The organism is Curtobacterium sp. VKM Ac-2887, assembly GCF_015350935.1.
Taxonomy (GTDB): domain Bacteria; phylum Actinomycetota; class Actinomycetes; order Actinomycetales; family Microbacteriaceae; genus Curtobacterium.
In genome coordinates, this window is the sequence record NZ_JADKSB010000012.1 from 56,022 (window position 1) to 113,692 (window position 57,671).

Here is a 57,671-nt window from a genome sequence, read left to right on the forward strand (position 1 = left end):
GCGTTCATCGCGTCGACGAGTCCGGACGCCACGGACTGGGCCTTCGTGGTGTCCTGCGCGACGCCGACCGTGACCGGGTCCGTCGAGGCCCTCGACACGGTGACGCTGAGCCCGGGGACCAGGTCGGTGAACGTGTTCGTCGCGCTCGTGATCGTCTGCTCGGCGGCGGTGCCGGCCCACAGCGTGACGCTGGCGTCCTTCGCCTGGGCGACGACCGCGGCGCCGACCTCGGTCAGCACGTTCGTCGCGGTGCCGGCGGTCACCTGGTCGGCGGTCCCCCGGTACACCTCGAAGCCCCCCGCGGCCCCGGTCTTGGCGGACGTGAGCTGCAGCCGGTAGAGCTTGGTGCCGTCGGCGGCCGCACCCGCGGCGACCTTCGTGGCGGTGACGCCGGCCCCGGACTTGTTGATCGCCGACACCGTGTCGTCGAGGGAGCCCGACGACGGCGTGACGGTGGTCTTCGTGCCGTCGGCACCCACCAGGGTGATCGGTTCGGCAGCGGCCGACCACGTGGACATCGCGGCGGTGACCCCGACCTGGGCGGACGCGGTCGAGCCGACGCTGAACGTCAGCGACCCGGCGCTCGCGTTCGTGCCGGTGACGGCGGTGACGCTCGACGACGAGCTCGTGGCCGTGAACAGGTCGAGCGAGGTCGCCTTGGCGGCGTCCTTCGCCTTGGTCGCGAGGGCCTGCACCAAGCCGTTGATCGTCTGCAGTGACGAGATGAACGAGTTGGTGCTCGTGAGCTTGTTCTTGAGCAGGGTCTGCGGCACGCCCTCGACGCTCATCAACGAGTTGATGAGGTCGGTCGTCTTGAGCCCGCTGACGAGCCCGTCGATCGCGAGGCTGGTGCTCGAGGACACGGACGATGACATCGTCGACACTCCCTGGCGTCGTGGGGATGGTCAGGAGGGCGACGCCGCCTCCCGGGAAGCCTGAACGATCCCGGAAGGCGGCGTCGTGGGTGCTAGCGCAGGAGCGAGAGCACGCCCTGCGTGCTCTGGTTCGCCTGCGCGAGCATCGACGTGCCGGCCTGGCTGAGGATGTTGTCGCGCGTGTACTTGACCATCTCCTCGGCCATGTCGACGTCGGTGATGCGCGAACCGGCAGCGGTGAGGTTCTCCTTGGCCACGTTCGTCACGTTGATGGCGTGGTCGAAGCGGTTCTGGACAGCACCGATGCTCGAACGTGCCGAGGACACGTACTTGATCTGCTCGTCGATCGCGGTGATGGCGGCCTGAGCGTTCGTCGCGCTGTCGAAGGTGAGGGCGCCGACAGCGGTCGACACGGACTCCACGTTGGACTTCGACAGGTCGACGTCGATCTGGCTCGCCGCGTCGCCGTTGGCGCCGACCTGGAACTTCAGGACGCCTGCGGTGCCGGCGGAGCCGTCGAGCAGGTTGATGCCGTTGAAGTTGGTCGACTGCGAGATGCGGGTGAGCTCCTTGGTGAGCTCGCCGACCTCGGTGGTGATCGCCTTGCGCGAGTCCTCGTTGTTCGAGTCGTTACCGGCCTGGACAGCCAGGTCGCGCATGCGCTGGAGGATCGAGTGGGTCTCGGTGAGGCCACCTTCAGCGGTCTGCACGACGGAGATGCCGTCCTGCGCGTTGCGGGCGGCGACCGTGAGGCCACCGACCTGGGACTTCAGCCCCTCGGAGATCGACAGACCGGCCGCGTCGTCGGCAGCACGGTTGATGCGGAGACCCGACGAGAGCTTCTCGAGGGACTTCGACAGGTCGTTCTGCGTCGAGTTGAGGTTCCGGTACGTGTTGAGTGCCGAGAGGTTGGTGTTGATGGACATACCCATGGTGGTTTCCTCCGTGAATGCTGGGTCGTACTACAGCCCGTCCGTGGGCTGACGTGGATGACTCTCGACCGGGTGCCGGGAGTCGTTAGGGAATCGACGGAAATACCCGTCGACGGTTCAGCTCGCCGCCACGGCGACCGGCGCGGTCGCGTCGTGGACGGCACGTGCGACGCCGGCGGCGGCGTTCGACGCGACGCGTGCGAGGTAGGCGCTCCGGCGGGCCGCGGTGGTGCGCGAGGCGGGTTCGGCGGCGGCACCGCCGTCGCCGTAGTGGGCGGCCAGTCCGTCGCGGAGCAGGCGCATCGCCTCGGAGCGCTGCTGCGAGACGGCGGAGTGCGTGATGCCGAGTTCCGCGGCGACGTCGGTCACCGAGCGGTCCCCGAAGTAGACGGCCTCGACGACGAAGCGCATCCGCTCGGGCAGCGCCTCGACGGCTGCGCGCAGATAGCGGCGCTTCTCGGTCTCGAGCAGATCGTCGCCGGGCAACGGCAGGTCGGCGGCGACGAGGTCGTGCACGGTCTCGTCGAGGGGCGCGACGATACGGGCCGCGTCGCTCATCGCGTCCGAGGCGGTCTGCCGGTCGACACCCATCGCGTCCGCGATCTCCTGCACGCCGACGCTCCGGCCGAGTCGGGCGGACAGGGCCTCCTGCGTGGCGAGGGTCTCGCGGATCCGCTTCCGGGTGCCGCGGGACGCCCAGTCGGCCGAGCGCATGTCGTCGGCGAGGGCTCCGGCGATCCGGGTCCGGGCGTAGGCGCCGAAGGGGACGCCGAGGGTGGGGTCGAACGCGTCGGCAGCGGCGACGAGGGCGAGGGAGCCGACGGCGGCGAGGTCGTCGCGGTCCAGGTGCGTGGCACGGGAGCGGACGTCGGCGACGATGTAGCCCACGAGCGGGAGGTGCTCCACGATCATCGCGTTGCGTGCGGTGCGGTCCATGCTGATCCCCTGATCGACCTGACGTGACTGTCTCGACTCACCCGTCCCTGGGCACGACGGACGCCGGCCTCGGATGGCCGGTGCGTACGCCGAAGACCCGCCCGGTTCCCTCCGAGCGGTGCACCCCGCGCCCCTGTGACGCGGTTCGAGGTCGCCCTCGTGGTGCGTTCTGAATGTATCGGCTGGCAATGTCCTGAACAGGGGTTCATCCGTCCCCAGTGCGGGGGCATTCGCGGTGTTTCCCGGTCGGCATTTGGGGGGACCCAGCGCGTAGAACGACCGTTTCCGTCCCCCGGACGGGGTGCGTTTCCCGATTGTCCGGGAGGCCCGGGGGACGTCCGCCTCGCAGGTCACGTCCCCCGCCGCTTACGACCACCGCCGTCGGGTCGATAGGTCTCGGTGTCCGCCGGATGGTGGACCCGAAGACCCGAACACCCGACGACGACCCACACGGGAGGAGCTGATGAGCGTGAACGACCTGTCCGCCGTGCTCTGGCGCGAACGCGAACTGCTCGAGCTGCTCACCTTCAAGCTCGAGGAGGAGCAGCTCCTGCTCACCGCGGGCCGTTCCCGTTGGGTGTCGCACGCCAGCCGCGAGGTCGAGCAGGTCCTCGAACGACTCCGCAGCACCGGTCTCGAGCGCGCCGCGTCGAGTGCCGAGGTCGCCGAGGAGTGGGGCGTCCCCGCCGATGCACCCCTGCGCGACGTCGTCGCCGCAGCGCCGAACGGCCCGTGGGGCGAGATCCTCGCCGCGCACCTGACCGCGATGGTCGAGCTGACCACCCAGATCGGCGCCCTGCGCGACGAGAACGACCGCTTCCTGCGCACCGCCGCCCAGGCCACCGAGGAGACCCTCGCCGGCACCCTGACGACCGCCGCGACCTACGACGCCTCGGGCACCTCTGGAGCCGGCTCCGACGGCGCTCGCCTGTTCGAGGGGACCTTGTAACCCCGTGGTCAGCACCTTCGGCTCCCTCGCCACCGCGTACTCCGGCCTCGCCGCGGCCCGCGCCGGCATCGACGTCACCGGCCAGAACATCGCGAACGCCGGCACCGCCGGGTACACGCGGCAGCGCGTCACGCAGAACTCGATCCCCGCGACGCAGACCGGGTTCATGCGCGGCACCGCCGCCCTCGCCGGTCAGGGCGTCTCCGTCGACGGCATCGCCCGCCTGGCATCGCTGACGCTCGACGTCGGCGTCCGGGTCGCCGCGGGGTCCTCCGCCTACGCCGACGCCCGTGCGACGGCACTGTCCGCCCTCGAGACCGGCCTGCACGAGCCCGGCAAGGACGGCCTGAGCGCCAAGCTCGATGCCTTCTGGTCGTCGTGGAGCGAACTCGCCAGTCACCCCGACGACCCGGGTGCCGCCAGCGCCGTCATCGGCGCAGCGGGCACCGTCGCCTCCGCCCTGGCCGCCGGGTCGAAGGCCGTCGACGCGCAGTGGTCCTCGGTCCGGGGCACCGCGGCCGGCCAGGTGACCCAGCTGAACGACGCCGCGAAGCAGGTGGCCGACCTGAACGGGCGGATCCGCACCGCACTGGCCTCCGGCGGCACCGCGAACGAACTCCTCGACCAGCGCGACCAGCTCACCGAGCAGATCGCGACGCTCGCCGGCGGGACGACCCGCACCAACGCGGACGGCACGGTCGACGTGCTGCTCGGCGGCAACCCGCTCGTGCAGGGCACCGACGCCCGCGCCGTCGCCCTCGGCGGTGGCGAACGCCTCGCCGACGGCGCCGCGGTCACCCTGACCTGGACCTCCGGCACCGCCGGCGCGGTGTCCCTGAGCGGCGGGTCGATCGGTGGCGCCCTCGCCGTCCTCGCCCCGGCGAACGGGAACGGCACGGGCGGCGCGCTCGCCCAGGCCGCCGCGTCCTACGACGCCGTCGCGACCCAGCTCGCCACCACGGTCAACGCCGTGCACGCCACCGGCACGACCCCGGCCGGCACCACCGGCACCGCGTTCTTCGCCCTCGCGGCGGGCGTCCCCGCAGCGCAGGGCCTGTCCGTCGTCCCGACGGACGGCACCGGCCTGGCGACGCGGAACGCGGCGGGGCAGCTCGACGACTCGTTCGCCGATGCGCTCTCGCGACTCGGCACGGGCCCTGGAGCCGCCGACACGACCTGGGCGACGTTCGTGGCGGGGGTGGGCACCGCCTCCCGGTCGGCCGCGACGGAGTCGACGCTCACCGGACTCGCCCTGACCAACGCGCGCACCCAGCAGCAGTCGAGCGCCGGCGTCGACCTCGACGAGGAGAACGTGAACCTGCTGAGCTACCAGCACGCGTACCAGGGCGCGGCACGCGTCCTGACCGCCGTCGACGAGATGCTCGACACCATCATCAACCGCGTCGGACTCGTCGGGAGGGGCTGATCGTGATCACCCGGGTGACCACCCAGATGTCGATGGCCGCGGCCTCGGCACGGCTGCAGACCGGTGCGGCGCGCGTGGCGCAGCTGACCGAGCAGGCCACCACGCTGCAGGCGATCCAGAAGCCGTCGGACGACCCGGTCGGCGCCGCGTCGTCGATGCAGGTCCGCAAGGAACAGGCCGCCGCCGCGCAGTACACGCGCAACGCGAACGACGCCGTCGCCTGGCTCGCGACCACCGACAGCGCCCTGTCCAGCGTCTACTCGGTGCTGAACAGCGTGCGGGACCTGACCGTGCAGGCGGCGAACTCCGGCACCATGAGCGACACCGACCGCGACGCCTTCATCACGCAGTTCCAGTCGCTGAAGTCCGACCTCGAGGCACGGGCCAACACGACCTACGGCACCCGCTCGGTCTTCGCCGGTGCCTCGACCGCCGCCGCCGCGTACGACCCGGCGACCGGGTGGGCGGCCTCCGGCACGGACGTCTCCCGCCGGATCGGCGACGGCACCACCGTGCGCGTCGACACCGCCGGGGCCGACGTCTTCGGCACCGGGGCGTCGTCGGTGTTCGGGGTGCTCGACTCCATCGTCAGCGACCTGCAGAACGGGGTGAACGTGAACGCGCGGATCAACGACGTCGACGGCGCGCTCGGTGCCGTCCGCGGTGCCCAGGCCGACGTCGGTGTCCGGCACGCGACCGCCCTCGCCGCCCAGGACTCGCTGAAGACGGCAGCCGTCTCACTCGAGAACCGCCGCGCCGGCATCGAGGACGTCGACCTCGCCAAGGCCGTCCTCGACCTGCAGGTGCAGCAGACCAACTACCAGGCAGCCCTCGCCGTCACCGCGAAGGTCCTGCAGCCGACCCTGATGGACTACCTCCGATGAGCATCTCCCTGACCTTCGCCGTCCCGCCGTTCGGCCTGTCCCCCGCACCGGTCTTCACGCTGACCCCGGTGGACGGCGCCGAGGGCCTGTTCACCCTCGTCGGGGGTTCCTCGCGCTTGTTCGTGCTCGACGCCGCGGTGCACCTGCCGTCGTACTCGCCCGAGCTCACCGACGAGCAGGCCGCTGGGCTCGAGCTGACCGACCCTGCCGACGCCATGCTGCTCGTGGTGGCGAACCCCGGCGCGTCCGGGACGACCGTCAACCTGCTCGCGCCGATCGTCGTGAACGCCCGGACCGCCGTGGGCGCGCAGCTCATCCTGGAGGACCAGGACCTGCCGCTGCGGGCGGAGCTCGCGCGGGCGTAGGTGCTGCGGGGGGCCCGCACCCGTTTTGCGACAATCCACGAGTCGATCGGCGCGTGGTTCGTCGGAACATACGCACGCAACTGTTGCGTGTGCATGAGTCGACAAAGCACGAGGTGATCAACACGTGCATCGTCGCAAGGTGCACACGAATGGAGCGCCCTCGTTCCTCCACACAAGGCGGTTGCGCTCGACTGTCCACAGATCGTCGCGGTAGGGCCCTCGCTCCGACTCGCTTCCAGCAGCCTGTGGGGCATGGGCAGAGCGAACGACATCGAACTCATCCGCACGACCGGCCTTCCGGATCCCGAACGCCGGGCGCTCGAGCGCGATGTCCACCGCGGGGTCCTCGAACGGATCCGCCCCGGCGTCCTGGTCCGGCCCGGGGCGCTCGACCATCTCCACCCTGGTGAACGACACCACGTGCTCGTCCGAGCATCGCTCCACCGCATCCGCGTCAGCGACCTCGTGTCGCACCAGTCCGCGTGCGCTGTGCTCGGGCTGCCGCTCGTCGGCGAAGCTCCGATGAAGGTCCACGTGTCCGACCCGACGACCACCCACACGCGGGTGACCGCCTGGTTCGTCCGGCACGGCACTGCAGCCCGGCCACCGACCGCGTACATCGAGTCCGGCGGACTGCGGACCACCGGGTGGGCGCGGAGCGCGGTGGACGTCGCTGCGACCCGTCCGTTGCTCGAGTCGCTGCCGGTCGTGGACCAGCTGCTCGCCGATCGGCGCACGACGCCCGAGGCGCTGGCCGCTGATCTCGAACTGCGGGGCTCGGCGCAGGCAAAGGCGGGGGTGGCGATCGAGATGGGGTCGGCGCTGTCGGGGTCGCCGGCGGAGTCGGTGTGCCGGGTGCGCTTCCGGCAGGTCGGGGCGCCGGAGCCGGTGCAGCAGCACGAGTTCCGACGGACCGGAGGTGGGACGGCCGTCGTGGACTTCTGGTTCCCCGATCAGGGCGTCGTGGTCGAGGTCGACGGCCGCGCGAAGTACGAGGACCCGACGATGCTCGAGGGGCGGAGCACCGCCGAGGCGCACTGGCAGGAGAAGCGTCGCGAGGACTTCGTCCGCTCGTTCCCCGAGGTCCGGTTCGTCGTCCGGTTGTCGTGGGCCGACCTCATGCAGCCCGACCGCGTGCGTGCAGCACTCCGCCGGGCGGGTGTCCCGTGCCGGTGACGAACAGGCGAGCGGCTCCGAGGGGCCGGCCGGGGTCAGTGGCGCGGCGCCTCCGGGTGGTGTTCGCGCTGCCGTTCGATCACGAGCGGTGCACTCGGCACGCCACCGCCGACGATCACTTCGCCGATACCGACCCGCACGCCGTGGACCCGCCCGACACCCTTCACCACACCGGCACGGCGATCGGGGTCGGGCTCGCGGTGGTCGCCCCCGGCTGCGAGCTCGGCGTCACGGACGGCGACCGTCCCGAGCACCTGCGCACCGGCACCGAGCTCGGTGGGGCCCTCGACGAGGCAGCCGCCCGACAACCGAGCGCCGTCCCCCACGAGCACGTCCGCCCCGGTGGCCGTGATCGTGACGGGCCCCGGGCCCAGTTCGGCAGCGGAACCGATGGTCACCCGGGCCGCGGTGGCGACGACGGTGACCTGGCCCGGACCGAGCCGCGCGCCGGATGCGACGGCGATCGAACCCCCGGCACGCGTCTCGAGCACGACTCCGGGGTACAGCACCACCCCGGCTGCAAGGGTGACGTCCGCGCCGACGAGCACGGAGCCGGGGTCGAGCACCACGACCTCGGGCAGCAAGCCGCGCACCTCGGCGACCGTCAGGAACCCGGAGGCCCGACGAGCGTCGTCAGCCGGACCGGGCGCGCCGTCGATGTCCATCCAGCGAGCCTCCCACATGCCCGGCGTACGGTGAGCGCATGGCCCGCTCCCCGAAGGACCAGGCGATCGTGCCGCTGCCGAACGCCCAGGTCTCCCCCATGCCCGACGACTCCCGAACCCCGCAGCCGCAACAACCCGGCGGGTGGGTCAAGTGGCTCGACCGTGCCATCAGCGTCCAGCGCCCGGTGGTCGTGGCGCACGTCAACGCGATCCGCCGACGCAAGCCGGACGCCACCCCCGCCGAGGTCATCCAGATCCTCGAGCGGCAGTACCTCACCGCGGTCACCACCGGTGGCGCAGCAGTCGGTGCGAGCGCGGTCATCCCGGGCGTCGGGATGGTGGCCGCCCTCGGGCTGAGCGGCGCGGAGACGGTCGGGTTCCTCGAGACCACCGCGCTGTTCGCCCAGTCGGTGACCGAGGTGCACGGCATCGCCCTGGACGACCCCGAACGGGCACGGACCCTGGTGATGGCGATGATCCTCGGTGCTCCGGGCACACAGCTCATCAAGCAGCTCGGCGGGCAGATCGCCGGCGGTCAGGCGCGCACGGCGTTCTGGGGCGAGATGGTGACCTCGTCCCTGCCGAAGCAGGTCGTCAACGGCCTCGGCGGGCAGGTCCGCGACCAGTTCATCAAGCGGTTCGCAGTGCGTCAGGGGACGTCGGTGCTCGGCCGTGCACTGCCGTTCGGGATCGGCGCAGCCGTCGGCGGGCTCGGCAACCACGCGCTCGGGCGGAAGGTCATCCAGGCCTCGCGGACCGGGTTCGGGCCGCCGTCGGCACACTTCCCGATCATCCTCGAGCCCAAGCCCGCGAAGCCCGAGAAGCAGCCCAAGGACAAGCAGCTGAAGCAGCCCAAGCAGCCCAAGCAGCAGAAGCAACTCGGCTGGCGCCGCGGCTCCGCGAAGGACGAGGACCTCTGGTCGGAGACGCCCGAGCGCTGAGCCGGGCGGCAGGCCCGATCAGAACGACCGACGCCCGATCAGAACGACCGACGCCCGATCAGAACGACCGCACCGGCGTCCTGGCGACCTGGCCGGCGTGCGCGAACCCGCCGCCGAAGCCGAACAGCAGCGCGGGGACTCCCTCGGGCAGGTCGCCACGCGCCCATGCCTTCGACAACCCGAGCGGGACGCTGGCGGCCGAGGTGTTCCCGGACTCGACGACGTCGCGGATGACGAACTTCGACTCCCCGCCGAGTGCGGTGACGAGCGGCTCGATGATCCGCAGGTTCGCCTGGTGGAACGCGAACACCTCGATGTCGTCCATGGTGAGCCCGGCGGCCTCGACGACCTTGCGGGCGTGCCCCTCGGCCTCGGTGATGGCCCAGCGGTAGATCGATCGGCCCTCCTGGTTGAACCGGCCGGGCGTCCCCTCGACCCGCACCGCGTCGAGCAGGTGCGGCACGCTGCCCCATGAGACGGGCCCGATCTCGGGGGTGTCGGCGACGCCGAGCACGGCGGCCCCGGCCCCGTCACCGACGAGCACGCACGTCGACCGATCGGTCCAGTCGGCGATGGCGGAGAGGGTCTCGGACCCGATGACGAGCGCGACGTCGGTGGACCCGACGCGGATCGACTGGTCGGCGAGGGCGAGCGCGTACTCGAACCCGCTGCACGCGGTGTTGATGTCGATGGGCGCCGGACCGTTCGTCATCCCGAGCGCGGCGGCGACCCGACCGGCGGTGTACGGCGCGCGGTCCTGGTGCGTGGTGGAGGCGACGATGACGAGTCCGACGGCCGAGGGCGAGACGCCGGCGTCGGCGAGGGCGTTGCGGCCCGCTTCGATCGCCATCGACGTGACGCTGTCGTCCGGACCGGCGATGTGGCGGGTCTGGATCCCGGTCCGGGTGCGGATCCACTCGTCGTTGGTGTCGACCATGGTCGAGAGTTCGTCGTTGGTCAGGATGCGTTCGGGCTGGTGGTGACCGAACCCGAGGATCCGGCTGCCACGGAGTGCTGGGGTGTTCACCGTCGTCACGGTACTCCTCCCCGGATCGCGGACATGCCCCGGACGGCATGCAGCCACGCACCATGCAGAACAATGCACCCAGCAAGCAGAACAATGCACCCCACCATGCAGAACCGGTACTCCCAGGGCCTGGCAGGGTGCCCCTCGGAGCGCGTAGACCGGACCCATGGACTACACACACCTCGGACGGACAGGGCTGTCGGTTTCACGAGCAGTGCTCGGCACGATGAACTTCGGCCCGGAGACCACTGAAGACGACTCGCACGCCATCATGGACCGGGCCCACGAGCTCGGCGTCAACTTCTTCGACACCGCCAACGGCTACGGCGGCTCGGTGGGCAAGGGTGCCACCGAGGAGATCATCGGCCGCTGGTTCGCGAAGGGCGGCGGCCGTCGCGAGAAGACGGTCCTGGCGACCAAGGTCTACGGCGACATGATCGACTGGCCGAACGGCGGCAAGCTCAGCGCCTTCAACATCCGCCAGTCGCTCGACGCCAGCCTGCAGCGTCTGCAGACGGACCACATCGACCTGTACCAGTTCCACCACGTCGACCGTGCGACCCCGTGGGACGAGATCTGGCAGGCGATCGACGTCGCCGTGCAGCAGGGCAAGGTCCTGTACGTCGGGTCGTCGAACTTCGCGGGCTGGCACATCGCCCAGGCGCAGGAGGCCGCGAAGCGCCGCCACACCTTCGGCCTGGTGAGCGAGCAGTCGATCTACAACCTCGTGGTGCGCGACATCGAGCGCGAGGTCCTGCCCGCCGCCCGCGAGTACGGCCTCGGCGTCATCCCGTGGTCGCCGCTGCAGGGCGGTCTGCTCGGTGGTGTCATCGAGAAGACCGAGAACGGCTCCCGCCGTCTGTCGGGTCGGAGCGCCGAGTACGTCGAGGGGCACCGCGACCAGCTCACCGCCTACGAGTCGTTCGCCAAGGAGCTCGGCCACACGCCCGGCGAGCTCGCCCTCGCGTGGCTCCTCCACCAGCCCGGCGTGACCGCACCGATCACCGGCCCCCGCACGATGGAGCAGTGGGAGTCCGCGGTCCGCGCCGTCGACATCCGCCTGGACCAGCGTGCGCTGGACCGGCTCGACGAGATCTTCCCGGGGCACAAGACCTCACCGGAGGACTACGCCTGGTGAGCTGACGGAACGGGCCGGGACCACGGCCCGCGATCAGGGCCACGGACGGGAGGCACGGTGCGCGTCGGACGCGCACCGTGCCTCCCGTCCGCCGTTGCGACCACCGCACGTGGCGAGCCGCCAGGACGACGCACGCCCGTCAGAGCGCCGCGATCTCCGCGTCCGTCAGCCCGGCCCAGCGCAGGTACGCGGCGACGCTGCCCCACCGCGCCTCGACGTGTCGGATCACGGTGGTCATGGTCTCCGGCACGCACCGTTGCGCGACAGCGGTGGCCTCGGGGTCGGTGCTCACCGCACGCTCTGCGGCGAACCGATCGGCCAGCCCGACAGCGCTGGCGGCGTAGTCGTCGCCGACGGCCTCGATCGATGCGCCCCAGAGTCGGGCGAGCAGTCCGCTGACGACGCCGGTGCGGTCCTTGCCGGCGGAGCAGCAGACGAGCACGTCGCCGTCGGACCGGGCGATGGCGCGGAACGCGGCGGCGATCCCGGTGCGGTGGCGCTCGAGCCAGTCGATGTACTGCTCGTCGAGCTGCACGGCCTGGGCGCCGGACTCGACGGTCGACGGGTCGAACAGCGGGACGAGCCGGTAGCCGTCGGTGTTGCCGAGCGGGTGCGGGACGCGGGCGACCTCGTCGTCACGGCGGAGGTCGACCACGGCGGCGAGTCCGTGCGGGTAGGCGTCGGCATCGACGCGTTCGGTGTTGGCGCGGTACACGGTGCGGGGTCGGGCGTCCTGCAGGCCCGGTCCCCCGACCTCGCGCAGGTTGGTGAGGGTCGACGTCGTCGTCATACCCCAACCCTGCCAGACGACAGACGACAGACGACAGACGACAGACGCAAGACGACAGACGCCGGACCGCACGACGACGGGCCCCGCGCTTGCTGTGTGCGCGGGGCCCGTCGTCGTGCGGGTGGTGCTCGTGGAGCTGGTGTCTGCTGGCTAGCGGACCGAGACCGGCGAGTCGTCGGTCTGCTCGTAGAGGACGTAGCCCTCTTCGCCGTGGACCGCGGTGTCGATGCCGGCGACCTCGTCCTCGGTCTTGACGCGGAAGCCGATCGTCTTCTCGATGAGGAAGCCGATGACGAACGCCAGGACGAAGGAGTAGATGCCGACGGCCAGGGCCGCGGTGGCCTGCTTGCCGAGCTGCTCGAACGAACCGGAGTAGATCAGGCCGGTGTCGTTGGCGAAGAAGCCGAGGTACAGCGTGCCGACGATGCCGCCGACCAGGTGGACGCCGACGACGTCGAGCGAGTCATCGAAGCCGAGACGGTACTTCCAGTCGATGGCGAAGCAGCAGATGATGCCGGCGACGAACCCGAGCAGGATGCCCCAACCCGGGGTCAGGTTGGCACATGCCGGGGTGATCGCGACGAGACCGGTGACGGCACCCGAGGCGGCGCCGACCGACGTGGCCTTGCCGTCCTTGAGCTTCTCGACGAGCAGCCAGCCGAGGATGGCAGCGGCCGGTGCGGCGAGGGTGTTGACCCAGGCGATCGCGGCGATGCCGTCAGCGGCGCCCTCGGAGCCGGCGTTGAAGCCGAACCAGCCGAACCACAGGATGGCGGCGCCGAGCAGGACGAAGGGCGGGTTGTGCGGCTTGTGCGCACCCTTGGCGAAGCCGACGCGCTTGCCGAGGACGAGCGCCAGGGCGAGACCTGCTGCACCGGCGTTGATGTGCACCGCGGTGCCACCGGCGAAGTCGATGACCCCCCACGTGGCAGCCCAACCCGAGGTCAGGTTGAAGACCCACGAGGCGACCGGGAAGTAGACGACCGTGACCCAGATGCCCGCGAAGACCATCCAGGCGCCGAACTTGGCGCGGTCGGCGATGGCGCCGGAGATGAGCGCGACCGTGATGATCGCGAAGGTGGCCTGGAAGCCGACGAACGCCATCGACGGGTACGCCGCCTGGATGTTCGAGGACTGCGCCTCCTCGAAGGCCTGGCCGAGGCCGATCTGGTTCCAGTCGATGCTGAAGAACCCGACGACACCGGAGACCGCCGTGCCGTCGCCGTGGTTGGCGAAGGCGATCGCGTAGCCGTAGAGCACCCACAGGACGCTCACGAGTGCGATCGCACCGAACGACATCATCATCATGCTGATGACGGACTTGGCCTTCACCAAACCGCCGTAGAAGAAGGCCAGGCCGGGTGTCATGAACAACACCAGCGCCGCCATGACCAACACGAACGTCGTGTTGCCCTGATCAAGCATCTGTTCACCTCTCGATTGCACGAGCGGCTCTTGGACCGCCTCGGGTGACACCGAGTCTGGCGAGGTGACGTTTCACGAGGGGGCACGATGTGTTTCGCGGATGTAACGCGACGGCGCGGTTTGTAAACGTCGTGTTTCGCACGGCCCGATGCCCCCTGGACAGGGGGTGCACCGACCGGTCAGCGGATGCCCCGGGCGGTGGGCGTCAGTCCTGGGCGCGGCTCAGGGCCACGACACGGCTCGCTGCGCGCAGGTACTTCTTGCGGTAGCCGCCGTCGAGCATGGCGTCGGGGTACACCTGGTCGAGCGGCGTGCCCGAGGCCACGATCCGGACCTGAGCGTCGTACAGCCGGTCGACGAGCGCGACCCACCGGAGCGCGTCGGTCTGGTCCGTGAAGGCCCGGACGTCGGTGAGCCCGACGGCGTCGAGGTCCTCGACGAGCGCGACGTACTTCGACGGGTGCACCGAGCCGAGGTGCGCGACCACGGCCGAGAAGTCGTCGAGCGTGACGGTGCCGGCCGGCAGTGCCGCGGCCACGTCGGACACCACACCCGCCGACTCGTCGACCGCACGGCGGCGGTAGTCGAGCCCGTCGATCCGCATGGTGTCGAACCGGTCGGACATCGCCTGGATCTCGCGCAGGAAGTCCTGGGCCGCGAACCGGCCCTCGCCGAGCGCGCCCGGAGGCGTGTTCGAGGTGGCGGCGAACCGGGTGCCGGTCTCGCTCAACTCCTTGATCAGGCGGGTCATGACCATGGTGTCGCCCGGGTCGTCGAGCTCGAACTCGTCGATGCACACCAGCGCGGTCCCGCGCAGCAGGTCGACCGTGCCCTGGAACCCGAGCGCGCCGACCAGGGCCGTGTACTCGATGAACGTGCCGAACGTCTTCCGCCCGGAGGCCGCGTGGTACGCCGCGGCGAGCAGGTGGGTCTTGCCGACACCGAACCCGCCGTCCAGGTAGACGCCCGACTTCGCAGCGGGCTCGACCGACTGCTTGCGGCGGCCGAACAGCCCGCGACGGGGCGCGTCGGTCGGACCGGCCGCGACGAACGCGGCGACGGCGTCGCGCACGTCGGCCTGCGAGGCGTAGTCCGGGTCCGGGCGGTACGAGTCGAACGAGGCGGCCGCGAACTGGGGCGGTGGCACGAGTGCCGCGGCCATCTGCTGCGGGGTCACCTGGGGGTCACGGTCGACGAGGTGCGCTGGCGCGGTGTTCGTGGACAATCAGGAACCCTTCCGGGAAGCAAGTCGTGCGGTGTCACGTTGCGGCTGGGGCACGGTACGTCCGCGTACCGTTGCCCACAGGCACCGACGACCGATCCTAGTCCGGTGCCGGATGACCACCTGGAGGTAGCCCACCATGACCGCACCGGTCGACCCGTCCGAGAAGTTCACCGCCTACGCCCACCCGGAGCGTCTCGTCTCCACCGAGTGGCTGCAGGAACAACTGGACGCCCACACCCCCGACCTGGTCGTCGTCGAGTCCGACGAGGACGTCCTGCTCTACGAGACCGGACACATCCCCGGCTCGGTCAAGATCGACTGGCACACCGACCTCAACGACCCGGTGCAGCGCGACTACATCGACGGCGAGGCGTTCGCCGAACTGCTCGGCAGCAAGGGCATCGGCCGCGAGACCACCGTCGTGCTCTACGGCGACAAGAACAACTGGTGGGCCGCCTACGCCCTCTGGGTCTTCTCGCTGTTCGGTCACGAGGACGTCCGCCTGCTCGACGGCGGCCGTGCGAAGTGGATCGCCGAGGACCGCGCCCTCACCACCGAGGAGACCGTCGTCACGCCGGCCGAGTACCCGGTCGTCGACCGGATCGACACCGAGATCCGTGCCTACAAGGACGACGTGCTCGCCCACCTCGGCAAGCCCCTCATCGACGTGCGCAGCCCGGGCGAGTACGACGGTTCCCGCACCACCGCGCCCGACTACCCGGAAGAGGGTGCGCTGCGCGGCGGCCACGTCCCCACCGCGGTGAACATCCCGTGGGCGACCGCCGCCGCACCGGACGGCACCTTCAAGCCGCGCGCGGAACTCGACGCCATCTACCGCGAGGGCGCCGGCATCGGCGACGCCGACGAGGTCATCGCGTACTGCCGCATCGGCGAGCGGTCGAGCCACACCTGGTTCGTCCTGCAGCACCTGCTCGGCTACGACAGCGTCCGCAACTACGACGGCTCGTGGACCGAGTGGGGCAGCGCCGTCCGCGTCCCGATCGTGCAGGGCGCGGAGCCGGGTACAGTTCCGAACCGATGAACGACAGCACCGAGGCCACCCTCCCCGCCACCCTCGCCGAGATCCGCGACGACTTCCTCGCCCTGGGCCAGAAGGACCGCCTGCAGCTCCTCCTCGAGTTCTCGAACGAGCTGCCCGCGCTGCCCGAACGGCTGCAGGGGCACGAGGACGAACTCGAACGGGTCGAGGAGTGCCAGTCCCCCGTGTTCATCACGGTGACCGTGGGCGAGGACGGCGACGCACCCGACGTCGTCCGCATGCACGCCACCGCTCCGCGCGAGGCGCCGACCACGCGCGGCTTCGCCTCCATCCTGGCGCAGGGCCTGAGCGGCCTGACGGCAGCGCAGGTGCTCGCCGTGCCGGCGGACTACCCGCTGACGATCGGGCTGTCCGAGGCGGTCAGCCCGCTGCGGATCCGCGGCATGGTGGGCATGCTCGGTCGCGTGCAGCGTCAGGTGCAGGCTGCGGTGTCGTAGACGCGACGCTGGGCAGACGGGAGGCCCGTGGCGGATCCGCCACGGGCCTCCCGTCTGTCTGTCCCTGCGTCTACCGCGCGCTGGCCGCCCCGCGTCGCTGGACCACCTCGGTGAGCCACGCGAGGATGCGGGCGTCGAACCAGTCGGCGTCGTGGTTCCAGAGCTTGGTGTGCCGGGCCGTGGTCTGCACCTCGAGCCGCACCAGGTCGGGCCGTGCGCGTGCCAGGTCGTGCGAGGCCGAGGACGGGACGAACCCGTCGTCGTCGCTGTGCAGCAGGAGGATCGGCACCGTCAGCTCGGCGGACCGGGTGACCATGTCGAGCTCGCGCAGGTCCACCGGCTGCTGCAGGCCAGCGAGCCGGTGCAGCACCGGGGTACGGAGCAGGCGCTGGGCGACCTTGCGGACCGGCCGCGGCAACCCCATGAGCTGGCTCTGCGACTTGAGCACCGCGTGCCAGTCGACCACGGGTGACTCGAGCACCACACCGTCGACGAGGCCGGCGAAGCGTGAGCGCAACAGGGTCTGGAGCACGACGGCACCGCCCATCGACCAGCCCATGAGCACGACGCTCTGCGCGTTCTGGGCACTGAGCCAACGGAGGACGGAGTCGATGTCCTCCCACTCGGTGCTGCCGAGGCCGTAGCGGCCGTCGACGCTCGGTGGTGCGACGCCGTCGTTCCGCCACGACGCGAGCACGACCGAGTAGCCGGCGGCGCGGAAGACGGGGACGGCGCGGATGGTCTCGGCGCGGGTGACCCCGCGGCCGTGCACCAGGACGGCCCACGGGGCGTCCGGGTCGTCGGCACGGACGACCCAGGCGGGTGCGGGCCCGTTCGGGGTGGGGATGTCGATGTCCTCGACGGGCACGTCGAGCTCGCCGGGGGTCAGGTAGAACCAACCGCCCCAGCGCCCGCGGCGTGCAGCGGTCGGGTCGCCGGCGTCGATCGCGATGATGCGGCGCGTCACCGTGGTGTCGGTGGTGCCGAGGACCTCTCCGACGCGCATGTGCCCGGTGCCGGCGCCGAACCAGAGCGAGTAGCGACCCTGCAGCTCGGTGTCGGCGGTCCGCTCGATGGTCACCGTCATCCGGACCGGATCGACGGCGTGGATCGGGACGCGTTCGGTGCGCTTGCGGTCCGGGGTGACGACGGCGCGGGCGACGGCGGCGACGAAGCCACCGATGACTGCCGTCCCCACCGCGGCGGCGGCCAGACCGGCACCGAGGGCGATGAAGCCGGCCGATCGTGCGGTCTCCTGGACGGCGTCCTCGGCGGGTCGCGCGGATCGGGACATGGCCCGGAGCCTAGTCTGCATGTGTGTCCGAAACCCGAGAGCCCGACGCCTTCGCGCGGCTCCGCGCGTTCGTGTCCTCCGGCAGCAGCCGCTCCGAGACCACCGTCACCGAGATCCCCTCGCCCACGCGGATCGCACCGTTCTCGATCGCCCTGGCGGCGGACGTGTCCGGCACCGCGCACGGCGTCGAGTCGGACCTCGGCACCGGACGGTTCATCGCCCTGTACGACCCCGAAGAACCCGAGGGCTGGGGCGGCGCGTTCCGGGTGGTCTCGTTCGCGCAAGCACCACTCGAACCCGAGATCGGTGTCGACGAGTTCGTCGCCGACGTCACGTGGAGCTGGCTCGTCGACGCGCTCGAGACGCACGGTGCCGAGTACGACCACGCTTCGGGCACGGCCACCAAGATCATCTCGCGCGGGTACGGCGACCTCGCCGCACAGGGCGACGGCGCGCAGCTGGAACTGCGCGCGTCGTGGACGCCCCGCGGCGACGACCTCACCGCACACGTCCAGGCATGGCAGGACATCGTCGCCATGCTCGCCGGTCTGCCTCCTGCCTCGGACGGCGTGACCCTGCTGGCCCCGAGGAGGCTCGCCAAGTGACCGACCCCGCCAGTTCGACCCCCGGTGCACCGGACCCCGCGTTCGAGGACTCGCACGAGGCCGTCAAGGTCATCGACTCGCGCGACGACTACCTCGACGCCGTCGCGGCGATCGCCGCCGGTCACGGGCCCGTCGCCGTCGACGCCGAGCGCGCCAGCGGCTACCGCTACTCGCAGCGCGCCTACCTGATCCAGGTGTTCCGTCGCGGTGCCGGCGCGTTCCTGTTCGACCCGATCCCGATCGGCGACTTCTCCGAACTGCAGGCGGCCATCGTCGACGAGGAGTGGCTGTTCCACGCCGCCTCGCAGGACCTGCCCTGCCTGCAGGAGGTGGGTCTCGTCCCGACCCGCATCTTCGACACCGAACTCGGAGCCCGCATCGCCGGGTTCCCCCGCGTCGGTCTCGGCGCCGTCGTCGAGCAGCTGCTCGGGATCACGCTCGCCAAGGCGCACTCGGCAGCGGACTGGTCGACCCGGCCGTTGCCGCAGTCGTGGCTCGTGTACGCGTCGCTCGACGTCGAACTCCTGCCCGACCTGCGTGACGCCCTCGCCGCGACGCTCGACGAGGCCGGCAAGTCCCGCATCGCGGAAGAGGAGTTCGACGCGGTGCTGCACCGCGCCCCCAAGCCCGTCCGTGCCGAGCCGTGGCGCCGGCTGTCCGGCATGCACGCCCTCCGCGGTGCCCGCGCACTGGCGATCGCCCGGTCGCTCTGGGTCGCCCGTGACGAGTACGCCCGCGCGGCCGACATCGCTCCGGGGCGCACGATCCCCGACGCCGCGATCGTCGCAGCGGCAGCCGCCGCACCGTCGTCGCGCGCCGAACTCGGCGGCCTGAAGGCGTTCACGGGTCGCGCCAGCCGTTCCGAGCTCGATCGCTGGTGGGCCGCGGTCGACGAGGGCCTGACCACCGAGGACCTGCCGAAGCTCCGCGGATCCGGTGAAGCGACACTCCCGCCGCCCCGCGCCTGGGCCGACCGCAACCCCGCGGCCGACCGCCGGTACAAGGCCGCACGGGCCGCGGTGACGAAGCGGTCCGAGGAGCTCGACATCCCGCTCGAGAACCTGCTCACGCCGGAGACCCTGCGTGTGGTCTCGTGGGCACCGCCGTCGCCGCCGTCGACCGAGCTGGTCGGGGCCGCCCTCGCCGCACACGAGGCCCGCCCCTGGCAGGTGGAGGAACTCTCCTCGATCATCGCGTCGGCCTTTGTCGCTGCTGCACAGCAGCCCGCGCCGACGGATGACGTCGAGTCGTAGGAACCGCCCAACCGGCATGCGGCCGCCCAGCCTGGGGGCATAGCGTCGGGAGCGTCGCCGGGCGAGGCCCGGCCGGCCGGAGCGACCAGCGTTCCGGCCCGATCGATGAGGATCTGGGAGGCCCGGATTGCCAAAGGCATCAGACGTCGTGTTCGTGGACGGAGTTCGGACACCGTTCGGACGAGCCGGCGAGAAGGGGGTGTTCTGGAAGACCCGGTCCGACGACCTCGCGGTGCACGCGATGCGCGGACTGCTCGACCGGAACGCCTCGCTCGACACCGCAGCGGTGGACGACGTCGCCGTGGCGGCGACCACGCAGCAGGGTGACCAGGGGCTGACCCTCGGCCGCACCGTCGGCATGTTGGCCGGCCTGCCGAAGTCGGTCCCCGGGTACGCGATCGACCGCATGTGCGCCGGGGCCATGACGAGCGTCACGACGCTCGCGGGTGCCATCGCCTTCGGTGCCGCGGACATCGCGATCGCCGGTGGCGTCGAGCACATGGGACGCCACCCGATGGGCTTCAACTCGGACCCGAACCCGCGGTTCATCGCCGAACGCATGGTGTCGAGCGACGCGCTGGTGATGGGGTCCACCGCCGAGCGCCTGCACGACCGCTTCCCGGCGATCACGAAGGACCGCACGGACGCCTACGCCGTCCAGTCCCAGCAGCGGTACGCCGCAGCGTGGGCCGCCGGCAAGCTGCAGCCCGACGTGATCCCGGTCGAGGTGAACAAGGGCGACGGGTGGGACGTCATCAGCACCGACGAGCCGCCGCGTCCGGGCACGACGCTCGAGGCGCTGGCCGCGCTGAAGACGCCGTTCCGCCCGCACGGACGGGTCACCGCCGGCAACGCCGCCGGCCTCAACGACGGCGCGACCATGAGCTTGCTCGCCTCGGCCGAGGGCGCCAAGGAGCACGGCCTGCCCACGAAGATGCGCATGGTCTCGTTCGCCTTCGCCGGCGTCGAGCCCGAGGTCATGGGCGTCGGCCCGGTCCCCGCGACCGACAAGGCGCTGTCGAAGGCCGGCCTGTCGATCGACGACATCGGCCTGTTCGAGATCAACGAGGCGTTCGCGGTGCAGGTGCTCGCGTTCCTCGACAACTACGGCATCGCGCAGGACTCCACGAACGTCAACGCGTGGGGCGGCGCGATCGCCGTCGGCCACCCGCTGGCATCGAGCGGTGTCCGCCTGATGAACCAGCTCGCCGCGCAGTTCGCCGAGCGCCCGGACGTCCAGTACGGCATCACCACGATGTGCATCGGACTCGGCCAGGGCGGCACCGTCATCTGGGAGAACCCCGGCTACAGCAAGTCCGCAGCACGTTCGGCTCGGAAGGGGGCATGAGCATGACCACCGTCGACACCGACCGTCTGTCCGAACTCAGCGAGGACGAGGTCGTCACGCACTCGTTCGTCAAGCACGTCACGATGCCCTCCGGTGGCACCCTGGCGCTCATCACGCTCGACAACGGCAAGGACTACAAGCGTCCGAGCACCCTCGGGCCGCGCACGCTCCGCGAACTCTCCGGGGTGCTCGACACCTTGAAGACCGAGGCGGCCGCCGGCACGATCCAGGGCGTCGCGATCACCGGCAAGGAGTACTGCTTCGCTGCCGGTGCCGACCTGTCGCAGGCAGCGTCCGTGCCGTCGCGGGACGTTGCCCACGACCTCGCGGCCCTCGGCCACGCCACCCTCCGCAAGCTGTCCGACCTCGGCGTGCCGTCGTTCGCGTTCATCAACGGCATCGCCCTCGGCGGCGGGCTCGAGATCGGACTGCACTGCACCTACCGAGTGTTCTCGTCCGCGGCGCAGGGCATCGGCCTGCCCGAGGTCTTCCTCGGCATCATCCCGGGCTGGGGCGGCGCGACGCTGCTCCCCCGCCTGATCGGTCCGGAGCGCGCGCTGCGGGTCATCGTGGAGAACCCCCTCAAGAACAACCGCCTGATGGACGGAGCGGCCGCGGTCGAGATCGGCATCGGCGACGCGCTGATCCCGTCGGTGACGTTCCTGCCGTCAGCCGTCGCGTGGGCCGACGGCGTCATCGCCGGTCGCGTGTCGGTCAAGCGGCCGGGCGAACCGGGCATGCTCGAGAAGGCTGCCTGGGGCACGGTCGTCAAGGTCGCCCGTGGGCAGGTCGCGTCGAAGATCGGGACGGTGCCGAAGTCGCCGTTCCGCGCGCTCGACCTCGTGGCCGCCGCTCGCGGCGGTTCCCTGGACGAACGGTTCGCCGACGAGGACGACGCCCTCGCCGACCTGCTCTCCGGTGACCAGTTCGCCGCGTCGATGTACGCGTTCGACCTGGTGCAGAAGCGTGCGAAGAAGCCCGTCGGTGCACCGGAGGGCGTCGAGCCGAAGAAGATCACGAAGGTCGGCGTCCTCGGCGCTGGTCTCATGGCCTCGCAGTTCGCGCTGCTGTTCGCCCGACGACTCGGCGTCCCCGTCGTGATCACGGATGTCGACCAGTCCCGCGTCGACGCCGGTGTGGAGCGGATCCGCGGCGAGGTCGGCAAGCTGCTCGAGAAGGGGCGGATCTCCCCCGACGATGCGAACCGCATCACCGCACTCGTCAGCGGGTCGGTGTCGTACGACGCCTTCGCCGACGCCGACTGGGTGATCGAGGCCGTCTTCGAGGAGATGAGCGTCAAGCAAGAGGTCTTCCGGAAGATCGAGCAGGTCATCGCGCCGGACGCCATCCTCGCCACCAACACCTCGTCGTTGTCCGTCTCCGAGATGGGCTCGGTGCTGTCCGACCCGTCGCGCCTGGTCGGGTTCCACTTCTTCAACCCGGTCGCCGTGATGCCGTTGCTCGAGGTCGTCCGCACTGCCGACACCTCCGACGAGACGCTCGTCACGGCACTCGCCGTCGCGAAGACCCTCAAGAAGACGGCGATCATCACAGCCGACCAGCCGGGCTTCGTCGTCAACCGGGTGCTCGCACGGGTCCTCGGTGAGGCGATGCGCGGCGTCGAGCAGGGCACCTCGTTCGACGTCGTGGCGGCCGGTGCCGCGCCGCTCGGACTGCCGATGTCGCCGTTCGAGCTGCTCGAACTCGTCGGTCTGCCGGTCGGAGCGCACGTGCTCGACTCGCACCACGCCGCCTGGCCGGGGCGCTTCTACCCCGGTGACGGGCTGAAGAAGATCGCCGAGTACGGGAAGATCCTGACCCGCGACAAGAAGGGCAACGCGACCGGGTACGACCCCGCTGCCGTCAAGCTCGTCGCGCCGTCGAAGAAGGACGCGAAGCCCGTCGACGCTGCCGCGATGCAGCAGCGCTTCGAGGACGCCCTGGCCGATGAGGTGCACCGCATGCTCGAGGACGAGGTCGTTCAGCACGTCGAGGAGATCGACCTCGGCCTGATCCTCGGTGCGGGCTACCCGTTCCAGGCCGGTGGGATCAGCCCCTACCTCGACCGCAGTGGGGCGTCCGAGCGCGTCTTCGGTGGGAGCTTCCACGACCCGCTGATCGTCGGCCCGGCTTCCCGCTAGCCGGAGCGAGTCCGTCTCGCACAACCGAAGTCACCCCGAACCGCAGATCGCCGTGGTTCGGGGTGACTTCGGTTGTGTGCCGGGATGGAGCGCCGGCCTCAGGAACGCCCGCCCTGGCGTACGGTGCAGGAGTGACGCAGGAGTGGTGGGCACCGAAGACCGCCGCAGGGCCGTCCGTGGTCCTGCCGGTCCCGCTCGACGCTGTACCGGCCCTGCTCCGGCGAGCAGTCGACGCCGTTCCGGGTGCCGCGGCCATGGAGATCCGCGACGACGGCGCCGTCATCGCCCGCCGGACCTTGTTCGCGCTGCGGGCCGAGAACATCGTCCTGACCTTCCTGCGCGAGTCGCCGTCCTCGTCCCGCGTCCGGATCCTCCGCGAGGGCCGCGACGGCCTCGACTCCGGCCAGGTCCTCTGGGTGACGCCGATGGCGCGCGCGATCCTCGCTGCACTGCGGTCGGCAGCTGCACAGGACACGGCAGCGCCCCCGTCGTGAGCCGCCGTCAGCCGCCCACGCAGTCGTTGCTGCCGCTGAAGCACGGCGGGACCGACGGCCGTGGTGCCGGCGGCTCGGGCGGCTCGTTGTCGTACGACGTGAAGTACGCGGCGCTGTGCGTCACGACGAGCACGTAGTCCGCCCCGCTCGCCCGGACGGCGTCATCGCGTCGGTCGACGCCGAGACCCGGTGCGGACTGCACGACGGACGATCCCTCCGACTGCCACAGTCCGAGTGACCCGTCCCAACCGCGGACCCGCACGACCGCGAACCGGTCCTGCCCGATGTCGTTGCCGAGTGCGATCGACTGCCGCCCACCGATGTCGACCAAGTACGGTGTCGATCCGTCCGGCTGGATTGCCTGTGCCACGAGGTCCTCGTCGGTCAGGCCGCCCGTGCGCAGCGCCGGTCCGGCGATGCGCACCGCGTCGACCGGTGTGGTTGCACCGTCGATCGTGTACACCGCTCCGGCGTCGATCCGACACGTCGTGCCCGAAGCGGGCTGGAAGAACCCGGAGTTGCTCGCGTGGCCGCACGAGTCGGTCCAGGTGGCATCAACCCGGTGGACTGCGGCGGTGCCCTCCCAGTCGACCACACGGTGCATCGTCTGTCTGGCGCCGACCCGGGCATCTGCGCCGAGCTCCGGCGTGACCGTGCCGTCGTTCATCGCTGCGCACCCTGAGGACAGCGCCACCACCGCGAGACCGATCGCCACCGCCGTCGTCCTGAACCCCCGTCGCATGCGGCGATCCTGCCAGACGTCCCCGAACGACATGCCCCTGTCGGCATGCGTGACCCTCCGCGACCCGCCTAGCGGTCGGCGGACTCCCGCGACCGCGCGGGCTTCGCCTGCGGCAACTTCGTCCCGACGACCTGGTCGATCACGTCGCGGGCGATCGCCTGCGCCGTCAGCCCGACGTCGGCGAGGATCTGCGACCGGGTCGCGTGGTCGATGAACTCGTCCGGCAGCCCCAGCTCGTTCACACCCGTGTCGACCCCGGCGGCCCGCAGGTCCTGCCGGAGCCGGGTCCCGACGCCGCCGACGCGCACGCCGTCCTCGATCGTGATGACGAGCCGGTGCGTCCGCGACAGCTCGATGAGCGAGCCCGGGATCGGGACCACCCAGCGTGGATCGACGACGGTGACGCCGATGCCCTGCGCCTCGAGCAGCGCCGCGGCCTCGAGCGCCGTCGGCACCATGGAGCCGACGGCCACGAAGAGCACGTCCTCGACACCGTCCGCAGCGGCGTGCAGGACGTCCACACCGTCGGGGAGACGACGGACGGCGGGGATGTCCGGCCCGACCTGGCCCTTCGACCACCGGAGGACGGTGGGGGCGTCGTCGACGGCGATCGCCTCGCGGAACTCCTCGCGCAGGGTCGCTGCGTCACGCGGTGCGGCGATCCGGATGCCGGGCACGACCTGCAGCAACGCGAGGTCCCACATCCCGTGGTGCGATGGTCCGTCCGGTCCGGTGATGCCGGCGCGGTCGAGCACGAACGTCACGCCGGCCTTGTGCAGCGCGACGTCCATCAGCACCTGGTCGAAGGCCCGGTTCAGGAACGTCGCGTAGAGCGCCACGACCGGGTGCAGGCCGCCGTACGCGAGGCCGGCGGCGGTCGTCACGGCGTGCTGCTCGGCGATGCCGACGTCGTACACGCGGTCGGGATGCTGCTCCTGGAACAGGTGCAGTCCGGTCGGCCGGAGCATCGCAGCCGTGATCGCGACGACACGGGGGTCCGAATCGCCCACAGAAGCCAGGGCCGACGCGAACACCGAGGTCCACGACGGACCCGACGCGGCGTCGAGCGACTCCCCCGTCTCCGGGTCGATGTGCCCGACGGCGTGGAACTGGTCGGCCTGGTCGCGCAGGGCCGGCTCGAACCCGTGGCCCTTCTCGGTGATCGCGTGCACGATCGTCGGGGCGCCGTAGGCCTTCGCCTGCCGGAGCGCTGCCTCCATCGCACGCTGGTCGTGGCCGTTGACCGGCCCGATGTACTTGATGTCGAGGTTCGAGTACAGCGCTTCGTTGTTCGTGAAGCGCGACAGGAACCCGTGCAGCCCCCCGCGCATCCCGCGGTACACGGCCCGGCCGGGAGCGCCGAAGCGGTCGGCCACGGCCCGGGAGGTCTCGTACAGCGCCCGGTACTCACGCCGCGTGCGCATGGAGCTGAGGAACCGCGCCATGCCGCCGATCGTCGGAGCGTACGAGCGGCCGTTGTCGTTGACGACGATGACCAGGCGACGGTCGTTGTCGTCCGAGATGTTGTTGAGCGCCTCCCACGTCATCCCACCGGTGAGGGCGCCGTCACCGACCACCGCGACGACGGTGCGGTCGGTCTGTCCGGTCTGCCCGAACGCGCGGGAGATCCCGTCGGCCCACGACAGCGACGACGACGCGTGCGAGGACTCCACGATGTCGTGCTCGGACTCGCTGCGCTGCGGGTAGCCGGCGATGCCGCCCCGCTCGCGGAGCTTCGAGAAGTCCTGCCGCCCGGTGACGAGCTTGTGCACGTACGACTGGTGCCCGGTGTCGAACACGAAGGGGTCGTTCGGCGAGTCGAACACCCGGTGCATCGCGAGGGTCAGCTCGACCACACCGAGGTTGGGCCCGAGGTGCCCACCGGTCTTCGCGACCTCGGCCACCAGGAACCGGCGGATCTCGGCGGCGAGTTCGGTCATCTGCACGTCGGAGAGACGCTTCAGGTCGCGCGGCGACGTGATGCTGCTGAGCAGGCTCACGGGCGCTCCTTTCGTGGGGCTGTCGGCCCACTCTATTCTCGTGGACTCCCATTCAACCGACCTCGCAGGCTCGGTCGGCGCTGGCGCCGCGCGCCGCTGGCGCGTCGCGTCATGCGGAGCGCGCGGGAGGCCCGTGGCGGTGTCGCCACGGGCCTCCCGTCCGTCCTGTGGTCGCGTCAGCGACCCGTGCGCACGTCGCTCCTGTCGTTCAACGGACTCAGACGAGCGACCGGAGCACGTACTGCAGGATGCCGCCGTTGCGGTAGTAGTCGGCCTCACCCGGGGTGTCGATCCGGACGACCGCGTCGAACTCGACCGGCTGCTTGCCGGCGGGCGAGTGCTCGCTCGGCGTCGCGGTGACGTGCACGGTCTTCGGGGTCCGGCCCTCGTTGAGCTCGGTCAGGCCCGAGATCGAGACGACCTCGGTGCCGTCGAGCCCGAGGGACTCGACCGTCTCGCCCGCCGGGAACTGCAGCGGGACGACGCCCATGCCGATGAGGTTCGAGCGGTGGATCCGCTCGAAGCTCTCGGTGATGACGGCGCGGACGCCGAGCAGGTTCGTGCCCTTGGCCGCCCAGTCGCGCGACGAACCCGAGCCGTACTCCTTGCCACCGAAGATGACGAGCGGGATACCCTGCTCCTGGTAGTGCTGCGAGGCGTCGTAGATGAACGACTGCTCGCCGTCGGCGGTCGTGAAGTCACGGGTGTAACCGCCCTCCACGCCGTCGAGCAGCTGGTTGCGCAGGCGGATGTTCGCGAACGTGCCGCGGATCATCACCTCGTGGTTGCCGCGACGCGAGCCGTAGGAGTTGAAGTCCTTGCGGTCCACGTCGTGCTCGGCCAGGTACTTGCCGGCCGGGCTGTCCGCCTTGATCGAGCCGGCGGGCGAGATGTGGTCGGTCGTGACCGAGTCACCGAGCTTCGCCAGCACGCGGGCGCCGGAGATGTCGGACACCGCGTCGGGCTGCATGGTCATGCCCTCGAAGTACGGGGGCTTCCGCACGTAGGTCGACTCCTGGTCCCACTCGAAGGTGTCGCCCGTGGGGGTCGGCAGGTTCTTCCAGCGGTCGTCGCCCTCGAACACGGAGCCGTACTCGTGGGTGAACATCTCGGTGTCGATCGACTCGTCGATGACCTGCTGCACCTCGGCCGCGTCGGGCCAGATGTCCTGCAGGTAGACGTCGTTGCCGTCCTGGTCCTTGCCGAGGGCGTCCTTGTCGAAGTCGAAGTGCATCGACCCGGCGAGGGCGTACGCGATGACCAGGGGCGGGGACGCCAGGTAGTTCATCTTGACGTCGGGGTTGATGCGCCCCTCGAAGTTGCGGTTGCCCGAGAGCACCGCCGTGACGGCCAGGTCGTTGTCCTGCACGGCCTGCGAGATCTCCTCGGGCAGCGGGCCCGAGTTGCCGATGCAGGTGGTGCAGCCGTAGCCGACCGTGTAGAAGCCGAGCTGCTCGAGGTAGGTCGTGAGACCGGCCTTCTCGTAGTAGTCGGTGACGACCTTGGAACCGGGGGCGAGCGTCGTCTTGACCCACGGCTTCGAGGTGAGGCCCTTGGCGGCGGCGTTCCGCGCGAGGATGCCGGCCGCCATCATGACGGACGGGTTCGACGTGTTCGTGCACGAGGTGATCGCGGCGATCGCGACGGCACCGTGGTCGATCGTGAACGGGTCGGCCCCGTCCATCGCGACCTTCGTCGGGGCCGAGGCCGTCGACGGGGCGCTCGACACGTAGACGTGCTCGTGCAGGTTGGTGTCCTCGTTGGTCGAGCCCGCGGCGATCGGGTCGGAGGCCGGGAAGGTCTCCTCCACCGCGTCGTCGAGGTCGGTCTGCTCGCTCGGGGTCGTGTAGTTGTTCAGGTCGACCTCGAACTGGTCCTTCGCCTTGGACAGTTCGATGCGGTCCTGCGGACGCTTCGGCCCCGAGATCGACGGCACGACCGTGGAGAGGTCGAGTTCCATGTACTCGGAGTACGCCGGCTCGACCGACGCGTCGTGCCACAGGCCCTGGGCCTTGGAGTACGCCTCGACCAGGGCGATCTGTGCCTCGTCACGACCGGTCAGACGCAGGTAGTCGAGCGTGACGTCGTCGACCGGGAAGATCGCCGCGGTCGAGCCGAACTCGGGCGACATGTTGCCGATGGTGGCGCGGTTCGCGAGCGGGACGGCGCTGACGCCCTCGCCGTAGAACTCGACGAACTTGCCGACGACACCGTGCTTGCGGAGTTCCTGCGTGATGGTGAGCACCACGTCGGTCGCGGTCACGCCGGCCGGGATCTCACCGGAGAGCTTGAAGCCGACGACCTTCGGGATGAGCATCGACACCGGCTGGCCGAGCATCGCTGCCTCGGCCTCGATGCCGCCGACGCCCCAGCCGAGCACGCCGAGCCCGTTCACCATCGTGGTGTGCGAGTCGGTGCCGACGAGGGTGTCCGGGTAGGCGTAGGTCTCACCGTCGAAGTCACGCGTGTAGGTGACCTTCGCCAGGTACTCGATGTTGACCTGGTGCACGATGCCGGTGCCCGGCGGGACGACCTTGAAGTCCTCGAACGCGGTCTGGCCCCAGCGGAGGAACTGGTAGCGCTCCCCGTTCCGCTCGTACTCGAGGTCGGTGTTGCGCTGGAGTGCGTCCGTGCTGCCGAAGAGGTCGGCGATGACCGAGTGGTCGATGACCATCTCGGCCGGGGACAGCGGGTTGATCTTGTTCGTGTCGCCGCCGATGTCCGCCATCGCCTCGCGCATGGTGGCGAGGTCGACGATGCACGGCACGCCCGTGAAGTCCTGCATGACGACGCGCGCCGGCGAGAACTGGATCTCGGTGTCCGGGTCGGCGTCGGGGCGCCAGGAGCCGAGCGCGCGGATCTGCGCCTCGGTGACGTTCTTGCCGTCCTCGGTGCGGAGGAGGTTCTCGAGCAGCACCTTCAGGCTGTACGGGAGCTTCTCGTGCCCGGGCACCGTGTCGATCCGGTGGATCGCGTAGTCGACACCCCCAACCGACAGTGCGTCCTTCGAGCCGAAGCTATTGACTGCAGCCACCGTGCCGCCTCCCTACTGATCGGTTTGCCCTCATCATCGCGGGCCGTGGTCCGTCCCACCAGCAAGGCAAACCTAATCCCGCTGACGCCGGAGCGCCGGACGGGAAAGTCTCTTGATGTCGAGACAACTCTACACCGTGGCGGCGTCGTCCCTCCGCACGAACACCGTGCGGACCAGCAGCCACGTGACCCAGAGCACGGCGGCGTAGAGCGGGACGCCGAGGATGAGCTTGAGGCCGGCGAGCAGCTCGACCTGCGCGGTGAGGTAGAGCGGCACCTCGACGGCCAGGCGGAGTGCGAAGAGCCCGACCCAGATCCAGGTGGCGACCGTCAGCACGCGGCGCTTGACCGGGTCGGCGCGCCAGTCGACGTGCGAGCCGTCCTCGTTCGCCGGCAGCAGGAACCCGACGACGAGACCGATGAGCGGCCAGCGGACGGCCAGCGACACGAGGAGCCCGACCAACCACACCGAGTTGATGATGATCCCCGGGATGAAGTTGCTCTCGGCGCGTCCGGTGATGAGGGCGAGGCCGGCCGACACCGCGACGCCGAGGATCCCGGCGAAGGACATCGTCAGCGACTGTCGCTGCACCAGGCGGAGCACGACGAACACCAGGCCGACGACCACCGGGATCACGACGCTCGGCACGAGCTCCTTCGTGATCGCGTAGACGACGAGGAACGCGAACCCGGGCAGCACCGACTCGGCGAGCCCGCGGATCCCGCCGACGGCTCCGAGCAGCGCACGCCCGGAGGGCGCCTCGCCAGGAGCGACGCGGGCGATGCCCGCGTTCTGCACCGCGTCGCGGAACTGCGAGGAGAACGACGGCGCAGCCGACGCAGCGTCAGGGGTCCCAGCGGACGCGGGCAGGGCTTCGGACCCGGCCGTCTCGGGTCGGTGGGTGTCGTCGTGTTCCGGCACCGTGCCTCCAGGGCGGGTCAGGTCGTCAGATCGCGGTCTGCGTCGACTTCGGCATGTGCAGCGGGATGAGGTCGCGCGGCGGCATCGGCGTCGTGCCGCGCACGACGACGACGCTGCGGAACAGCTCCTCGATCTCGCTCGCGTCGTCGGGCTGCTCGGCGGCCTTGCCGGCGATCACGCCGCGCAGGAACCAGCGCGGGCCGTCGACGCCGACGAAGCGGGCCGGCCGGACGCCGGCGGTGCCGCCGTCGCCGTCGACCGCGACCGGCACGGACGCGCGGAGCTCGGGGCCGAACGGGCCGTCGACCTCGGTCACGACACCGCCCTGGCGCTCGATCTGCTCGGCGATCTGTGCGCGGATCTCGTGCCACAGCCCCGTCGAGCGCGGTGCGGCGAACGGCTGGACCTGCAGCGTCGAGTCGTCGTAGTCGAGCCCGACCGCGACGACGCGCTGCGAGCCCTCCTCGACCTCGAGGCGCAGGTGCAGGCCTTCGCGCGGCAGGACCTTCACGCCGCCCAGGTCGACGTACGGACGGACCAGGTTCGCCTCGGTCTCGTCGTGCGGGCCGTTCTCGGCGCGGTCCTCGGGTGCGGACTTGTCCGTCGGGGCGACCCCGTCGACCTCGTCGAGGTCCGCGTCGGCGTCCGTCGCGATGTCGACCTCGGGGGTCGTGTCCGCGATCTCGACCTCGTCGGCGACGGCCTCGGCCACCTCGACCTCGGCCACCTCGCCCTCGTCACGCTTGCGTCGACCGAACTTCATGCGCGCGTTCCTTCCTGAACATCATCGGCGGCGCCGGTCACGGCACCGCTCCGGTCACCGTAGCCGGACGAGCCGAAGCCACCCTGGCCCCGGACGCTGTCGGGGAGTTCCTCGACGTGCGTGTACGTCACCCGCGGCACGGGCATGACGATCAGCTGTGCGATCCGGTCACCCACGTGCACCTCGTACGGCTCGGACCGGTCGGTGTTGAGCAGCGAGACCTTGATCTCACCGCGGTACCCGGAGTCGACCGTGCCCGGGCTGTTGACGATGGTGATGCCGTGCTTGGCGGCGAGCCCGCTGCGCGGGACCACGAACGCGGCGTACCCCTCGGGGAGCGCGATCCGCAGCCCGGTCGCGGCCAGGTGGCGCTCGCCCGGCTGCAGCACGAAGGCCTCGGTCGAGACGAGGTCGGCACCGGCGTCGCCGGGGTGGGCGTGTCCGGGGCGGTTCTCCCCGGTCCAGAGGACGTCGACTGGTTCGGTCACGTGTCGAGGGTAGTGCAGAGACGTGACCCGACCGTGACCTGCTCCGAGTCGTGGTCGAATGGACCCGTGACCCTGTACCGCGAACGACTCTGGGCCCCGCCCGCCCTGTACCTGGCGACGGCGCTCGTCATCCCCGCCACCCTGCTCGTGTTCCTGCCCATCAGCGTGCTCGCCGGTGTGCTCGTGGCGATCGGCATGGAGCTCGGCGTCCTCGTGCTCCTGTGGGCACTCGCACCCACCATCGAGGTCACGGACAGCGAGTTCCGCGCCGGCAAGGCGCACCTCCCCCGCGCACTCGTCGGCAGCGTCGAGGCGTTCGAAGGCGCCGAGGCGACCACGCAGCGCGGCCCGAAGCTCGACGCACGAGCGTGGACGCTCTTCCGCGGCTACGTGCGCGGGGTCGTCAAGGTCGAGGTCCGCGACGACGCCGACCCGACGCCCTACTGGCTGGTCAGCGTCCGGCAGCCCACCAAGGTGGTCGAGGCCATGCAACATACGCGCTGACCTGGTATCTCACATGCCAGTCTGGGGTGATGGATCGTTCTCCACCACCCCGTACGAAACCACCCCGTACGAAACCACCCAGTACGAAGCGGATCGATGTCGAGGCCCTGCGCGGCGTCGCGGTCGCCCTGGTGATCGCCGAACACGCGCTCGGCACCCCTGCCGGCGGGTGGCTCGGAGTCGACGTGTTCTTCGTCCTCTCCGGGTTCGTGATCACGCGGAGCCTGCTCGCTGAGCACGTCCGCACCGGCCGCATCGACCTCGTCGGGTTCGCGGTGCGTCGGATCCGGCGTCTCCTCCCCGCCGCGCTCGTGGTCGTCGTCGTCACCGTGTCGGTCTCGGCGGCGCTCTGGTTCCGGCCCAGGTTCGTGTCCGTGCTCGGCGACGCCCTCGCGGCGCTCGTCGGCACGATGAACTGGCATCTCGTCCGGCAGGATGCCGACTACTTCGCCGAGACCGCGGCCTCGCCGCTCCGGCACTTCTGGTCGCTGGCCGTCGAGGAGCAGTTCTACGCCGTGTGGCCGGTGCTCCTGCTCGCAGTCCTGGCGGTCTGCGGACGTCGGCGCGCTGGTCTGGTCCCTGTTGTGGTCGCCGCGCTCACGGCTGTCGGGACCGTCGTCGCCGTCGGTGCCGGTCCCGTCACGGACTCTGCCTACTTCCAGACCTGGGCGCGGGCATGGGAGCTCCTCCTCGGAGCGACCGTGGCGACGCTGCCGACCGTGGCGACGCGGTCGACCGTGACCGCGCACCCGACGCCGCGGGCACTGCCGACAGCCGTCACCGTCGGGCTCGGATCGGTCGGCGCGGGTGGCGTCATCATCGGGGTGCTCCTCGCCCCCGTGTCGCCGTTCCCGACGGTCCCGGTCGTCGTCGGGACCGCATTGGTGCTCGTGGCCGGCGACCTGCAGCTCCGGCTCCCCGCGGTGCGGTGGGTGGTCCGGCCCGTGGTCGCGCTCGGTCGGGTCTCCTACTCGGCGTACCTCTGGCACTGGCCGCTCTTGGTGTTCGCCGCCGTCGTCGCCCCCGGGGCGATGGGCACGGCGGCTGCGGTGACGGTCACACTCGTGCTCGCCACGCTCTCGACGCGGTACGTCGAGGAGCCGCTCCGGACCCGACGTCCCGTCGGGCACCGGCCACGACACCGACAGCGCCTCCGACGGCTCCGACGGCTCCCACTGGTGGTCCCGGCGATCGTGGTCACACTGTCGGTCGCCACGATGACCGTCGGGGATCCGGCCTCCGCGGCGCGGCTGCTCGAGCGACCACCCACGAACGCCCCCGAGCGACTCCCGTTCGCGGACGCTCGCGCACTCCGCACCGCCGTGGCCGTCGACGGGCACCCGGACGCCACAGCACTCGCCGCCGGTGCCACCCGCGCCTCCCTGCCGCCCGCCATGCGGGACGGCGGCTGCCTCGTCGGCGTCGGCGAGCCCCTCCGGACGTGCGGCGCGACGACCGGGGCCGATGTGCTCGTGGTCGGCGACTCCACCACCGTCGCGTGGTCGCCGACCGTCGTCGGAGCGCTACCGACGGGTACCGCCATCGGCGTGACAGGCGTGGCGAGCTGCAGCGCCGTCATCCCGACACGCGCGGTGCGGCACCGGTGGTCCGATGCCTGTCTGACGGCCAAACGGGCCCTCCACCGGGCGGTCACAGCGGCTGACCCCCGACTGGTGGTCATCAGCGCCGTCACGGGCGAGTACCGGGAGCACCTCGGCGACCTCCCAGCGGGCCGTGCAGCCGAGCTCTGGGAACGGTCGATGGCCGAGACGATCCGCGCGTTCCGCAACGACCACCGCCGCGTGCTCGTGCTCAGCGCACCCCAGTACGGTCCGGACACATCCACGTGTCCCGACCGGATCCACGGGTTCGGACCGTGCGCCGCTTCGGTCACCCCGGACGCCCGAGCGAAACGCACCGCGGAGGCCGCCGCGGTCCGCTCGAGCGGACCGGGCGCGGCGTACGTCGACATGGCCGCGTGGTCGTGCAGCAGCGACGGCTCGTCGTGCCCCGCGGTGATCGACGACACGCTCGTCCGGGTCGACCAGGTGCACACCACGAGAGCGTTCGCGGACCGCCTGGTCCCGGTGCTGCGTCGCGCAGTCGACTGGGACGCGTTGCTGCGACGCTGACACGCACAGGTGACGGGAGGCCCGGCACGCGTCCGTCCCGCACCGTACGACGAAGGCCCCGCATCCTGGAGGATGCGGGGCCTTCGGTCATCGGTGCGTCTAGAGCGCTGCGCATTCCGCGCAGACCGGCCCGAGTTTCGACTCGTGGTCGAGCTGGGAGCGGTGCTTCACGAGGAAGCACTCGACGCAGGTGAACTCATCGACCTGCGGGGGCAGCACCACGACGTCGAGGTCGACGTCGCTCAGGTCCTGCCCGGCGAGTTCGAAGCTGCCGGGGTTGTCCGAATCATCGTCGACGACCCCCGACATCTTGTCGGGAACGCGCTCCTTGAGGGCCTCGATCGACTCCGAATCGGAGTTGTCATCGGTCTTCCGGGGGGCGTCGTAATCGGTGGCCATGCCCATCCATTTCTCGTATCGAGAGGTCGTCGCCGGGTGATCGGCGGCGACAGTTTGCACTACGTCCCGCCAGAGTGCAAACCGAGATCTGCGGCGGGTCGTCACGGCGCTGCAACCCGTGACCGGATCGGGACATTCCCGACACCCGTCGCCACTGATGCGCAGACTCCGCGGCACGCCCGTGCGCCTCCGTGGAAACCGTCCGCGACCACTGCATACTCACGGGGTACGACGCACGACCGTACGCGACGCTGGGAAGGCTGGACCATGCAAGACGTGAGAGTCATCGGAGTCGAGGCAGGCGCACTCCTCCTGGCGACCGACGGCGGTACTGAGTTCCGGTTGCCCGTCACGTCCTCGCTGCCGGGGCAGGTGCGTCAGGCCAACCCGGACGCCGGTCCGCAGAAGCGGGTCTCCCCCAAGGACGTCCAGGCCCGCATCCGTGGTGGTGCCGACGCCGCCGAGGTCGCGGCCGCGCTCGACGTCGACGTCGAGTACGTCCGACGCTTCGAGGGCCCGGTGCTCGCCGAGCGCGCGTTCGTCCTCGACGCCTCGCACCGCGTCCCGGTGACCCCGGTCGACGACGAGGCCCCCGACACCTTCGGCGCGGCGATCACCGCGAAGCTCGAGGCCGGCGAGGCCACCGCGATCAGCTGGGGCTCGTGGAAGCACCCGGAGAGCGGCTGGCAGGTCCGGGTCCGCTACACCGCGGCCGAGGTCGAGCACGACGCCCAGTGGCGCTTCGACCCGAAGACCTCGACGCTCGTGCCGGACAACGGCGACGCGCACCGGCTCTCGCACACCGACGACGAGGGCATCGCTCCCCGACTGCGTGCCGTGGAGTACGAGCAGCAGCACGACGACGGCACCCGCTTCGACTCCGGCGCCTTCCGCGTCGAGGAAGAGGACGAGGCAGTCACGAACCCCGACGTCCCCGACCGCGCGCCGCTCCGAGCACCGCTGCCCCGGATCGGCCAGGCGGCCGTCGAGGAGCGCGCACCCGGCAACGAGACCGCCGACCTGCTCGAGGCCCTCCGTCGCCGCCGCGGGGAGCGCGAGGCCGCCTCGTTCGGCGAGCAGCGCGACGAGCCGGCCCGCGGCACCTCGATCAGCGTCGTCGACATCCCGCTGCAGGGGTTCGACGACGAGCCCGAGGGCGACACCGTCCCGCCGTCCGCCGACGCCCGTCCGGCATCGGCGCCCGAAGCCGAGGGCCGTGCGGAGCGCAAGAAGCGCAACCGTCGGTCGATGCCGAGCTGGGACGAGATCGTCTTCGGCACCCGCCCGGAGGACCCGGCCTGAGCCGACCGTCCGGCTGGCGCTGACCGCGTGGTCGGTCGCGGCCGGCTGCTACTGCGCGAACGCCCCGGCGAGCCGCAGCGGGACGAACGTCTCCTCGTCGGTCATCGCGCCGTGCTGGCCGATCATGCGCTTCGGCACCTCGCCGTCACGCAGCGCGCGGTCGTCGTTGAACGCCCACGACCCGCGCGCCACGACGATCACGTCGCCGATGCGCGGGACCACCTGCGGCGAGACCGCACCGAACCACCCGGCGGCGATCGCCTCGTCGCGGCTCGCGACGTACGCCTTCTTGCCGTAGCGCGCCCGGAACGCCCCGACCAGCCCGCGCACGTCGGTGCCCGGTGCCACCGTGAGCTGGCGGCACCGCGGATCGCCCGCCACCCCGACGACGTCCGTCAACAGGAGCGGGTCGATGGCGATGTTCGCGTGGTCGGGCACGTCGAGCACACCGTGGTCCGCGGTGACCAGGACACCCACGTCCGACGCACCGCGGGCATCGAGGCGCGCGAGCTCACCGTCGAGCAGCTCGAGCGTGGCCGTCCACCGGTCGGACTGCCACCCGGACTTGTGGCCGATCGAGTCGAGCTCCGGCACGTACAGGTACACGAGTGACCGACCGGTGGCGGTCTCGGCCAGGGCGGCGTCGATGCGCTCCGGGATCGTGTCCGCCGACACGTACCGCGCGCCGCCGAGCACGTTCGCGGTCATGCCCGACGCCCGGTACCGGTCGGGGCCGACGACGACGGGGTCGACGCCGAGCTCCGCGGCACGGGTGAAGAGCGTCTCGGTGAGGAACCAGTCCGCAGGGACCTCGGTGTCCCACCCGCCGAGCAGGTTCATCACGGCGCCGGTGTCCGGGTTCCAGCCGCTGTAGCCGACGACGCCGTGCGTGCCGGGCGACCGTCCGGTGGTCAGGGTGCTCAGTGCCGCGGCCGTCGTGGTCGGGAACCCGCTGCGCAGCTTCTTCGCGGTGCCGGACCCCTTCGCGGCCGTGAGCCAGCGGGCGTGCCCGGCGCGAGCCGACAGCGCGACGCTCCCGAGGCCGTCGACCAGGACGACGATCGCGGAACGGGCGGGACGGAGGGCGATCCGGGCCTCCAGGCCGTGGTCACGCGACCACTGGCTGTCCGCAGCCCCGAGCGCCACGAGGCAACTCGGGAAGACGTCGGCGAGGTTCGCGGCGGCGTCGGGGGCCGTCGGTACGCTTGTTCCCATTCCAACGAGTCTTCCAGAAAGGTGCCATGGCACGCACGGACGCAGTCGGCCTGCCCGACGGTGAGCGCATCGAGGACGTCGACGTCTCCGAGGAGATGCAGGGCTCCTTCCTCGAGTACGCGTACTCCGTCATCTACTCGCGGGCGCTGCCCGATGCGCGCGACGGCCTGAAGCCCGTCCAGCGGCGCATCCTGTACCAGATGGCCGAGATGGGCCTGCGGCCCGACCGCGGGCACGTCAAGAGCGCCCGCGTCACCGGCGAGGTGATGGGCAAGCTGCACCCGCACGGCGACGGCGCGATCTACGACGCCCTGGTGCGGATGGCGCAGCCGTTCACGATGCGTGTGCCGCTGATCGACGGCCACGGCAACTTCGGGTCGCTCGACGACGGTCCCGCTGCCGCCCGGTACACCGAAGCCCGCCTGGCCGAACCGTCGATGGCGATGACCGAGGGCCTCGGCGAGGACGTCGTCGACTTCGTCCCGAACTACGACAACCAGATCATGCAGCCCGGCGTCCTGCCCGCGGCGTTCCCGAACCTGCTCGTCAACGGCGCGTCGGGCATCGCGGTCGGCATGGCGACGAACATGGCGCCGCACAACCTGGGCGAGGTGGTCGAGGCCGCGAAGCACCTGCTGATGAACCCGCAGGCCACCCTCGAAGAGCTGATGGAGTTCGTGCCGGGGCCGGACCTGCCCTCCGGCGGCACCATCGTCGGGCTCTCCGGGGTCCGCGACGCCTACGCCACCGGGCGCGGCACGTTCCGCACCCGGTCGAAGGTGAGCGTCGAGAACCTGACCCCGCGCAAGGTTGGACTCGTCGTCACCGAGCTGCCGTACCTGGTCGGCCCCGAGCGCGTCATCGAGAAGATCAAGGACGGCGTCCAGTCCAAGAAGCTCGTCGGCATCTCGGACGTCAACGACCTGACCGACCGCAACCACGGGCTCCGACTCGTGATCGGCATCAAGAGCGGGTTCAACCCCACCGCGGTGCTCGAGCAGCTGTACAAGCACACTCCGCTCGAGGACGGCTTCGGCATCAACAACGTCGCGCTCGTCGGCGGGTCGCCGCGCACGCTCGGGCTGCGCGAGCTGCTCGACGTCTACGTGCAGCACCGGCTGTCGGTCGTCATCCGGCGGTCGGAGTACCGGCTCGCGCGTCGTCGCGAGCGGCTGCACCTGGTCGAGGGACTGCTCATCGCGATCCTCGACATCGACGAGGTGATCCAGGTCATCCGCACCTCGGACGACTCCGAGGCCGCGCGGAGCCGTCTCCGCGACGTCTTCGACCTGTCCGAGGTGCAGGCCGAGTACATCCTCGAACTGCGGCTCCGACGCCTGACGAAGTTCTCGCGCATGGAGCTCGAGGCCGAGCGCGACCAGCTCCTCGCCGACATCGCTGCGCTCGAGGAACTCCTGGCGTCCGACGAACGGCTGCGTGCCCAGGTCGCGCTCGAGCTCACCGAGGTCTCCGACAAGTTCGCCACCCCCCGCCGCACCCTGCTCACCGAGGCCGACGCCCCCGTCAAGGGCGGTCGCAAGGCCGCGGTCGACCCGGAGTCGCTCCAGGTCGCCGACTCGCCGTGCCGCGTGCTCCTCTCGACCACCGGACGACTCATCCGCGTCGACATCCCGACGTCCGAACTGAGCATCGTCCGCGTCCCGAAGCGCTCCAAGCACGACGCCGTCCGGTCCGCCGTGGTGAGCACCGTCCGGGGCCAGGTCGGCGCGCTGACCTCGACCGGGCGGGTCCTGCGGCTCTCCCCCGTCGACGTCCCGGCGGTGCCGCCCGCCGCGGTCCGCCTCGACGCCGGCGTACGGGTCACGGACTTCCTGGTGCTCACCAAGGGCGAGACGGTCGTTGCACTCGTCGACCTGTCCGGCGCGTCGTCGGACTCCCTCGCCATCGGCACCGCGCAGGGCGTCGTGAAGCGCGTCGTCCCCGGAGCCTGGCCCGACAAGCCCGAGTTCGTCGCCATCAGCCTGAAGCCCGGCGATGCGGTGGTCGGCGCCGCCCAGGCACCCGAGTCCGACGACCTGGTCTTCATCAGCTCGAACGCCCAGCTCCTGCGCTTCCCCGCGTCGGGCGTCCGTGCCCAGGGCTTGCCGGCCGGCGGTGTCGCGGGCATGGCGCTGGCGTCCGGGTCCTCGGTGATCTGGTTCGGGTCCGTCGCCCGGTCCGACGACGCCGTGGTCGCCACGGTCTCCACGACCTCCACGGCACTGCCGGGCACCGACTCCGGACGCGCGAAGGTCTCCGCCTTGTCCGAGTTCCCCGCCAAAGGCCGGGCGACCCAGGGTGTCCGGGCGCACGCGTTCCTGAAGGGCGAGGACGGGCTCACCGTGGGCTGGGCGGGCATCGCTCCCCCGCACGCGGTCGGGACGGACGGCGCCGCGCGGACCCTGCCCGACTGGCTGTCGAAGCGTGACGGGTCCGGGGCACCGCTCGAGGCCGTCATCGGCTCGATCGGGGGCAGTGCCGCGGCGCTCGACGGCACCGCTGGCGACGCGTAGCGCGCGGCAGCCCCTCCCCGCGAAAGCGACAGTGTCCCGCGAACAGTTCGCGGGACACTGTCGCTTCGGCGGCACGGACCGCGCACGGTGGCGGCACGGTGTCGCTCTGGCGGCACCGAGTCTCGGGCTGAGCGACCGAACTCGGGGCCCGCAGCCCGAGACGAGTCGCTGAGGCCGAGACTCGGCCCAGCGCCGGCGAGACTCGTGCCAGCGCCGCCGCGCGGCTACGCGTCGATGCGGTCGCGGTCCAGACCTTCGCCGGCCAGGATGAACTCCTTGCGCGGGGCGACGTCGTTGCCCATGAGCAGCTCGAACACCTTCGCCGCGCCCTCGGCGTGCGTGATGTTCACCCGCCGCAGGGTCCGGTGCGCGCGGTCCATGGTGGTCTCGGCGAGCTGGTCAGCATCCATCTCGCCCAGGCCCTTGTACCGCTGGATCGGCTCCTGGTACTTCTTGCCGGTCTTCTCGAGCTTCTTCAGCACGGTCTGCAGTTCCTGCTCGGAGTACGTGTACAGCGTGTCGTTCGGCTTGCCGCGGTTCACCACGACGACCCGGTGCAGCGGCGGCACGGCGGCGAACACCCGGCCCTGCTCGATCATCGGTCGCATGTACCGGAAGAACAGGGTCAGCAGCAGCGTGCGGATGTGGGCGCCGTCGACGTCGGCGTCCGACATGATGATGACCTTGCCGTAGCGGGCCTGGTCGATCTCGAACGTCCGGCCGGAGCCGGCGCCGATGACCTGGATGATCGACGCGCACTCGACGTTCGACAGCATGTCCGACACGGACGCCTTCTGCACGTTGAGGATCTTGCCGCGGATCGGCAGCAGCGCCTGGTACTCGCTGTTGCGTGCGAGCTTCGCGGTCCCCAGGGCCGAGTCGCCCTCGACGATGAAGAGCTCGGTGCCCTCGGTCTCCTGCGACCGGCAGTCCGCGAGCTTCGTCGGCAACGAGGAGTTCTCGAGCGCGTTCTTCCGGCGCTGCGTCTCCTTGTGGGCGCGGGCCGAGATGCGGGTCTTCATCTCCGCGACGACCTTCTCGAGCAGGGTCGCCGCCTGGGCCTTCTCGGTGCGTTGCGTCGACGTCAGGATCTCGGTGATGCGCTTCGACACGACCTGGTCGACGATCTTGCGCACCGCCGGCGTGCCGAGGATCTCCTTCGTCTGCCCCTCGAACTGCGGCTCGGGCAGTCGGACGGTCAGCACGGCGGTCATGCCGGCGAGCACGTCGTCCTTGTCGAGCTTGTCCTGCCCGACCTTGAGCTTGCGGGCGTTCGCCTCGACCTGTGCTCGGACGGCCTTGACCAGACCGGACTCGAAGCCGGCCTGGTGTGTGCCGCCCTTCGGCGTGGCGATGATGTTGACGAAGCTGCGGAACACCGTCTCGTAGCCGTCGCCCCACCGCAGCGCGAGGTCCACCTCGCAGGAGCGCTCGACCGAGGTCGACACCATGTGGCCCTTGTCGTCGAGCATCGGGACGGTCTCGGTGAAGGTCCCGGTGCCCTGCACGCGCCAGACGTCGGTGACGGCGGTGTCGGCCGCGAGGTGCTCGACGAACTCGCCGATGCCGCCCTCGTAGCGGAAGCGCTCGACGACCGGGCCGGCCTCGACGGCGGTCCCCGTCGCCTCGGCACGCGCAGCTGCGGCCTCGATCGAGGACACGCGCTCGTCGGTGATCGTGATGCCGAGTCCGGGCACCAGGAACGCCGTCTGCCGTGCCCGGGTGACCAGGTCGTCGGTGCTGAACCGCGCATCGGCGGTGAAGATCTGCCGGTCCGCCCAGTACCGGATCCGGGAGCCCGTGACGCCCTTCTTCACCTTGCCGACCACCCGCAGCTCGCTGCCCGAGGTGAACGGGCTGAACGGGGCGTCCGGACCCATGCCCTTCGCGTCGTCGAACGTGCCGGGCTCGCCGCGGTGGAACGACATGGCGTAGGTCTTGCCGCCGCGGTCGACCTCGACGTCGAGGCGCTCGGACAGCGCGTTGACCACCGAGGCACCGACGCCGTGCAGTCCGCCGGACGCCGCGTACGACCCCGACCCGAACTTGCCGCCGGCGTGCAGCTTGGTGAACACGACCTCGACCCCGGTCAGGCCCGTCTTCGGTTCGACGTCCACCGGGATGCCCCGGGCGGTGTCGCGGACCTCGACCGAACCGTCGGCGTGCAGCACGACGCCGATCTCGTCGCCGTGCCCCGCCAGGGCTTCGTCGACGGAGTTGTCGATGATCTCCCACAGGCAGTGCATGAGCCCACGGGAGTCGGTCGAGCCGATGTACATCCCCGGACGCTTCCGGACCGCCTCGAGCCCTTCGAGGACGGAGAGATGGCGTGCGGAGTAGTCGGAGCTCACCGTCCGATGCTACCGAGCGGCACCGACACCCTCGTCGCGGACACTCGCACTGGGGACAACCGATCCGCGCTCAGCGAAACAGCACTGCACAATGCATCGTTCTCAGGCATCACGTGTTGAAATGGTGCAACCACCCGGCACCACCTGCGATCCGTGAGGAGCACAGCAATGACCCAGACCGTGCAGGACCCCTCCATCGACGAAGTCAGCAACCACCAGCTGACCGCCGCCGACCGTTGCGACAGCTGCGGAGCGCAGGCCTACATCCGAGCCACCATGTCGAGCGGCGAGCTCTTCTTCTGCGCGCACCACGGCGCCGAGTTCAAGGACAAGCTCGCGGCGACCGCCATCGAGTGGCACGACGAGAGCAGCCGACTCTACGAGTCGAAGTAGCGCGCGAAGGCGCGAGCACAGCAAGACGGGAGGCCCGGTGCCAGCTGGCACCGGGCCTCCCGTCTGTCTGTTGCCCGTCTCAGAACGCGCGGAGACGACGAAGGCCGGGTCCCGTCAGGGCCCGGCCTTCGTGAGCGTCACGCGATGCGCTTGAACGCCTTGTCGACGTAGCGATCGACCGTCGCGCGCGCCTCGCGTGCGTAGCGGTCGATGGTCGCCGTCTGCTCCGGGTCCGGCGTGTACTCGCGGCCCACTCGTGCGGCGGCTGCGGCGAGGACACTGTCGGTCAGCTGCGGGTTGAGCGGCAGGATCGGACCCTGCGTGTGCGTGCCGAACGACGTGCCGACGATCGCACCCTCGACCGGGGCGCCCGCCTGGTTGCCGCCGCCGGACACGACGTCGGCGAAGGGGGTGACCCCGGCCGCGAGCTCGATCGTGGTGGCGTGGTCCTCGAAGCCGGCGAGCCGCTTCGACGCACCGGGGAGCAGCGGGTACCGGGTCTCGAGGACGAAGTAGTTGACCCGACGTTCGGCACCGCGGACGGCTCGGGCGTCGAACACGCCGAACCCGGCGAGCGGAGCACCCTCGGTGGGCACGACCTCGTTCGTCGCCAGGTCGAACCCGCCGCCGACGGCGATGACCGGCACGCCGTCACTCGCGAACGAACGGAGCGGCGCAGCGATGCGGGCGACGTCGGCACCGAGTGAACGCATCGCGCTGAGCGGCCCGTTGCCGATGACCACGACGTCGGCCGCGGCGGGCAGGTCGTCGCCGGGCGCGTACTCGAGCACCTCGGTGTCGAGGCCGGCTGCGGCGGCACGGCGGACGAGGGCCGCGACGTTGCCGCGGTCCCCCGAGACGCCCATCTGCCGGGGGTAGACGTGCAGGATGGTCAGCCGGTCGGCCGTCATGCGGTCTTCTCCATGTCCGGGTGGCCGAGGGCCTTGCGGGCGATCATCATGATCTCGTAGTTGACGATGAAGTTCTTCGTCCCGCTGGTCGTCGACCCGAGCTGTTCCATGTGCTTGATCGCGGCCTCGACGTCGGGGTCGACCCGGCCGATGCGGACACCGGCGTGCTCGAGGGCGATCGCGATCTGCCAGGCCTTGTCACCGGAGACGACGTCGACGTGGTCGAGCTTCGAGAAGTCGATGTCGTAGATCCAGGAGATGTCCGGCGTGCCCTCGTCGATCGCCATGAGGACCTGCTCGGGGCGGTCCGGCAGCGCGTCGAGGTTGAGCTGGAGGCTCGCGGCGTTCTTGAACATCGTGAACTCGGCGGACTCGCCGGCGATCGGGAGTCGTTCCCCGCGGCCGTACGCCGGCTTCATCGTGCCGAAGGCCTTCGTGACGGCGTCGGCGCGGAACTGCGTGCCGAGTGCCGCGCTGGCCGTGGCGGTGGCAGCAGCAGCGTCGACCGCGTAGTGCAGGCCGCGTGCGGGCAGGCGCACCGCGATGTCGGCACCGTCGAAGCGGATCGTCGCACCGTCACCGGTGTTCACGACGACCTCTGACTCAGCGGCGTTCGGCTGGGCGTCCTGCCGGTCGAAGTCGTCGGCGTTCTGCAGGCCGTTCGGTGCGGCGGCGACGACCTCGGCGCTCGCACCGAAGCGCAGCACCCGCTGGCCGGCCCGCGCTGCGTAGGCGTCGAGGAACTGGTCGTCGCGGTTCGTGATCACGTTCGCCGTGGACAGTGCCGCGGTGTCGAGCATCATGTCGGCGACGCGCTCGGTCTCGAAGAACCGGTACAGCTGGTCGACCTGCACGTTGAGCATCGTCACCGTGGACGGCGACAGGATGCCGGCGAGCTCGACCGCGAAGGCCTCGTCGACCTCGAGGATGCCGATGTCCGCCTTCAGGCGACCGGTCAGCGACACCTCGGACAGCAACGCCGACGCGATGCCCTGCGGCAGGTTCGCCCCGGACGGGTTCGTGAAGACGCGGAGCCCGTGCGCCCGGACGATGTCCGAGATCATGTGCGTGGTCGTCGACTTGCCGTTCGAGCCGAGCACGAAGACGACGCCGTTCGGGAACTGCTTCGTCACGTGCTGCAGGAAGTCCGGCACGAGCTTGAGCACGATGAAGCCGGGGTACGCGGATCCCCCGCCCCGCGCTCTGGCGAGGGCACGGAGGATCCGCCCGATCAGGATCGGGATGAAGAACCGCATCGGCCTACTCGAGGTAGTCGCGCAGCGACTGCGACCGCGACGGGTGGCGGAGCTTCGCCATCGTCTTGGACTCGATCTGACGGATGCGCTCACGCGTCACGCCGAACGTGTCACCGATCTGGTCGAGGGTCTTCGGCTGGCCGTCACCGAGGCCGAAGCGCATGCGGATGACGCCCGCTTCACGCTCGGACAGGGAGTCGAGCAGGCTCTCGAGCTGCTTCTGCAGCATGGTGAAGCCCACCGCGTCGGCCGGCACGACCGCCTCGGTGTCCTCGATGAGGTCACCGAACTCGGAGTCGCCGTCCTCGCCCAGGGGCGTGTGCAGGGAGATCGGCTCGCGGCCGTACTTCTGCACCTCGACGACCTTCTCCGGGGTCATGTCGAGCTCGCGGGCGAGCTCTTCCGGAGTGGGTTCGCGGCCGAGGTCCTGCAGCATCTGGCGCTGGACACGAGCGAGCTTGTTGATGACCTCGACCATGTGCACCGGGATGCGGATGGTGCGGGCCTGGTCGGCCATGGCGCGGGTGATCGCCTGGCGGATCCACCACGTCGCGTAGGTCGAGAACTTGAAGCCCTTGGTGTAGTCGAACTTCTCGACCGCACGGATCAGGCCCAGGTTGCCCTCCTGGATGAGGTCCAGGAACTGCATGCCACGGCCGGTGTAGCGCTTGGCGAGCGACACCACGAGGCGGAGGTTCGCGCCGAGCAGGTGCGACTTGGCGCGCTGTCCGTCGCGGGCGACCCAGCGCAGCTCACGCTCGGCCGGCTTGGTCAGCCCGGTCGAGTGCTGCAGCTTGTCCTCGGCGAACAGGCCGGCCTCGATGCGCATCGCGAGCTCGACCTCCTGCTCGGCGTTGAGCAGGGCGACCTTGCCGATCTGCTTGAGGTAGTCCTTCACCGGGTCGGCGGTCGCACCCGTGATGGTCGTGGAGTAGACGGGGGCTTCGTCGTCGTCGGTCTGCGAGATGACGAGCGCGCCAGCGGCGACCGCAGCGGCGGCGTCGGGCTTGATCGCCTTGTCGTCGGTGTCCTCGACGTCCTCGGTCGGCTCGTCGGTGGCTTCGTTCGCCTCGTCGACGGGGTCGACCTTCTTCGCCTTCGGGGCGGCCTTCTTGGCCGGGGCCTTCTTGGCGGGGGCCTTGGTGGCGCGCTTCTTCGGCGCGGCGGTTCCCTCGGCGTCCGTGGCGTCCTCTGCCACAGCACCTTCGGGCTGAGTGTCCTTCGTGGGATCGATCGTCGTGCTCCGGGCAGCCATGCGATCACCTCTCTCGTCGTGCCACGTTCGTGGGGTCGTGGCCTCCCTCGCCGCCCAGGGCCCGAGCCGCAGTCCCCCGCGTCGTCGAGTCCTACCGTTCCGGGCAGCACTAAGACCCATGTCAAGTCCCCCGGGTTGATCGGCGCTCCGAAGTGCTCCGACAGGATGGGGGTCCTGAGTGGGTCCGTGATCATTATTGCACGTGCCGCTTCCGCAGGCGCGCAACGAGTGCAACCCAGAGCGGTCCGACGCGTATTCCCTCCTCCGCGTGGAGCACCCGGCGCGTGCGGTGCCGGGCGTGCAGCAGCATCGCGACACCGAACCCGACCACCACGTACTGCACCGTGAGGGCCACGCGGAAGTTGTCCCAGGCGAACACGGTCTCACCGGTGACGCGGGACATCACGTCGAGCAGCAGCCCGATCAGGTACATCATCACGAAGGCCGCCAGGAACCCCCCGACGTTGACGACGCCGTTCGCGGACCCGAGGGAACCGACGGGGTTGAACGTCCGGGCGAAGTCGAACCCGATCAGCGAACCGGGGCCGCCGATGCCCATCGCCACGACGAGGAGCACGAGCAGCCAGGTCGGCGGGTGGCCGGGCCAGAGCAGGATCGCGGTCCACACCACGGCGAGCAGCACGACCACGCCGAGCACGAGGTTCGATCGGCGCATCGGGAACCGCGCGCACAACAGCCCGAGCAGCGGCCCGGCGACGAAGCCCACGGCGACGATGATCGTCAGGAAGCCGGCGGCCTCGGCGGGGCTGTACCCGAGCCCGCGGAGCATCGGGACGCCCCACAGCAGCGAGAACACCGTGCCGGACGACTGCGTCACGTAGTGGGACCAGAACCCGAGCTGCGTGCCCGGTCGACGCAACGCGTGCCCGAACGTCCGGAACGCGGCGCCCCACGAGTGCGGCAGCGGGATCGTCCCGGTCCGCACGACCACGGGGCCGTTGCGGACGAAGACGAACGCCAGGACGAGCCCGACGGCACTCGCGGCGGCGGCGACCCCGAACGCAGGCGTCCACCCCGCCGCGTGCAGGAGCACCGCGAACGGGAACGCCGACAGGATCTGGCCGATCTGCCCGAGGTTGCCCGTCCACTGCGAGATCTGCGGCAGGACCCGGCCACTGAACCACATCGGCACCAGGCGGATCACCGAGATGAACGTCATCGCGTCGCCGGCACCCACGAGCACCCGGCCCGCGATCGCCGGGCCGACCGTCGGCGAGACGGCCACGACGGCCTGGCCGACCACGAGCAGCGCGGCGCCGAGCAGGACGAGCTTGCGCGGCCCCACCCGGTCGAGCGCGACGCCCACCGGGATCTGGAGTCCGGCGTACACGGCGATCTGCACGACCGCGAGCGTGGACAACACCGCCGCCGAGACGGCGAACCGGTCCTGCGCGTCCACCCCGGACACCCCGAGCGAGGACCGCTGCACCACCGCGAGGACGTAGGCGAGCACCGCGATGCCCCAGATCAGGTAGGCGCGACGGGAGTTCACCCCGACAGGCTACCGATCCGGCGGAGCCGGATACGCGACGTGTGTCGCCGACGCAGGTGACGTCCTGGTCGCGACCGGACGACCGACGGGAGGGACGGTGCGGGCCCGCCCCGGGCCTCCAGGCCGCCGTTCCGGACCGTTCAGGGCCCGACCCGGCTACTCGCCGCCGTCACCCTGGGTGCGACGATCCGCCAGGAAGCGCTCGAGCTCGGCCGCGATCGCGTCCGCGGTCGGCACCTCGCCGTCGACGTCCGTGAGCGGCGACGCGACCGGGTTGCCCTCCATGTACGTGTCGTGCCGCTCCTCGAGCACACCGACGAGTCGCTGCAGCTCGGCGTTGCCGGCGACCTGCTCCTCGACCCGGGTGAGGAACTCGCGACCCGCCTCGCGCAGGGCGTCCGTCGGGAAGATGAGGCCGGTGGCCGCGGCGATGCCGGACAGGGCCGCGACGGCCGCGTCCGGGAACTCGGTGTCCGACAGGTAGTGCGGGACGAGCAGGACGAGCCCGGTGACCTGCGCGCCGGAGGTCGCGAGCCGGTGCTCGACGAGGTGCAGGACGTTCGCCGGCGCCTGGGTCTCGGGCTTCCAGACGCTCATCTGCTCGACGAGGTCGGCGCGGGTGCCGGAGACGGTCAGGCTGATCGGGCGGGTGTGCGGGACCGGCATCGGGATCGACTGCACCCAGGTGGTGTCCGCGACCTGGAGCTGGGCGGCGAGGCCGGTGACGGCGTCCACGAACCGGTTCCACTGGAAGTCCGGCTCGTACCCGGACAGGAACAGGAACGGCTGGCCGATCTCGTCGCGCACGAGGTGCAGCGCCAGCCGGGGCGGCTCGACGGCGGCGATGTGGTCGTGCTCGAAGGTGATGACGGGCCGGCGTGCACGCCAGTCGAGCAGCACGTCGGGGTCGAACTCGGCGACGAGCTGGGTGTCGAGGTCCGCGAGCACCGACGTCGTGACCTGGGCAACGGCCGAACCGGCGTCCGCGAAGCCGGTGAGCCCGGCGACCAGGTGCAGCCCGGCCGGGACGGTCGGGGCGGCCTCGTCGAACGTGTAGAGCTCCTCGGGGTGGTTCACCGTCCCCATGCTAGGCGGGGCCACCGACGCCCCCGCGCGGGACGGCCACGCCGACAGCGAACAGTGCGTGGATAGGGTTGGAGCATGGTCCGACCGACGCTCTCCACCGACTCCTCCGCCCCCTCCTCGATCTCCGCCGACGTCCTCGTGGTCGGCGTCCGGCCCGGTGCCGACGGTGCCCCCGCGACGATCGCCCAGCCGGCCACGACACCGTTCTCCGCGCTCGACGACCTCGACCTCGCGGCGATCGGCGCGACGGGCGCCAAGGACCAGCTCGTGCGCATCCCGGCCGTCGGCGTCGACGCCGCGAGCATCGCGCTCATCGGGCTCGGCACCGGGACCGACGCCGCCGCGTACCGCTCGGCCGCCGGCAGTGCCGTCCGCCAGCTGCCGCACGCCGCGTCGATCGCCCTCGCGCTGCCGACCGACACCGACGCACTCGTCGAGGCAGCGCTCGAGGGCGCCGCGCTCGGCGCCTACGCCTTCACGCGGCACAAGGGTGCCGGCACGACCGGGCCGGCGCGTGGCGACCAGCGCGTGACGGTCCTCGCGCCGTCCGCCGCGACGGACGCCGCAGTCCGTCCGGCGATCCTGGCCGACGCCGCGTCGCTGGTCCGCGACCTCGTGAACACCGCCGCCGGCGACCTGGGACCACAGGACGTCGCCGACGTGGCGACCGGGCTCGCCTCGGACCTCCCGCTCACCGTCGAGGTCCTCGACGAGCAGGCACTCGAGGAGCAGGGCTTCGGCGGCATCCTCGGCGTCGGCCGTGGTTCGGCGCGTCCCCCGCGCCTGGTCGTCGTCCGCTACGCACCGGAGTCCGCCACGAAGCACCTCGCCCTCGTCGGCAAGGGCATCACGTTCGACTCGGGCGGGCTCTCGCTCAAGCCGGCGGCGTCGATGCTCGGCATGAAGACCGACATGACCGGCGCCGCGACGGTGCTCGCCGCGACCGTCGCCGCCGCACGCCTGGGCCTCGACGTGCGCGTCACCGCCTGGCTCGCACTCGCCGAGAACATGCCGTCGGGCACGGCGACCCGCCCGGGTGACGTCCTCACGCTCAAGAACGGCAAGACCGTCGAGGTCACGAACACCGACGCCGAGGGCCGCCTGGTGCTCGGTGACGGCATGGCCGCCGCCTCGCTCGAGCAGCCCGACGCGATCGTCGACGTCGCCACCCTGACCGGCGCCCAGGTCGTCGCGCTCGGTGACCGCACCACCGGCCTGATGGGCAGCGACGACCTCGTCGCGAAGCTCCGCGCCGTGGCCGAGGGTGTGTCGGAGCCGATCTGGCCGATGCCCCTGCCCGAGGAACTCGACGCCCGGCTCGCCAGCGACGTCGCCGACATGGTCAACGCCACGGTCGGCAACCCGGCCGGCGGCATGCTGCTCGCCGGCAAGTTCCTGGAGCGCTTCGTCGGCGAGGGCATCCCGTGGGCGCACCTCGACATCGCCGGCCCGTCCGAGCACAAGGGCGGCGGCTACGGGTGGCTCGGCAAGGGCGCGACGGGTGTGATGGTCCGGACGCTCATCGCGCTCGCAGAAGACCTCCAGTCCGAGTAGTAGGTTTGGTACCGGTGGGACGGGGCATCGACGCGCCTCCCACCGGTACTGCACGGGACGGGACCGGAACCACGCGGTCCGACCGTCGGACGCCGCCCCCGCGGTGTCCACGTAGGGCCCGATCGGCCCGACACGCACGAGGGAGTTGCACCAGGTGACGGAACAGACTTACGACGTCGTGGTCCTCGGTGGCGGGAGCGGTGGCTACGCCGCTGCGCTCCGGGCCGCCGAACTCGGCATGAGCGTCGCGCTCATCGAGGGCGACAAGCTCGGAGGGACGTGCCTGCACCGTGGCTGCATCCCCACCAAGGCGCTGCTGCACGCGGCCGAGGTCGCCGACGCGACGCGTGACGCCGAGAAGTACGGCGTGATCGCGGAGTTCGCCGGTGTCGAGGTCCCGAAGGTCATCGAGTACCAGCAGGGCGTCATCACCTCGAAGTACAAGGGCCTGCAGGGCCTCATCAAGGCCCGCGGCATCACCGTCGTCGAGGGCTGGGGTCGACTCACCTCGCAGAACACCGTGCAGGTCGGCGACCAGAACATCGTCGGCAAGAACGTCGTGCTCGCGACCGGCTCCTACTCGAAGTCCCTGCCCGGGCTCGAGATCGGCGGCCGCGTCATCACCTCCGAGACCGCACTGCGCATGGACTACGTGCCGAACAAGGTCGTCATCCTGGGCGGTGGCGTCATCGGCGTCGAGTTCGCCAGCGTCTGGAAGTCCTTCGGCGCCGAGGTCACGATCGTCGAGGCGCTCCCCCACCTCGTCCCCGCTGAGGACGAGTCGATGTCGAAGCAGCTCGAGCGTGCCTTCCGCAAGCGCGGCATCGAGTTCTCGCTCGGTGTCCGGTTCCAGGGCGTCGAGCAGCACGAGAACGGCGTCGTCGTGACGCTCGAGGACGGCAAGACCTTCGACGGCGACGTCCTGCTGGTCGCGGTCGGTCGTGGCCCGGTCACGCAGAACGTCGGCCTCGACGAGGTCGGCGTCGCCATGGACCGCGGCTTCGTCACCACGAACGAGCGCCTCGCCACCAACCTGCCGAACGTCTACGCGGTCGGCGACATCGTCCCCGGCCTGCAGCTCGCGCACCGCGGCTTCCAGCAGGGCATCTTCGTCGCCGAGGAGATCGCCGGCCTGAACCCGGTGATCATCGAGGACAAGAACATCCCGAAGATCACGTACTCCGACCCCGAGGTCGCCTCCGTCGGCCTGTCGCAGGCCAAGGCCGAGGCCGAGTACGGCGCCGACAAGGTGGACTCGTACGAGTACAACCTGGCCGGCAACGGCAAGAGCCACATCATCGGCACGTCCGGTTCGGTCAAGGTCGTCCGCGTCGTCGACGGCCCCGTCGTCGGCGTGAGCATGATCGGCGCCCGCGTCGGCGAGCTCATCGGTGAAGCCCAGCTCGCCGTGAACTGGGAGGCGTACCCGGAGGACATCGCTCCGCTCGTGCACGCGCACCCGACGCAGAACGAGGCCCTGGGCGAGGCGTTCATGCACCTCGCGGGCAAGCCGCTGCACGCGCTGTGACCCGCACGAGTCCGCGCCCTGTGACAATGACATCCACAACAACTGCAACCCCCCGCGAAGAGGAGTCCACCCGATGAGCGAATCCGTCAGCCTCCCGGCGCTCGGCGAGAGCGTCACCGAGGGCACGGTGACCCGATGGCTGAAGAACGTCGGTGACCGGGTCGAGGTCGACGAGCCGCTGCTCGAGGTCTCGACCGACAAGGTCGACACCGAGATCCCGTCGCCCGTCGCCGGCGTCATCGAGGAGATCCTCGTGCAGGAGGACGAGACCGTCGAGGTCGGCACCGCGCTGGTGAAGATCGGCGACGGCTCGTCCGACTCCGGTTCCTCCGACTCCGGTTCGTCCGACTCCGGTTCGTCCGACGAGTCCTCGAACGAAGCCGCTGCCGAGGCAGAGGCCCCCGAGGCCGAGCCGAGCACCGAGCAGGAGTCCGAGACCCCCGCCCCGGAGCCCACCGAGCCCGAGCCGGCCCCCGCCGGACAGACGCAGCCCGCGGCCGCGCAGGCACCGTCCGCACCGCCCGCCGCCGCTCCGGTCCCGCAGGCCGCTCCGGTCCCGCCGCCCGCCGCCGCACCCCCGGCCGCCGTCCCAGCGCCGGCAGCTGCTGCACCCGCACCGGCCGCGCCGAGCGCGACCACCGCCGCCGCGGTGCCGAACCCGACGCAGGACGGCGCAGCCTCCGGCTACGTCACGCCGCTCGTCCGCAAGCTCGCGAACGAGCAGGGCGTCGACCTGTCCACCGTCACCGGTTCCGGTGTCGGCGGGCGCATCCGCAAGGAGGACGTGCTCGCGGCCGTCGCGAAGGCCCCGGCCGCCGGTGGTGCAGCTGCACCCGCCGCCGCGTCCGGTCCGTTCGTCGCCGAGGTCTCGCCGCTGCGCGGCACCCGCGAGAAGATGACCCGCCTGCGCAAGGTCGTGGCCGAGCGCGCCGTGCAGTCGATGACCTCGACCGCACAGCTCACGAGCGTCGTCGAGGTGGACGTCACGAAGGTGGCGCAGTTCCGCGACGCCCACAAGGCTGAGTTCCTCGAGAAGACCGGTTCGAAGCTCTCCTTCATGCCGTTCTTCGCCCTGGCGGCGTCCGAGGCGCTCAAGGCCCACCCGAAGATCAACTCGACCGTGGAGGGCGACGAGATCGTCTACCCGGAGTCCGAGAACGTCTCCATCGCGGTGGACACCGAGCGCGGCCTGCTGACCCCGGTCATCAAGGACGCAGCCTCGCTCGACCTGGCGCAGTTCTCGAAGTCCATCGCGGACCTGGCGGAGCGCACCCGGAACAACCAGCTCAAGCCCGACGAGCTCGCCGGCGGGACGTTCACGCTGACGAACACCGGTTCGCGTGGCGCGTTGTTCGACACCCCCGTGGTGTTCCTGCCGCAGTCGGCGATCCTCGGGACCGGCATCGTCACGAAGCGTCCCGCGGTCGTGAAGGTCGACGGCCAGGAAGCGATCGCGATCCGTTCGTTCGTGTACCTCGCGCTGTCGTACGACCACCGGATCATCGACGGTGCGGACGCCTCGCGCTACCTGGTCGCGGTCAAGAACCGCCTGGAAGCGGGCAACTTCGCCCCCAACCTCGGGTACTGACCCCAGCACCACGGCCGACGGCCCCGGTTCCCCCTCGTGGGGAGCCGGGGCCGTTCCCGTTCCCGCTCCGGTTCGTCGGCGTCCGGGGGTGTCCGGGCGCGTCAGCCACCACCACCCGCACCGGTCCCGGTGTCCGTTCCGGCACCGAGCACGGACACCGCGGCGACGACCGTACCGATCGCGACGACGACACCGACCACGGCGCGGCGGAGCGGCAACCGCCGACCAGCACCGAGCGGGATGCCGCGCTCGACGACCTCGCGCAGTCGAGCTGCCGGGCCCGTCGTGTCGAGCGGCGGGTCCGCCTCGACGAACACCAGGTCGGCTGGCGGTGGGGCCCATCGGAACGGCCGCGGAGGCGCCGCACCCCGGACCGCGTCGAGCGCCGCGCACACGGTGCTGCGGTCGCCGTCGAGCGCCGCGAGGAGCGCAGCGTCCACCTCGTCGCGACTCGGATCGCGCGGGTCGACACGGTCCCAGACGACCCGGGCAGCGAGTACGAGGACCCGTGCAGCATCGTCACCGGGCAGCTCCGTGCCGTCGCGGACGGCTCCAGCCGGGCGATCGCACAGCACCACGGCGCCCGCGTCGTCCACCAGGACGTCGTCGATCCCGGCGACGCCGAGCCGCACCGCGCCGTCCACGGCCGCGACGAGGAGCTCGAGGAGCGGGACGCAGAGGGTCACCGCGACCCCGGTCGTCGGGGTGCCGAGACGGTCCAGCGCCACCGGGAGCGGCGTGCCGCGTGGGCGGTCGAGCAGGGTCACGAGCCCGCCGGCCCCGGTCCGGCCCACCGCCTCGACGGGCACCAGGTGCCGGTGTCCGGTGGCGCACCGGTCCGCGATCCAGGCCGCCACGGCAGCGTCGTCGGCCGGCGCGACCCAACGGTCGCTGCGGGCGTCGTCGACGCTCTGGTCGGTGCTCGGGTCCATGGTGACGAGCGTGGCGGAGGCGAGCCGGGCCTCCTGTCCGTCCTGCCCGGTCTGTGGACAACGCGTGTTCGCGCACAGCCGGACCGACTGCGGTCTCCCCCGGACCGCGGAGGCCGTATCCTGTCAGCATGGCACGCAGCACTTCCACAGACACGAAGGCGAAGGAGCCGGGGCGTCTCAAGCAGATGTTCCAGGTCTTCCAGATGACCCGACGGGCCGACCCGTCATCCGTCTGGTGGTTCGCCCTCGCATTCGTCGGCCCCGTCGTCCTCGGCATCGTGCTGGCGCTGGTGCTCCCGGGCCAGAACTGGCTCGCGATGATCCTGTGGATCGTCGCCGGTGTCCTGATGGGCGTGCTGCTCTTCCTCATCGTCCTCGGCCGGCTGGCCGAGCGGGCGGCGTACTCGCAGATCGAGGGCCAGCCCGGCGCCGTCGGTGCGGTGCTCTCCAACTCGCTGCGTCGGCAGTGGCGCTCCAGCGAGATGCCCGTCGCCGTGCACGGTCGCTCGCAGTCCGCGGTCTACCGCGCGGTGGGGCGTCCCGGCGTCGTCCTGATCACCGAGGGCCAGCGCGGCAACCTGAAGCGTCAGGTCGACGAAGAGCGTCGCAAAGTGCAGCGCATCGTCCCGAACGTCGCGGTCCACGTGGTCAGCGTCGGTGACGGCGACGACGCCCTCACGCTGCACAAGCTCCCCCGTGCCATGAACAAGTTCAAGAAGTCACTCAACCGCAACGAGGTCCTGGCCGTCGCGAACCGCCTCGACTCGCTCACGCAGAGCCCCGCCGCGGCGATCCCGAAGGGCATGGACCCGATGCGTGCCCGTGCCGGACGTCCGCGCTGACCCGTCCACGAACCACCACGCAGAACGCCCCCGACCGTGCCAGGTCGGGGGCGTTCTGCAGTCTGCGTGCGGTGCGGTCGGTGCGGTCGGTGCGGTCGGTGGCGCAAGCCGGGCGCACCGTGCGCCTTCGGCCACTTAGTGCGAGGTTACCCGCTCGGTGCGAGCCTGTCGCGCTGCACCGAGCGGGCAACCTCGCACGTGCCGACGAACCTCGCACGGTGCAGAACAGCGCCCCGCAGCGCCCCGCGACGAACCTCGCACCGTGCGGTGCGGCCGGTGGCGCGGGCCCGGGTCAGCGGCGGACGAGCACCGTGCCGGCGATGCGGTCGTGCGCGCCGCGGCTGTCCCGGTCGATGATGAGCGCCGGCACCACCAGGCAGAGCAGGACGGTCCGGACGACCGGACGCCACACCCCCACGTAGCCCCCGCGCATCGGCACGACGCGCAGCCCGACGCAGATGTGCCCGAACGACCCGGACAGCAGGCAGATGAAGAGCACCTGGAGCGCGGCGAAGATCGCCAACTGCACCCACGAGTGCGCGATGTCCCCGGAACCGTTCACCGGCGACCAGACCCCGGTCACGTAGGCGATGAGGTCGGCGAGGGCACCGTCGATGAGCAGGGCGACGATCCGCCGTCCGATCCGCCCGACGCTGCGGGGTCCTTCCTCCGGCAGACCGAGGTCCTTGCCCGGCCAGCCGTCGGGGTGCTCGGAGGGCGCGGACGGACTGGAGGAGCTGCGGGCCATGCCCCCAAGCGTAGGCGACCTGCCGCCCGTAACACGCCCGAAACAATTCAGTCACGTCCGGGAAACCCCGTGTCAATAGCCTCGTCGGAGGTGCCTTGATCGGTACCTCCGACATCACCCAACCCATTGGAGATCGGCCCCCATGTTCAGCGATTCCTCCGAGGTCCTGGCCTTCATCAAGGACACCGACGTCAAGTTCCTCGACATCCGATTCACGGACCTGCCGGGTGTGCAGCAGCACTTCAACATCCCCGCCTCGACCGTCGACGAGGACTTCTTCTCGGTCGGCCAGCTCTTCGACGGCTCCTCGATCCGCGGGTTCGCGTCGATCCACGAGTCCGACATGCAGCTGATCCCCGATGTGACCACCGCCTACGTGGACCAGTTCCGCGCCGAGCGCACGCTCATCATGATCTTCGACATCTACAACCCGCGGAACGGCGAGATCTACGGCCGCGACCCGCGCCAGGTGGCGAAGAAGGCCGAGAAGTACCTCGCGTCGACGGGCATCGCGGACACCGCGTTCTTCGCCCCCGAGGCCGAGTTCTACATCTTCGACGACGTCCGCTACTCCGTCACCCAGAACGAGTCGTTCTACGCGGTCGACTCCGAAGAGGGCGCCTGGAACACCGGTCGTGACGAAGAGGGCGGCAACCTCGCCAACAAGACCCCGTACAAGGGCGGCTACTTCCCCGTGTCGCCGGTCGACAAGACCGCCGACCTGCGCGACGACATCACCCTCAAGCTGATCGACGCGGGCTTCGAGCTCGAGCGCTCGCACCACGAGGTGGGTACCGGCGGCCAGCAGGAGATCAACTACAAGTTCGACACGATGGTCCACGCCGCGGACGACATCCTGAAGTTCAAGTACATCGTCAAGAACACGGCGGACCAGTGGGGCAAGGTCGCCACGTTCATGCCGAAGCCGCTCTTCGGCGACAACGGCTCGGGCATGCACACCCACCAGTCGCTCTGGTCGGACGGCAAGCCGCTCTTCTACGACGAGAACGGCTACGGCGGCCTGTCCGACCTGGCCCGTTGGTACATCGGCGGTCTGCTGAAGCACGCTCCGGCGCTGCTCGCCTTCACCAACCCGTCGATCAACTCGTACCACCGCCTGGTCAAGGGCTTCGAGGCTCCGGTCAACCTGGTCTACTCGGCCGGTAACCGTTCGGCTGCGATCCGCATCCCGATCACGGGCACCAACCCGAAGGCCAAGCGCATCGAGTTCCGCGCGCCGGACGCCTCGGGCAACCCGTACCTCGCCTTCGCCGCGCAGCTGATGGCGGGCCTCGACGGCATCCAGAACCGCATCGAGCCGCACGAGCCCGTCGACAAGGACCTCTACGAGCTCCCGCCCGAGGAAGCAAAGGGCATCCCGCAGGTCCCCGGCTCCCTCGACGAGGCGCTCGACTTCCTCGAGGCGGACCACGAGTTCCTCACGAAGGGCAACGTCTTCACCGAGGACCTCATCCAGACCTGGATCGACTACAAGCGTGAGAACGAGATCCTCCCGCTGGCGCAGCGCCCGCACCCGTTCGAGTACGAGCTGTACTTCGGCGTCTGATCCTCGCTGACACACGAAGGCCCCGCACCGTCAGGTGCGGGGCCTTCGTGTGTGCCGCGACAGCGACAGTGTGCCGCGAACCATCCGCAGGAATGTGTCGCTTTGGCGGGGTGGGCGGTTGCGGCGACCGTCTGGAGGCCCGGTGCCGGTCCGGCGGGCCGGCACCGGGCCTCCCGGCTGGTCGCGACGCACGTTCCTTCCCATCGCACCCGGACTGGGAAGCCGAATCGGGCGTACCTGGTCGAAAGTTCCGACCAGGTACGCCCGTTTCGACCACCTGTGCACGATCCGACCCGGCACCGCGCACACGGGAACGGGGTCCGTGCCGCCCGGCACGGACCCCGCTTCGCGAACGGTGACTAGCGAGCCGTGGCCAACGAGTCGTTCGTCCCCGCTGCGACGCTCACGGGTGCACCCGTGACCGGCGTGGGCCGCCCCAGGGAACGGACGGTCCACCCCGCTTTGACCCAGTCGTGGACCGGGAGGCAGTTGCGCGCATCGATCACGACGCGGCGACCGACGAGGTCACCGAGGGCGACCGGGTCGGCGGTGATGATCTCGTCCCACTCGGTGAGCACCAGGACGACGTCGGCGCCCTCGATCGCGTCCGCCATCGACGCGGCGTAGCTCAGCGTCGGGAACGAGCGCTTCGCCGGCTCCATCGCCTCGGGGTCCCAGAGGGTGACCTGGGCGCCGCGCAGGTGGAGCGCAGCGGCCACGTTGAGCGCCGGGGAGTCCCGCACGTCGT

Annotated in this window: 50 protein-coding genes (2 of these 50 cut by a window edge); 24 read left to right on the forward strand and 26 right to left on the reverse strand. The window is 70.8% G+C overall.

Going from position 1 to position 57,671, the window contains the following annotated elements; all coding sequences use genetic code 11:
- The 3 genes from fliD to ITJ69_RS14310 all read right to left on the reverse strand — a co-directional run.
- Positions 1–875, reverse strand: the 5' portion of a protein-coding gene (gene fliD / locus ITJ69_RS14300) for a flagellar filament capping protein FliD (protein ID WP_194673089.1). Its footprint begins 526 nt before the window's first position; the window shows 875 of its 1,401 coding nt (coding positions 1–875); its start codon is at positions 873–875; its stop codon lies beyond the left edge, outside the window.
- Between the two features lie 92 nt (positions 876–967).
- The gene (locus ITJ69_RS14305; protein ID WP_181437623.1) at positions 968–1,807 is read right to left on the reverse strand and encodes a flagellin; all 840 of its coding nucleotides are present in this window, start codon (positions 1,805–1,807) and stop codon (positions 968–970) included.
- Between the two features lie 117 nt (positions 1,808–1,924).
- Positions 1,925–2,743 (reverse strand): sigma-70 family RNA polymerase sigma factor, encoded by an 819-nt coding sequence (locus ITJ69_RS14310; protein WP_123938152.1) that lies wholly within the window; start codon positions 2,741–2,743, stop codon positions 1,925–1,927.
- Positions 2,744–3,206: 463 nt separating this feature from the next.
- On the opposite strand from ITJ69_RS14310, the gene ITJ69_RS14315 reads away from it, so the two are divergent.
- From ITJ69_RS14315 to ITJ69_RS14335, 5 genes are all read left to right on the forward strand, one after another.
- Positions 3,207–3,692 (forward strand): flagellar protein FlgN, encoded by a 486-nt coding sequence (locus ITJ69_RS14315; RefSeq protein WP_194673090.1) that lies wholly within the window; start codon positions 3,207–3,209, stop codon positions 3,690–3,692.
- 4 nt (positions 3,693–3,696) lie between these two features.
- Positions 3,697–5,118: a flagellar hook-associated protein FlgK gene (flgK, locus tag ITJ69_RS14320; protein ID WP_194673091.1), complete on the forward strand. Its 1,422-nt coding sequence runs from the start codon at positions 3,697–3,699 to the stop codon at positions 5,116–5,118.
- Positions 5,119–5,132: 14 nt separating this feature from the next.
- A complete protein-coding gene (gene flgL / locus ITJ69_RS14325) occupies positions 5,133–6,002 on the forward strand; it encodes a flagellar hook-associated protein FlgL (protein ID WP_323743116.1) in 870 nt (289 codons plus the stop codon).
- Positions 5,999–6,367, forward strand: a complete 369-nt coding sequence (gene fliW, locus ITJ69_RS14330; protein ID WP_111086356.1) for a flagellar assembly protein FliW — start codon at positions 5,999–6,001, stop codon at positions 6,365–6,367. Before flgL ends, fliW begins: the two co-directional genes overlap by 4 nt.
- Positions 6,368–6,619: 252 nt before the next feature.
- A complete protein-coding gene (locus tag ITJ69_RS14335) occupies positions 6,620–7,543 on the forward strand; it encodes a hypothetical protein (RefSeq protein ID WP_159573070.1) in 924 nt (307 codons plus the stop codon).
- A gap of 35 nt (positions 7,544–7,578) precedes the next feature.
- On the opposite strand, the gene ITJ69_RS14340 is transcribed toward ITJ69_RS14335, so the two are convergent.
- On the reverse strand, positions 7,579–8,208 hold the full coding sequence (locus tag ITJ69_RS14340) for a hypothetical protein (protein WP_194673093.1): 630 nt from the start codon (positions 8,206–8,208) through the stop codon (positions 7,579–7,581).
- Positions 8,209–8,246: 38 nt separating this feature from the next.
- Between ITJ69_RS14340 and ITJ69_RS14345 the strand changes: the two genes are divergently transcribed.
- The gene (locus ITJ69_RS14345) at positions 8,247–9,149 is read left to right on the forward strand and encodes a hypothetical protein (protein ID WP_194673094.1); all 903 of its coding nucleotides are present in this window, start codon (positions 8,247–8,249) and stop codon (positions 9,147–9,149) included.
- A gap of 58 nt (positions 9,150–9,207) precedes the next feature.
- Here ITJ69_RS14345 and ITJ69_RS14350 read toward each other — a convergent pair whose 3' ends face one another.
- Positions 9,208–10,176 (reverse strand): beta-ketoacyl-ACP synthase 3, encoded by a 969-nt coding sequence (locus ITJ69_RS14350; RefSeq protein ID WP_194673095.1) that lies wholly within the window; start codon positions 10,174–10,176, stop codon positions 9,208–9,210.
- Positions 10,177–10,342: 166 nt separating this feature from the next.
- Here ITJ69_RS14350 and ITJ69_RS14355 point away from each other — a divergent pair, with 166 nt between their 5' ends.
- Positions 10,343–11,314, forward strand: a complete 972-nt coding sequence (locus ITJ69_RS14355; protein ID WP_123292709.1) for an aldo/keto reductase — start codon at positions 10,343–10,345, stop codon at positions 11,312–11,314.
- Positions 11,315–11,453: 139 nt separating this feature from the next.
- Here ITJ69_RS14355 and ITJ69_RS14360 read toward each other — a convergent pair whose 3' ends face one another.
- From ITJ69_RS14360 to zapE, 3 genes are all read right to left on the reverse strand, one after another.
- Positions 11,454–12,104, reverse strand: coding sequence for a tyrosine-protein phosphatase (locus tag ITJ69_RS14360; RefSeq protein ID WP_194673096.1), 651 nt, complete (start codon positions 12,102–12,104; stop codon positions 11,454–11,456).
- A 150-nt stretch (positions 12,105–12,254) separates the two neighbouring features.
- Entirely contained in the window at positions 12,255–13,529 is a 1,275-nt protein-coding gene (locus tag ITJ69_RS14365) for an ammonium transporter (protein ID WP_111086361.1), read from the reverse strand.
- A gap of 205 nt (positions 13,530–13,734) precedes the next feature.
- Positions 13,735–14,754: a cell division protein ZapE gene (gene zapE / locus ITJ69_RS14370; RefSeq protein WP_123292707.1), complete on the reverse strand. Its 1,020-nt coding sequence runs from the start codon at positions 14,752–14,754 to the stop codon at positions 13,735–13,737.
- A gap of 136 nt (positions 14,755–14,890) precedes the next feature.
- Here zapE and ITJ69_RS14375 point away from each other — a divergent pair, with 136 nt between their 5' ends.
- Positions 14,891–15,796: a sulfurtransferase gene (locus tag ITJ69_RS14375; RefSeq protein ID WP_194673097.1), complete on the forward strand. Its 906-nt coding sequence runs from the start codon at positions 14,891–14,893 to the stop codon at positions 15,794–15,796.
- A complete protein-coding gene (locus ITJ69_RS14380; RefSeq protein ID WP_111086363.1) occupies positions 15,793–16,251 on the forward strand; it encodes a SufE family protein in 459 nt (152 codons plus the stop codon). Before ITJ69_RS14375 ends, ITJ69_RS14380 begins: the two co-directional genes overlap by 4 nt.
- A gap of 70 nt (positions 16,252–16,321) precedes the next feature.
- Here the strand turns inward: ITJ69_RS14380 and ITJ69_RS14385 are convergent, their stop codons facing one another.
- Positions 16,322–17,545 carry an alpha/beta fold hydrolase gene (locus tag ITJ69_RS14385; protein ID WP_159573080.1) on the reverse strand — a complete coding sequence of 408 codons (1,224 nt, stop codon included), beginning with the start codon at positions 17,543–17,545 and terminating at the stop codon, positions 16,322–16,324.
- A 23-nt stretch (positions 17,546–17,568) separates the two neighbouring features.
- On the opposite strand from ITJ69_RS14385, the gene ITJ69_RS14390 reads away from it, so the two are divergent.
- From ITJ69_RS14390 to ITJ69_RS14410, 5 genes are all read left to right on the forward strand, one after another.
- Positions 17,569–18,150, forward strand: a complete 582-nt coding sequence (locus ITJ69_RS14390) for a DUF3000 domain-containing protein (protein ID WP_123938166.1) — start codon at positions 17,569–17,571, stop codon at positions 18,148–18,150.
- Positions 18,147–19,403: an HRDC domain-containing protein gene (locus tag ITJ69_RS14395; protein ID WP_416354937.1), complete on the forward strand. Its 1,257-nt coding sequence runs from the start codon at positions 18,147–18,149 to the stop codon at positions 19,401–19,403. The genes ITJ69_RS14390 and ITJ69_RS14395 overlap by 4 nt, the downstream gene beginning before the upstream one ends.
- A 127-nt stretch (positions 19,404–19,530) precedes the next feature.
- Entirely contained in the window at positions 19,531–20,751 is a 1,221-nt protein-coding gene (locus ITJ69_RS14400; protein ID WP_194673098.1) for a thiolase family protein, read from the forward strand.
- The gene (locus tag ITJ69_RS14405; protein WP_194673099.1) at positions 20,748–22,892 is read left to right on the forward strand and encodes a 3-hydroxyacyl-CoA dehydrogenase NAD-binding domain-containing protein; all 2,145 of its coding nucleotides are present in this window, start codon (positions 20,748–20,750) and stop codon (positions 22,890–22,892) included. The genes ITJ69_RS14400 and ITJ69_RS14405 overlap by 4 nt, the downstream gene beginning before the upstream one ends.
- A 131-nt stretch (positions 22,893–23,023) precedes the next feature.
- Positions 23,024–23,386 carry a hypothetical protein gene (locus ITJ69_RS14410; RefSeq protein ID WP_194673100.1) on the forward strand — a complete coding sequence of 121 codons (363 nt, stop codon included), beginning with the start codon at positions 23,024–23,026 and terminating at the stop codon, positions 23,384–23,386.
- Between the two features lie 7 nt (positions 23,387–23,393).
- On the opposite strand, the gene ITJ69_RS14415 is transcribed toward ITJ69_RS14410, so the two are convergent.
- The 6 genes from ITJ69_RS14415 to dut form a co-directional block, all read right to left on the reverse strand.
- Entirely contained in the window at positions 23,394–24,053 is a 660-nt protein-coding gene (locus tag ITJ69_RS14415) for a hypothetical protein (protein ID WP_228505734.1), read from the reverse strand.
- A gap of 143 nt (positions 24,054–24,196) precedes the next feature.
- A complete protein-coding gene (gene dxs, locus ITJ69_RS14420; protein ID WP_194673102.1) occupies positions 24,197–26,128 on the reverse strand; it encodes a 1-deoxy-D-xylulose-5-phosphate synthase in 1,932 nt (643 codons plus the stop codon).
- Positions 26,129–26,345: 217 nt separating this feature from the next.
- Positions 26,346–29,162, reverse strand: coding sequence for an aconitate hydratase AcnA (gene acnA, locus ITJ69_RS14425; RefSeq protein ID WP_194673103.1), 2,817 nt, complete (start codon positions 29,160–29,162; stop codon positions 26,346–26,348).
- A gap of 129 nt (positions 29,163–29,291) precedes the next feature.
- Complete coding sequence (locus ITJ69_RS14430) at positions 29,292–30,083, reverse strand: DUF3159 domain-containing protein (RefSeq protein WP_131920309.1); 792 nt, start codon at positions 30,081–30,083, stop codon at positions 29,292–29,294.
- Positions 30,084–30,108: 25 nt separating this feature from the next.
- Entirely contained in the window at positions 30,109–30,846 is a 738-nt protein-coding gene (locus tag ITJ69_RS14435) for a DUF3710 domain-containing protein (protein ID WP_228505736.1), read from the reverse strand.
- Positions 30,843–31,334, reverse strand: coding sequence for a dUTP diphosphatase (gene dut / locus ITJ69_RS14440; protein WP_111086382.1), 492 nt, complete (start codon positions 31,332–31,334; stop codon positions 30,843–30,845). The genes ITJ69_RS14435 and dut overlap by 4 nt, the downstream gene beginning before the upstream one ends.
- Positions 31,335–31,400: 66 nt before the next feature.
- Here dut and ITJ69_RS14445 point away from each other — a divergent pair, with 66 nt between their 5' ends.
- Together ITJ69_RS14445 and ITJ69_RS14450 are read left to right on the forward strand one after the other, a co-directional pair.
- A complete protein-coding gene (locus ITJ69_RS14445; RefSeq protein ID WP_123938171.1) occupies positions 31,401–31,838 on the forward strand; it encodes a DUF3093 domain-containing protein in 438 nt (145 codons plus the stop codon).
- Positions 31,839–31,867: 29 nt separating this feature from the next.
- Positions 31,868–33,970, forward strand: coding sequence for an acyltransferase family protein (locus ITJ69_RS14450; RefSeq protein WP_228505738.1), 2,103 nt, complete (start codon positions 31,868–31,870; stop codon positions 33,968–33,970).
- 99 nt (positions 33,971–34,069) lie between these two features.
- On the opposite strand, the gene ITJ69_RS14455 is transcribed toward ITJ69_RS14450, so the two are convergent.
- Positions 34,070–34,369, reverse strand: a complete 300-nt coding sequence (locus ITJ69_RS14455; RefSeq protein ID WP_031263038.1) for a DUF4193 domain-containing protein — start codon at positions 34,367–34,369, stop codon at positions 34,070–34,072.
- Positions 34,370–34,645: 276 nt separating this feature from the next.
- Here ITJ69_RS14455 and sepH point away from each other — a divergent pair, with 276 nt between their 5' ends.
- A complete protein-coding gene (gene sepH / locus ITJ69_RS14460; protein ID WP_194673105.1) occupies positions 34,646–35,671 on the forward strand; it encodes a septation protein SepH in 1,026 nt (341 codons plus the stop codon).
- 48 nt (positions 35,672–35,719) lie between these two features.
- Here the strand turns inward: sepH and ITJ69_RS14465 are convergent, their stop codons facing one another.
- Positions 35,720–36,886: an alkaline phosphatase family protein gene (locus ITJ69_RS14465; RefSeq protein WP_194673106.1), complete on the reverse strand. Its 1,167-nt coding sequence runs from the start codon at positions 36,884–36,886 to the stop codon at positions 35,720–35,722.
- Positions 36,887–36,912: 26 nt separating this feature from the next.
- On the opposite strand from ITJ69_RS14465, the gene ITJ69_RS14470 reads away from it, so the two are divergent.
- Positions 36,913–39,399, forward strand: coding sequence for a DNA gyrase/topoisomerase IV subunit A (locus tag ITJ69_RS14470; protein WP_194673107.1), 2,487 nt, complete (start codon positions 36,913–36,915; stop codon positions 39,397–39,399).
- A 224-nt stretch (positions 39,400–39,623) separates the two neighbouring features.
- Here the strand turns inward: ITJ69_RS14470 and ITJ69_RS14475 are convergent, their stop codons facing one another.
- The gene (locus ITJ69_RS14475) at positions 39,624–41,750 is read right to left on the reverse strand and encodes a DNA gyrase/topoisomerase IV subunit B (RefSeq protein WP_194673108.1); all 2,127 of its coding nucleotides are present in this window, start codon (positions 41,748–41,750) and stop codon (positions 39,624–39,626) included.
- Between the two features lie 168 nt (positions 41,751–41,918).
- Here ITJ69_RS14475 and ITJ69_RS14480 point away from each other — a divergent pair, with 168 nt between their 5' ends.
- Positions 41,919–42,143 carry a hypothetical protein gene (locus ITJ69_RS14480; RefSeq protein ID WP_071255055.1) on the forward strand — a complete coding sequence of 75 codons (225 nt, stop codon included), beginning with the start codon at positions 41,919–41,921 and terminating at the stop codon, positions 42,141–42,143.
- Positions 42,144–42,280: 137 nt separating this feature from the next.
- Here ITJ69_RS14480 and ITJ69_RS14485 read toward each other — a convergent pair whose 3' ends face one another.
- The 5 genes from ITJ69_RS14485 to ITJ69_RS14505 all read right to left on the reverse strand — a co-directional run bounded on the left by ITJ69_RS14485 (position 42,281) and on the right by ITJ69_RS14505 (position 48,164).
- Positions 42,281–43,054, reverse strand: coding sequence for a type 1 glutamine amidotransferase (locus ITJ69_RS14485; protein WP_194673109.1), 774 nt, complete (start codon positions 43,052–43,054; stop codon positions 42,281–42,283).
- The gene (locus ITJ69_RS14490; RefSeq protein ID WP_123292682.1) at positions 43,051–44,310 is read right to left on the reverse strand and encodes a MurT ligase domain-containing protein; all 1,260 of its coding nucleotides are present in this window, start codon (positions 44,308–44,310) and stop codon (positions 43,051–43,053) included. The genes ITJ69_RS14485 and ITJ69_RS14490 overlap by 4 nt, the downstream gene beginning before the upstream one ends.
- 4 nt (positions 44,311–44,314) lie before the next feature.
- The gene (locus ITJ69_RS14495; RefSeq protein WP_123292681.1) at positions 44,315–45,565 is read right to left on the reverse strand and encodes an RNA polymerase sigma factor; all 1,251 of its coding nucleotides are present in this window, start codon (positions 45,563–45,565) and stop codon (positions 44,315–44,317) included.
- A 193-nt stretch (positions 45,566–45,758) separates the two neighbouring features.
- On the reverse strand, positions 45,759–47,078 hold the full coding sequence (locus tag ITJ69_RS14500) for an MFS transporter (RefSeq protein ID WP_194673110.1): 1,320 nt from the start codon (positions 47,076–47,078) through the stop codon (positions 45,759–45,761).
- Between the two features lie 156 nt (positions 47,079–47,234).
- Complete coding sequence (locus tag ITJ69_RS14505) at positions 47,235–48,164, reverse strand: proteasome assembly chaperone family protein (RefSeq protein WP_194673111.1); 930 nt, start codon at positions 48,162–48,164, stop codon at positions 47,235–47,237.
- 75 nt (positions 48,165–48,239) lie between these two features.
- Between ITJ69_RS14505 and ITJ69_RS14510 the strand changes: the two genes are divergently transcribed.
- The 3 genes from ITJ69_RS14510 to sucB all read left to right on the forward strand — a co-directional run bounded on the left by ITJ69_RS14510 (position 48,240) and on the right by sucB (position 52,834).
- Positions 48,240–49,718, forward strand: coding sequence for a leucyl aminopeptidase (locus tag ITJ69_RS14510; protein WP_194673112.1), 1,479 nt, complete (start codon positions 48,240–48,242; stop codon positions 49,716–49,718).
- 154 nt (positions 49,719–49,872) lie between these two features.
- Positions 49,873–51,246 (forward strand): dihydrolipoyl dehydrogenase, encoded by a 1,374-nt coding sequence (lpdA, locus tag ITJ69_RS14515; protein ID WP_194673113.1) that lies wholly within the window; start codon positions 49,873–49,875, stop codon positions 51,244–51,246.
- Between the two features lie 73 nt (positions 51,247–51,319).
- Positions 51,320–52,834, forward strand: coding sequence for a 2-oxoglutarate dehydrogenase, E2 component, dihydrolipoamide succinyltransferase (gene sucB / locus ITJ69_RS14520; RefSeq protein WP_194673114.1), 1,515 nt, complete (start codon positions 51,320–51,322; stop codon positions 52,832–52,834).
- A gap of 101 nt (positions 52,835–52,935) precedes the next feature.
- Here the strand turns inward: sucB and ITJ69_RS14525 are convergent, their stop codons facing one another.
- Positions 52,936–53,766 carry a hypothetical protein gene (locus tag ITJ69_RS14525; RefSeq protein WP_159574063.1) on the reverse strand — a complete coding sequence of 277 codons (831 nt, stop codon included), beginning with the start codon at positions 53,764–53,766 and terminating at the stop codon, positions 52,936–52,938.
- 128 nt (positions 53,767–53,894) lie between these two features.
- On the opposite strand from ITJ69_RS14525, the gene ITJ69_RS14530 reads away from it, so the two are divergent.
- Positions 53,895–54,608, forward strand: coding sequence for a DUF4191 domain-containing protein (locus tag ITJ69_RS14530; protein ID WP_194673115.1), 714 nt, complete (start codon positions 53,895–53,897; stop codon positions 54,606–54,608).
- A gap of 292 nt (positions 54,609–54,900) precedes the next feature.
- On the opposite strand, the gene ITJ69_RS14535 is transcribed toward ITJ69_RS14530, so the two are convergent.
- Positions 54,901–55,356, reverse strand: a complete 456-nt coding sequence (locus ITJ69_RS14535; protein ID WP_123292673.1) for an RDD family protein — start codon at positions 55,354–55,356, stop codon at positions 54,901–54,903.
- A gap of 142 nt (positions 55,357–55,498) precedes the next feature.
- Between ITJ69_RS14535 and glnA the strand changes: the two genes are divergently transcribed.
- Positions 55,499–56,923, forward strand: a complete 1,425-nt coding sequence (gene glnA, locus ITJ69_RS14540) for a type I glutamate--ammonia ligase (protein ID WP_111087015.1) — start codon at positions 55,499–55,501, stop codon at positions 56,921–56,923.
- A gap of 359 nt (positions 56,924–57,282) precedes the next feature.
- Here glnA and ITJ69_RS14545 read toward each other — a convergent pair whose 3' ends face one another.
- Positions 57,283–57,671 carry the 3' end of a UDP-glucose dehydrogenase family protein gene (locus ITJ69_RS14545; protein WP_159574061.1) on the reverse strand. It continues 1,039 nt past the right edge of the window, so the window shows 389 of its 1,428 coding nt (coding positions 1,040–1,428); its start codon lies off the right edge, out of view — the gene reads right to left on this strand; its stop codon occupies positions 57,283–57,285.

What these genes read in the sequence shown, in the direction of transcription:
- ITJ69_RS14310 (WP_123938152.1), bottom strand. Translation starts at nt 2,743, where the DNA reads ATGGACCGCACCGCACGCAACGCGATGATCGTGGAGCACCTCCCGCTC.
- ITJ69_RS14505 (WP_194673111.1), bottom strand. Translation starts at nt 48,164, where the DNA reads ATGGGGACGGTGAACCACCCCGAGGAGCTCTACACGTTCGACGAGGCC.
- ITJ69_RS14305 (WP_181437623.1), bottom strand. Translation starts at nt 1,807, where the DNA reads ATGGGTATGTCCATCAACACCAACCTCTCGGCACTCAACACGTACCGG.
- ITJ69_RS14380 (WP_111086363.1), top strand. Translation starts at nt 15,793, where the DNA reads ATGAACGACAGCACCGAGGCCACCCTCCCCGCCACCCTCGCCGAGATC.
- ITJ69_RS14470 (WP_194673107.1), top strand. Translation starts at nt 36,913, where the DNA reads ATGGCACGCACGGACGCAGTCGGCCTGCCCGACGGTGAGCGCATCGAG.
- ITJ69_RS14495 (WP_123292681.1), bottom strand. Translation starts at nt 45,565, where the DNA reads ATGGCTGCCCGGAGCACGACGATCGATCCCACGAAGGACACTCAGCCC.
- ITJ69_RS14405 (WP_194673099.1), top strand. Translation starts at nt 20,748, where the DNA reads ATGAGCATGACCACCGTCGACACCGACCGTCTGTCCGAACTCAGCGAG.
- ITJ69_RS14480 (WP_071255055.1), top strand. Translation starts at nt 41,919, where the DNA reads ATGACCCAGACCGTGCAGGACCCCTCCATCGACGAAGTCAGCAACCAC.
- ITJ69_RS14485 (WP_194673109.1), bottom strand. Translation starts at nt 43,054, where the DNA reads ATGACGGCCGACCGGCTGACCATCCTGCACGTCTACCCCCGGCAGATG.
- ITJ69_RS14335 (WP_159573070.1), top strand. Translation starts at nt 6,620, where the DNA reads ATGGGCAGAGCGAACGACATCGAACTCATCCGCACGACCGGCCTTCCG.
- ITJ69_RS14375 (WP_194673097.1), top strand. Translation starts at nt 14,891, where the DNA reads ATGACCGCACCGGTCGACCCGTCCGAGAAGTTCACCGCCTACGCCCAC.
- ITJ69_RS14535 (WP_123292673.1), bottom strand. Translation starts at nt 55,356, where the DNA reads ATGGCCCGCAGCTCCTCCAGTCCGTCCGCGCCCTCCGAGCACCCCGAC.
- glnA (WP_111087015.1), top strand. Translation starts at nt 55,499, where the DNA reads ATGTTCAGCGATTCCTCCGAGGTCCTGGCCTTCATCAAGGACACCGAC.
- ITJ69_RS14450 (WP_228505738.1), top strand. Translation starts at nt 31,868, where the DNA reads ATGGATCGTTCTCCACCACCCCGTACGAAACCACCCCGTACGAAACCA.
- sucB (WP_194673114.1), top strand. Translation starts at nt 51,320, where the DNA reads ATGAGCGAATCCGTCAGCCTCCCGGCGCTCGGCGAGAGCGTCACCGAG.
- ITJ69_RS14415 (WP_228505734.1), bottom strand. Translation starts at nt 24,053, where the DNA reads ATGAACGACGGCACGGTCACGCCGGAGCTCGGCGCAGATGCCCGGGTC.
- ITJ69_RS14490 (WP_123292682.1), bottom strand. Translation starts at nt 44,310, where the DNA reads ATGCGGTTCTTCATCCCGATCCTGATCGGGCGGATCCTCCGTGCCCTC.
- ITJ69_RS14340 (WP_194673093.1), bottom strand. Translation starts at nt 8,208, where the DNA reads ATGGACATCGACGGCGCGCCCGGTCCGGCTGACGACGCTCGTCGGGCC.
- ITJ69_RS14360 (WP_194673096.1), bottom strand. Translation starts at nt 12,104, where the DNA reads ATGACGACGACGTCGACCCTCACCAACCTGCGCGAGGTCGGGGGACCG.
- ITJ69_RS14385 (WP_159573080.1), bottom strand. Translation starts at nt 17,545, where the DNA reads ATGTCCCGATCCGCGCGACCCGCCGAGGACGCCGTCCAGGAGACCGCA.
- ITJ69_RS14455 (WP_031263038.1), bottom strand. Translation starts at nt 34,369, where the DNA reads ATGGCCACCGATTACGACGCCCCCCGGAAGACCGATGACAACTCCGAT.
- ITJ69_RS14525 (WP_159574063.1), bottom strand. Translation starts at nt 53,766, where the DNA reads ATGGACCCGAGCACCGACCAGAGCGTCGACGACGCCCGCAGCGACCGT.
- ITJ69_RS14510 (WP_194673112.1), top strand. Translation starts at nt 48,240, where the DNA reads ATGGTCCGACCGACGCTCTCCACCGACTCCTCCGCCCCCTCCTCGATC.
- ITJ69_RS14345 (WP_194673094.1), top strand. Translation starts at nt 8,247, where the DNA reads ATGGCCCGCTCCCCGAAGGACCAGGCGATCGTGCCGCTGCCGAACGCC.
- fliW (WP_111086356.1), top strand. Translation starts at nt 5,999, where the DNA reads ATGAGCATCTCCCTGACCTTCGCCGTCCCGCCGTTCGGCCTGTCCCCC.
- ITJ69_RS14355 (WP_123292709.1), top strand. Translation starts at nt 10,343, where the DNA reads ATGGACTACACACACCTCGGACGGACAGGGCTGTCGGTTTCACGAGCA.
- ITJ69_RS14435 (WP_228505736.1), bottom strand. Translation starts at nt 30,846, where the DNA reads ATGAAGTTCGGTCGACGCAAGCGTGACGAGGGCGAGGTGGCCGAGGTC.
- ITJ69_RS14530 (WP_194673115.1), top strand. Translation starts at nt 53,895, where the DNA reads ATGGCACGCAGCACTTCCACAGACACGAAGGCGAAGGAGCCGGGGCGT.
- ITJ69_RS14465 (WP_194673106.1), bottom strand. Translation starts at nt 36,886, where the DNA reads ATGGGAACAAGCGTACCGACGGCCCCCGACGCCGCCGCGAACCTCGCC.
- ITJ69_RS14365 (WP_111086361.1), bottom strand. Translation starts at nt 13,529, where the DNA reads ATGCTTGATCAGGGCAACACGACGTTCGTGTTGGTCATGGCGGCGCTG.
- ITJ69_RS14315 (WP_194673090.1), top strand. Translation starts at nt 3,207, where the DNA reads ATGAGCGTGAACGACCTGTCCGCCGTGCTCTGGCGCGAACGCGAACTG.